Annotated in this window: 55 protein-coding genes (1 of these 55 running past the window's edge); 7 read left to right on the plus strand and 48 right to left on the minus strand. The window is 72.1% G+C overall.

Annotated elements, in window-relative coordinates:
• Window positions 1-95: 95 nt before the first annotated feature.
• The 3 genes from ABT369_RS41110 to ABT369_RS41120 form a co-directional block, all read right to left on the minus strand.
• Window positions 96-668, minus strand: coding sequence for a DUF2752 domain-containing protein (locus tag ABT369_RS41110; protein WP_350620928.1), 573 nt, complete (start codon window positions 666-668; stop codon window positions 96-98).
• A gap of 335 nt (window positions 669-1003) precedes the next feature.
• Entirely contained in the window at window positions 1004-2242 is a 1239-nt protein-coding gene (locus ABT369_RS41115; protein WP_350620930.1) for a winged helix-turn-helix domain-containing protein, read from the minus strand.
• 232 nt (window positions 2243-2474) lie between these two features.
• The gene (locus ABT369_RS41120; protein WP_350620932.1) at window positions 2475-3830 is read right to left on the minus strand and encodes a glycosyltransferase family 87 protein; all 1356 of its coding nucleotides are present in this window, start codon (window positions 3828-3830) and stop codon (window positions 2475-2477) included.
• 169 nt (window positions 3831-3999) lie between these two features.
• Between ABT369_RS41120 and ABT369_RS41125 the strand changes: the two genes are divergently transcribed.
• Window positions 4000-4611, plus strand: coding sequence for a GNAT family N-acetyltransferase (locus ABT369_RS41125; protein WP_350620934.1), 612 nt, complete (start codon window positions 4000-4002; stop codon window positions 4609-4611).
• Between the two features lie 47 nt (window positions 4612-4658).
• On the opposite strand, the gene dapB is transcribed toward ABT369_RS41125, so the two are convergent.
• The 18 genes from dapB to rimP all read right to left on the minus strand — a co-directional run bounded on the left by dapB (window position 4659) and on the right by rimP (window position 23519).
• Window positions 4659-5393: a 4-hydroxy-tetrahydrodipicolinate reductase gene (dapB, locus tag ABT369_RS41130; protein WP_350621142.1), complete on the minus strand. Its 735-nt coding sequence runs from the start codon at window positions 5391-5393 to the stop codon at window positions 4659-4661.
• Between the two features lie 26 nt (window positions 5394-5419).
• Window positions 5420-6739, minus strand: a complete 1320-nt coding sequence (locus tag ABT369_RS41135; RefSeq protein WP_350620936.1) for a M16 family metallopeptidase — start codon at window positions 6737-6739, stop codon at window positions 5420-5422.
• A gap of 3 nt (window positions 6740-6742) precedes the next feature.
• Window positions 6743-9139, minus strand: coding sequence for a polyribonucleotide nucleotidyltransferase (locus ABT369_RS41140; RefSeq protein WP_350620938.1), 2397 nt, complete (start codon window positions 9137-9139; stop codon window positions 6743-6745).
• Between the two features lie 212 nt (window positions 9140-9351).
• Complete coding sequence (rpsO, locus tag ABT369_RS41145; RefSeq protein WP_350620940.1) at window positions 9352-9621, minus strand: 30S ribosomal protein S15; 270 nt, start codon at window positions 9619-9621, stop codon at window positions 9352-9354.
• 107 nt (window positions 9622-9728) lie between these two features.
• A complete protein-coding gene (locus ABT369_RS41150; protein ID WP_350620942.1) occupies window positions 9729-10676 on the minus strand; it encodes a bifunctional riboflavin kinase/FAD synthetase in 948 nt (315 codons plus the stop codon).
• Window positions 10677-10832: 156 nt separating this feature from the next.
• Window positions 10833-11723 (minus strand): tRNA pseudouridine(55) synthase TruB, encoded by an 891-nt coding sequence (gene truB / locus ABT369_RS41155; protein ID WP_350620944.1) that lies wholly within the window; start codon window positions 11721-11723, stop codon window positions 10833-10835.
• A gap of 17 nt (window positions 11724-11740) precedes the next feature.
• Entirely contained in the window at window positions 11741-12646 is a 906-nt protein-coding gene (locus tag ABT369_RS41160) for a DUF3626 domain-containing protein (RefSeq protein ID WP_350620946.1), read from the minus strand.
• A 4-nt stretch (window positions 12647-12650) separates the two neighbouring features.
• Window positions 12651-13937, minus strand: coding sequence for an MATE family efflux transporter (locus tag ABT369_RS41165; RefSeq protein ID WP_350621144.1), 1287 nt, complete (start codon window positions 13935-13937; stop codon window positions 12651-12653).
• Window positions 13938-14524: 587 nt separating this feature from the next.
• On the minus strand, window positions 14525-14728 hold the full coding sequence (locus tag ABT369_RS41170) for a DUF6186 family protein (protein ID WP_350621146.1): 204 nt from the start codon (window positions 14726-14728) through the stop codon (window positions 14525-14527).
• An 11-nt stretch (window positions 14729-14739) separates the two neighbouring features.
• On the minus strand, window positions 14740-15141 hold the full coding sequence (locus ABT369_RS41175; protein WP_350620948.1) for a hypothetical protein: 402 nt from the start codon (window positions 15139-15141) through the stop codon (window positions 14740-14742).
• Between the two features lie 40 nt (window positions 15142-15181).
• A complete protein-coding gene (locus ABT369_RS41180; RefSeq protein WP_350620950.1) occupies window positions 15182-16252 on the minus strand; it encodes a DHH family phosphoesterase in 1071 nt (356 codons plus the stop codon).
• Window positions 16249-16728 (minus strand): 30S ribosome-binding factor RbfA, encoded by a 480-nt coding sequence (gene rbfA / locus ABT369_RS41185; protein ID WP_350620952.1) that lies wholly within the window; start codon window positions 16726-16728, stop codon window positions 16249-16251. Before rbfA ends, ABT369_RS41180 begins: the two co-directional genes overlap by 4 nt.
• 127 nt (window positions 16729-16855) lie before the next feature.
• A complete protein-coding gene (locus tag ABT369_RS41190; protein ID WP_350620954.1) occupies window positions 16856-17152 on the minus strand; it encodes a DUF503 domain-containing protein in 297 nt (98 codons plus the stop codon).
• Between the two features lie 702 nt (window positions 17153-17854).
• Window positions 17855-18277: a hypothetical protein gene (locus ABT369_RS41195; RefSeq protein WP_350620956.1), complete on the minus strand. Its 423-nt coding sequence runs from the start codon at window positions 18275-18277 to the stop codon at window positions 17855-17857.
• Between the two features lie 83 nt (window positions 18278-18360).
• Window positions 18361-21438, minus strand: a complete 3078-nt coding sequence (infB, locus tag ABT369_RS41200) for a translation initiation factor IF-2 (protein WP_350621148.1) — start codon at window positions 21436-21438, stop codon at window positions 18361-18363.
• A 157-nt stretch (window positions 21439-21595) separates the two neighbouring features.
• Window positions 21596-22039, minus strand: a complete 444-nt coding sequence (locus tag ABT369_RS41205; protein WP_350620958.1) for a YlxR family protein — start codon at window positions 22037-22039, stop codon at window positions 21596-21598.
• On the minus strand, window positions 21946-22980 hold the full coding sequence (nusA, locus tag ABT369_RS41210; protein WP_350620960.1) for a transcription termination factor NusA: 1035 nt from the start codon (window positions 22978-22980) through the stop codon (window positions 21946-21948). Before nusA ends, ABT369_RS41205 begins: the two co-directional genes overlap by 94 nt.
• Entirely contained in the window at window positions 22977-23519 is a 543-nt protein-coding gene (rimP, locus tag ABT369_RS41215) for a ribosome maturation factor RimP (RefSeq protein WP_350620962.1), read from the minus strand. Before rimP ends, nusA begins: the two co-directional genes overlap by 4 nt.
• Before the next feature lie 208 nt (window positions 23520-23727).
• Here rimP and ABT369_RS41220 point away from each other — a divergent pair, with 208 nt between their 5' ends.
• Both ABT369_RS41220 and ABT369_RS41225 read left to right on the plus strand, forming a co-directional pair.
• The gene (locus ABT369_RS41220) at window positions 23728-24219 is read left to right on the plus strand and encodes a hypothetical protein (RefSeq protein WP_350620964.1); all 492 of its coding nucleotides are present in this window, start codon (window positions 23728-23730) and stop codon (window positions 24217-24219) included.
• Window positions 24216-24647, plus strand: coding sequence for a ferritin-like domain-containing protein (locus ABT369_RS41225; RefSeq protein ID WP_350620966.1), 432 nt, complete (start codon window positions 24216-24218; stop codon window positions 24645-24647). Before ABT369_RS41220 ends, ABT369_RS41225 begins: the two co-directional genes overlap by 4 nt.
• Before the next feature lie 231 nt (window positions 24648-24878).
• On the opposite strand, the gene map is transcribed toward ABT369_RS41225, so the two are convergent.
• From map to ABT369_RS41285, 12 genes are all read right to left on the minus strand, one after another.
• Window positions 24879-25736 carry a type I methionyl aminopeptidase gene (gene map, locus ABT369_RS41230; protein ID WP_350620968.1) on the minus strand — a complete coding sequence of 286 codons (858 nt, stop codon included), beginning with the start codon at window positions 25734-25736 and terminating at the stop codon, window positions 24879-24881.
• 175 nt (window positions 25737-25911) lie between these two features.
• Window positions 25912-26454, minus strand: coding sequence for a Uma2 family endonuclease (locus tag ABT369_RS41235; RefSeq protein ID WP_350620970.1), 543 nt, complete (start codon window positions 26452-26454; stop codon window positions 25912-25914).
• A 19-nt stretch (window positions 26455-26473) separates the two neighbouring features.
• Entirely contained in the window at window positions 26474-27193 is a 720-nt protein-coding gene (locus ABT369_RS41240; RefSeq protein ID WP_350620972.1) for a gamma-glutamyl-gamma-aminobutyrate hydrolase family protein, read from the minus strand.
• 4 nt (window positions 27194-27197) lie between these two features.
• Window positions 27198-28100, minus strand: coding sequence for an LLM class flavin-dependent oxidoreductase (locus ABT369_RS41245; RefSeq protein ID WP_350620974.1), 903 nt, complete (start codon window positions 28098-28100; stop codon window positions 27198-27200).
• Window positions 28101-28170: 70 nt separating this feature from the next.
• The gene (locus ABT369_RS41250; protein WP_350620976.1) at window positions 28171-28857 is read right to left on the minus strand and encodes a gamma-glutamyl-gamma-aminobutyrate hydrolase family protein; all 687 of its coding nucleotides are present in this window, start codon (window positions 28855-28857) and stop codon (window positions 28171-28173) included.
• A gap of 2 nt (window positions 28858-28859) precedes the next feature.
• Window positions 28860-29627 carry a 3-oxoacyl-ACP reductase gene (locus ABT369_RS41255; RefSeq protein ID WP_350620978.1) on the minus strand — a complete coding sequence of 256 codons (768 nt, stop codon included), beginning with the start codon at window positions 29625-29627 and terminating at the stop codon, window positions 28860-28862.
• Window positions 29628-30983 (minus strand): aldehyde dehydrogenase family protein, encoded by a 1356-nt coding sequence (locus tag ABT369_RS41260; protein ID WP_350620980.1) that lies wholly within the window; start codon window positions 30981-30983, stop codon window positions 29628-29630.
• A gap of 231 nt (window positions 30984-31214) precedes the next feature.
• Window positions 31215-32564: a glutamine synthetase family protein gene (locus ABT369_RS41265; protein WP_350620982.1), complete on the minus strand. Its 1350-nt coding sequence runs from the start codon at window positions 32562-32564 to the stop codon at window positions 31215-31217.
• A 36-nt stretch (window positions 32565-32600) separates the two neighbouring features.
• Window positions 32601-33338 carry a FadR/GntR family transcriptional regulator gene (locus tag ABT369_RS41270; protein WP_350620984.1) on the minus strand — a complete coding sequence of 246 codons (738 nt, stop codon included), beginning with the start codon at window positions 33336-33338 and terminating at the stop codon, window positions 32601-32603.
• A gap of 91 nt (window positions 33339-33429) precedes the next feature.
• On the minus strand, window positions 33430-34992 hold the full coding sequence (locus ABT369_RS41275) for an amino acid permease (RefSeq protein WP_350620986.1): 1563 nt from the start codon (window positions 34990-34992) through the stop codon (window positions 33430-33432).
• Window positions 34993-35004: 12 nt separating this feature from the next.
• Window positions 35005-35964, minus strand: coding sequence for a choline/ethanolamine kinase family protein (locus ABT369_RS41280; RefSeq protein ID WP_350620988.1), 960 nt, complete (start codon window positions 35962-35964; stop codon window positions 35005-35007).
• Window positions 35965-36463: 499 nt separating this feature from the next.
• On the minus strand, window positions 36464-36802 hold the full coding sequence (locus ABT369_RS41285; protein WP_350620990.1) for a YybH family protein: 339 nt from the start codon (window positions 36800-36802) through the stop codon (window positions 36464-36466).
• A gap of 69 nt (window positions 36803-36871) precedes the next feature.
• On the opposite strand from ABT369_RS41285, the gene ABT369_RS41290 reads away from it, so the two are divergent.
• The gene (locus ABT369_RS41290) at window positions 36872-37741 is read left to right on the plus strand and encodes a LysR family transcriptional regulator (protein ID WP_350620992.1); all 870 of its coding nucleotides are present in this window, start codon (window positions 36872-36874) and stop codon (window positions 37739-37741) included.
• 261 nt (window positions 37742-38002) lie between these two features.
• Here the strand turns inward: ABT369_RS41290 and ABT369_RS41295 are convergent, their stop codons facing one another.
• On the minus strand, window positions 38003-38701 hold the full coding sequence (locus tag ABT369_RS41295) for an SDR family oxidoreductase (RefSeq protein WP_350620994.1): 699 nt from the start codon (window positions 38699-38701) through the stop codon (window positions 38003-38005).
• 250 nt (window positions 38702-38951) lie between these two features.
• Here ABT369_RS41295 and ABT369_RS41300 point away from each other — a divergent pair, with 250 nt between their 5' ends.
• On the plus strand, window positions 38952-39773 hold the full coding sequence (locus tag ABT369_RS41300) for a helix-turn-helix transcriptional regulator (protein ID WP_350620996.1): 822 nt from the start codon (window positions 38952-38954) through the stop codon (window positions 39771-39773).
• On the opposite strand, the gene ABT369_RS41305 is transcribed toward ABT369_RS41300, so the two are convergent.
• From ABT369_RS41305 to aspS, 6 genes are all read right to left on the minus strand, one after another.
• Entirely contained in the window at window positions 39723-40295 is a 573-nt protein-coding gene (locus ABT369_RS41305) for a hypothetical protein (protein WP_350620998.1), read from the minus strand. The genes ABT369_RS41300 and ABT369_RS41305 overlap by 51 nt on opposite strands.
• 40 nt (window positions 40296-40335) lie before the next feature.
• Window positions 40336-41175, minus strand: coding sequence for a GNAT family N-acetyltransferase (locus ABT369_RS41310; RefSeq protein ID WP_350621000.1), 840 nt, complete (start codon window positions 41173-41175; stop codon window positions 40336-40338).
• A 66-nt stretch (window positions 41176-41241) separates the two neighbouring features.
• Complete coding sequence (gene ispG, locus ABT369_RS41315; RefSeq protein ID WP_350621002.1) at window positions 41242-42408, minus strand: flavodoxin-dependent (E)-4-hydroxy-3-methylbut-2-enyl-diphosphate synthase; 1167 nt, start codon at window positions 42406-42408, stop codon at window positions 41242-41244.
• Between the two features lie 26 nt (window positions 42409-42434).
• The gene (locus ABT369_RS41320; RefSeq protein WP_350621004.1) at window positions 42435-43736 is read right to left on the minus strand and encodes a M50 family metallopeptidase; all 1302 of its coding nucleotides are present in this window, start codon (window positions 43734-43736) and stop codon (window positions 42435-42437) included.
• Window positions 43733-44929: a 1-deoxy-D-xylulose-5-phosphate reductoisomerase gene (dxr, locus tag ABT369_RS41325; RefSeq protein WP_350621150.1), complete on the minus strand. Its 1197-nt coding sequence runs from the start codon at window positions 44927-44929 to the stop codon at window positions 43733-43735. Before dxr ends, ABT369_RS41320 begins: the two co-directional genes overlap by 4 nt.
• Before the next feature lie 325 nt (window positions 44930-45254).
• Window positions 45255-46484 (minus strand): aspartate--tRNA(Asn) ligase, encoded by a 1230-nt coding sequence (gene aspS, locus ABT369_RS41330; protein WP_350621006.1) that lies wholly within the window; start codon window positions 46482-46484, stop codon window positions 45255-45257.
• A gap of 500 nt (window positions 46485-46984) precedes the next feature.
• On the opposite strand from aspS, the gene ABT369_RS41335 reads away from it, so the two are divergent.
• Window positions 46985-47959 carry a YihY/virulence factor BrkB family protein gene (locus ABT369_RS41335; protein ID WP_350621008.1) on the plus strand — a complete coding sequence of 325 codons (975 nt, stop codon included), beginning with the start codon at window positions 46985-46987 and terminating at the stop codon, window positions 47957-47959.
• A gap of 75 nt (window positions 47960-48034) precedes the next feature.
• Here the strand turns inward: ABT369_RS41335 and ABT369_RS41340 are convergent, their stop codons facing one another.
• Together ABT369_RS41340 and ABT369_RS41345 are read right to left on the minus strand one after the other, a co-directional pair.
• Complete coding sequence (locus ABT369_RS41340) at window positions 48035-48739, minus strand: DUF2786 domain-containing protein (protein ID WP_350621010.1); 705 nt, start codon at window positions 48737-48739, stop codon at window positions 48035-48037.
• Window positions 48740-48742: 3 nt separating this feature from the next.
• A complete protein-coding gene (locus ABT369_RS41345; protein ID WP_350621152.1) occupies window positions 48743-50293 on the minus strand; it encodes a Rieske 2Fe-2S domain-containing protein in 1551 nt (516 codons plus the stop codon).
• 154 nt (window positions 50294-50447) lie between these two features.
• Here ABT369_RS41345 and ABT369_RS41350 point away from each other — a divergent pair, with 154 nt between their 5' ends.
• On the plus strand, window positions 50448-50666 hold the full coding sequence (locus ABT369_RS41350; protein WP_350621012.1) for a DUF2631 domain-containing protein: 219 nt from the start codon (window positions 50448-50450) through the stop codon (window positions 50664-50666).
• Between the two features lie 385 nt (window positions 50667-51051).
• Here ABT369_RS41350 and ABT369_RS41355 read toward each other — a convergent pair whose 3' ends face one another.
• From ABT369_RS41355 to tsf, 6 genes are all read right to left on the minus strand, one after another.
• A complete protein-coding gene (locus ABT369_RS41355) occupies window positions 51052-52332 on the minus strand; it encodes a DivIVA domain-containing protein (protein ID WP_350621014.1) in 1281 nt (426 codons plus the stop codon).
• Window positions 52329-53519: a dual-specificity RNA methyltransferase RlmN gene (gene rlmN / locus ABT369_RS41360; RefSeq protein WP_350621016.1), complete on the minus strand. Its 1191-nt coding sequence runs from the start codon at window positions 53517-53519 to the stop codon at window positions 52329-52331. The genes ABT369_RS41355 and rlmN overlap by 4 nt, the downstream gene beginning before the upstream one ends.
• 111 nt (window positions 53520-53630) lie before the next feature.
• Complete coding sequence (locus tag ABT369_RS41365; RefSeq protein ID WP_502891884.1) at window positions 53631-54653, minus strand: phosphatidate cytidylyltransferase; 1023 nt, start codon at window positions 54651-54653, stop codon at window positions 53631-53633.
• A gap of 173 nt (window positions 54654-54826) precedes the next feature.
• Window positions 54827-55384, minus strand: coding sequence for a ribosome recycling factor (gene frr / locus ABT369_RS41370; RefSeq protein ID WP_350621018.1), 558 nt, complete (start codon window positions 55382-55384; stop codon window positions 54827-54829).
• Window positions 55381-56172, minus strand: a complete 792-nt coding sequence (gene pyrH / locus ABT369_RS41375) for a UMP kinase (RefSeq protein ID WP_350621020.1) — start codon at window positions 56170-56172, stop codon at window positions 55381-55383. Before pyrH ends, frr begins: the two co-directional genes overlap by 4 nt.
• Window positions 56173-56262: 90 nt before the next feature.
• Window positions 56263-57074 carry the 3' portion of a translation elongation factor Ts gene (tsf, locus tag ABT369_RS41380; protein ID WP_350621022.1) on the minus strand. The gene runs 16 nt beyond the window's last position, so the window shows 812 of its 828 coding nt (coding positions 17-828); the start codon falls outside the window, past its right edge; it ends in the stop codon at window positions 56263-56265.

Here is a 57074-nt window from a genome sequence, read left to right on the forward strand (position 1 = left end):
GGGAGCGGGCGGCGCGGGCGCAATGCGGCGCGGACGCGCGGGGTCACCGGGCGACACCCGTCCGCGTGGCCGGGCCGCGACGGGCGCGCGGGTGGCTAGACGAAGAAGTAGGTGAACGGGGCCCACGGCAGGTTGCGCAGGATGCTGAAGACCAGCCAGGCGACCAGGAAGCCGATCAGCGCGCCGTTCGAGATGCGCAGCATGGGCAGCTTGAAGCGCAGGTTCAGCTTGTTCACGGTCCAGGCCACGTAGAGGTACGCCAGGAACGGGGCGGCGAAGACCAGCATGGCGTGGTGGTGGGCGGCCGCGGGGATGTCGCCGTGCAGCATGTACCACGCGGCACGGGTCCCGCCGCAGCCCGGGCAGTCGAAGCCGGTCAGCAGCTTGACCAGGCACGTCGGCGGATCCGAGGCGCCGGCGCTCGTGGGCTTCATGAGCAGCGTGTACGCCACCCCACCCGAGATCAGTGCGCCCACCCCGGCCGGGCCGGCCCAGGCGGGCAGGCGCTCGATCAGGCGCTGGAAGCGGCCCTTGGGGGGCTGGTAGGCGTAGTGGTACACCGGCGGCAGCGACACGCTCGTGGGCGCGGTGGGCGCGCCCAGCTCGGGCACGTCGGGCAGCACTCCCTCGAGTGACCCGGGCACTGGGGCCGACATCGGTGACGTCACAAAACCAAGCTACACCGGCCCGGCCAGCCATCGACCATCCGGAAGTCCCGTGAGATCAATCCGAAGGACGACACCCCGGGCCCTTCGCGGCTCCAACGTGCCTGATGCACGACGGACCCGCCGCGGCCGCGAGGAGACCTGGCCGCCGCAGCCGCAAGGGACGCCCCCGCCCGCACGGACGAGCCCACGGCCGGCCCGAAAGCGCGGGGCGCAACCGTCGTAGCCGAGGCCCGAGCGCACGACCCGACACGCGGAGCGAGCCCGTAGCCGCGGCACACGAGCGCACGGCCTGAAAGCGCGGAGCGAGCCCGTGGCCGAGGCCGAAGCGGTAGGGCCTACGGCGGCGACGAGGACAACGCCTTGGCCAGGGGCTCGGCGAAGTCGCCGCGCTGGGGCAGGTCCACCTCCCCCAGGCCCAGCCAGCCCGCGAACCGCCGCAGCTCCGCCGCCAGCGCCTCGGCGACCTCGCCCGGAGCCGGCGCGCCGCGGCCCTTCAGGGGCTCGATCCACGCCGCCGGGACCTGCAGCACGCCGGCCTTGCGGTCCGCCTTGAGGTCGACGCGGGCCACGAGGCGGTCGCCGAGGAGGAAGGGCAGGACGTAGTACCCGTACAACCGCTGCAGCGGAGGCACGTAGATCTCGATGCGGTAGTTGAACCCGAACAGGCGCTCGACCCGGGCGCGCTCCCACATCAGCGGGTCGAAGGGGCTCACCAGGGTCGCGGTGGTGATGCGGCGCGGGGCGCGGGCCTCGGCGTGGAGGTAGGCGCGCGGCGTCCAGCCCTCGACCTCGACGGGCACGAGCTCGCCGGCCTCCACCAGGTCGGCGATCGCCTGGCGGGCGCCGGCCAGCGGGAGCCGGAAGTAGTCGCGCAGCTCCGGCTCGGCGGCCACGCCCAGGCCGCGGGCGGCGACGCGGACCAGCTCCCGGTACGACTCCTCGTCACTCGGCGTGGGTGCGTTCACGATCTCGGGCGGCAGGATGCGCTCCGGCACGTCGTACACGCGGGCGAAGGCGGAGTTGCGGCGCGCGACGCTCACCTCGCCGGTGTAGAAGAGCCACTCGATCGCGGTCTTGGTGTCGGACCAGTTCCAGCCCCAGTGGTCCTTGCGCCGCGGCTGCACCAGGTCGCCCTCGACCTCGGCGGCGCTGATCGGCCCCTTGGCACGGATCTCCTCGAGCACCCAGCGCACGAGTTCGGGCTGCTCGCGGGCGATGCGCTGCATACGGCCCCAGGCGGCACCGGAGCGCATGCGCCAGCGCAGCATCGGCTGGAGCCGGACAGGCACGAGGGAGGCCTCATGCGCCCAGTACTCGAACAGCTCCCGCGGCCGGCGATAGGCCAGCCGGTCCAGGAGGGCCGGGTCGTAGGGGCCGAGGCGGCTGTAGGCGGGCAGGTAGTGCGCGCGCTGGACGATGTTGACCGAGTCGATCTGGAGCAGCCCCGTGCGCTCCAGCACGCGGCGCAGGTGGCGGCGCTCGGGGACGGCCCCGGGCACCCGGTCGGCGAAGCCCGAGGCGGCGAGGGCGATCCGGCGGGCCTGGGTCAGCGTCAGGTACTCGCTCATCGCCAAGGAGGCTAGCGCGAGGGTACGACAGAATTTGGATTCCGGCATTTCGCCTGTCGGGGTATAAATCCGATAAGTCGTGCGCGGAGCGCCCGACTTATCGAAGAGCACCGGAGAGCACGCGGCCCGACACGGCACGCGGCCCGACACGGCACGCGGCCCGACCTATCGCCAAACAGAGCGGCCCGGCACCCCCGCAGCAGCAGGGAGTCGCCGGGCCGAGCAGAGCAGAGAGCGGTCAAGCGCCGACCAACGGCCGCCGCGGCTCCTCCCGCGCGTGAAACGCCTCCGTCACCTTGCGGTCGATCTCCACGAGATCGGGATCGGGCACGTCCTCGACGCTCGGGCCGCCCGCCTCTCCCGGCTTGCCCGAAGGCCGCTGGCTCGCCCCGGTGTCCGCGGGCTCCCGGATCGGCAGGCCGAACAGGAGGCCGATCATCAGCAGGATGTACGCGTTGCTGCCGATCAGGCCGAGCCCGTCGAACTTCGCGTGGAAGGCCCACGGCGTGCGGCTGCACAGCAGCGCGAACGAGAACCCGAAGAGGATCGCGAGGTTGCGCCGGCGCCGGGGGTCGAGTGAGCGGTCGGTCGCGTAGTCGAAGAGCACCACGATCGCGGGGATCGTCCACACGAGGTGGTGGATCCAGGTGATCGGGCTGACCATGCACCCGACGAGCCCGGTCAGGGCCAGCCCGGCGACCTCGTCGCGGTGCTTGACGGCACGGCGGGCGCGCCAGTACCACACCGCGAGCGTGATCAGCACGAGCAGCAGCCACAGCGGCTTCATCGGCTCCGGGTTGAAGATCCGCCCGACGAGGCCGGTGAGCGCCTGGTTCGACACGAACGTCGGCGAGCCCACGCGGTCGGTGTTCCACACCGCGTCGGTCCAGAAGACGCGGGAGGCGTCGGGGGCGAACGTCGCGGCGAGCCAGGTCGCGGCCGTGGCGGTCGCGGCCGAGACGGCGGCGGCGCGCCAGCGGCGGGTGATCACCAGGTAGACGATGAAGACGCCCGGGGTGAGCTTGATCGCCGTGGCCAGGCCGATGCCGATGCCGCCGAGCTTGTGCCCGTTGCGCACCAGCAGCATCACGTCGGCGACCACGAGGAACAGCACGAGGATGTTGACCTGGCCGAAGTTCACGGTCTCGCGCACCGGCTCGAAGGCCGCGGCGAGCGCCATGGCGATGCCCATCGCGTACCAGTACGACCAGCCCTGCCGCTTGAACACCGGGCCGAGCAGCCAGGTGAAGATCGCGAGCATGGCCACCACGTTCATGGTCACGCTGATCGCGATGGCGGTGTTCCAGCTGATCAGCGACATCGGCGTCATGAGCGCGGCGGCGAACGGCGGATACGTGAAGCCGTACGGCGTGCCGGGCGTCAGGTAGTCGTAGATGTCTCCGCCGCGGTTGACCCAGTAGTCCATCGCGCCGTAGTAGACCTTGAGGTCGAAGAACCCGTTGTGTGCCGCGGCCACCACCAGGAAGCCCCACACGACGGCCCAGACGGCCACCACGATGAGCGCCTTCCGGACGCCGGGCCGCAGCCTGGGCCGGACGGCGCTCGCTTCGGCGTCCCGTCCCCGCTCCGCCACCTGATCTGCCCTCCTGCTCACCGCTGCCGACATCCAACTAGGCCGAGACTGCCATCAAAGCCTCAGAGTCCCGTCACAGAAGACCCAACGGTCTCGCAGGCCGAACTGTGACGTGCGGGCGCTACCCCGCCGAGTCGTGCTTCACACAAAATCCGTAGGCTGCTGCTTCATGACGCTCGGGTTCGTCCGTCCGGCGCGGCTCGACGACGTCGTCGAGATCGCGCGTGTCCAACTCTCGACCTGGCGGGTCGCGTATCGGCGACTGCTGCCCAAACACATCCTCGACCGTCTGGACGAGGACTGGATTACCCGCAGGTGGCGAGACGCAATCGCGGAGCCACCGAGTCCGAAGCACCGGGTGCTCGTGGCGGTGGAACAGGTCGATTCGCCCGGCTCCACGCCAGAGTCAGCATACGTCGTGGGTTTTGCCGCGTCAGGTCCGGCAGACGACAGCGTGCTCGCCCCGGACGAAGATCACACCGTCCTTGACAAGGCATTTGCGTCCGCCGCGGCGATCACGGACGTGCTGGTCGAGCCCCGTTGGGGGCGCCGCGGCCACGGCAGCCGTTTACTGGCGGCAAGTGTGGATTTGTGGCGGTCTGACGGATTCACGACAGCGCTTGCGTGGACGTTCGCTGACGACGGTGTTACGCGTCGATTTCTCGAAGGGGCCGGCTGGGCGCCCGACGGGGTCGGGCGCTCGCTGGACATCGATGATCTGCTGGTGCCGCAGGTACGGTGGCACACGTCACTCGAGGAAGCGCCCGTTATCGGGGCGTGACGGTGTTGCGGCCCAATGGAGGCCCGCCGTTCCCAGGATGTGGACGATCAGCCGAGCAGCTCGCCGAGCCCGACCGTGAGGCCCGGGCGGGTGATGACGGAGCGCACCGCCAGCAGTACACCCGGCATGAACGAGACCCGGTCGTAGGAGTCGTGCCGCAGCGTCAGGGTCTCCCCCGCGGTGCCGAAGAGCACCTCCTGGTGGGCGACCAGGCCGGTGGCGCGCAGCGCGTGCACGCGGACGCCCTCGACGTCGCTGCCGCGGGCGCCGGCCATCTCCTCCTTGGTCGCGTCGGGGACCGGTCCCAGGCCGGCCTCGGCGCGCGCCTCGGCGATGATCTGCGCGGTGCGCAGGGCGGTGCCGCTCGGGGCGTCGATCTTCTTGGGGTGGTGCATCTCGACGATCTCGACCGACTCGAAGTGCCGGGCGGCCTTGGCGGCGAACTCCATCAGCAGCACCGCCCCGATGGCGAAGTTCGGCGCGATCACGACCCCGAGCTCCGGGTGGGCGGCGACCTTGTCCCGCACGAGCTCGATCCGCTCGGCGGTGAACCCGGAGGTGCCGATCACCATGCTGATGCCGTGCTCGAGGCAGAAGTCGATGTTGGCGAACACGGCGTCGGGCGTGGTGAAGTCCACCATCACCTGGACGCCCCGCACGTCCTCGAGGACGTCGCCCGCGTCGGCCGCGGCCACGAGGACCATGTCGTCGGCGCCGCTGACAGCGTTGACCACCTCGGTGCCCATGCGGCCCCGCGCACCCAGCACCCCGACCCGGATCATCTCAGTCACGCGACCAAACTAGCGGGTCAGCTCAGGGCGTCCGCGAACGCCCCTTGCTCGAAGTCGCCGATGACGGCCAGCGACATCGGGCGCGCCAGCAGTTCCTCGGTGACCTTGCGGACCTGCTCGGGGGTGACCTCGTCGACGCGGCGCAGCACCTCGTCGACGGAGAGCAGCTCGTCGTACAGCAGCTCGCCCTTGCCCAGCCGGCTCATGCGGGAGCCGGTGTCCTCGAGCCCGAGCACCACGGCGCCCTTGAGCATGCCCTTGCCCCGCTCGACCTCGGCGTCGGTGAGGCCCTCGGCCGCGATCCGGGTGAGCTCCTCGCGGGTGATGGCGAGGACCTCCTCCACCTTGCCGGGCGCGCACCCGGCGTACACGCCGAAGAGCCCGGCGTCGCTGTACTGCGACGTGAAGGAGTACACCGAGTAGGCGAGGCCGCGCTGTTCCCGGATCACCTGGAACAGCCGGCTCGACATGCCGCCGCCGAGCACGTTGTTGAGCGCGCCGAGCGCCCAGCGGTCCTCGTGCTGGCGCGGGTAGCCCGAGCAGCCCAGCACCAGGTGCGCCTGCTCGGTGTCCTTGTTGCGCACGACGACCTGCCCGGAGCGGGTCGGCACCTTGGCGGTGCGCGAGCGCCGGGGCGCGGGCACGGCCGCGTCGCCCCAGCCGGCCCGGTCGAACGCCGCGCGGACGGCCCGGACCACCTTGGCGTGGTCGAGGTTGCCCGCGGCGGCGATGACCATGGTCTCGGGGCGGTACCGGCGGCGGTAGAAGCCGTCGATCTGCTTGCGCGTCAACGCCGAGATACTCGCCACGGTGCCGGAGATCTGGCGGCCGAGCGGGTGCGTGCCGTACACGGCCTCGGTGAAGACGTCGTGCACCTCGTCGCCGGGCTCGTCGTCGTGCATGGCGATCTCCTCGAGGATCACCCCGCGCTCGACCTCGACGTCCGCCTCGGTCAGCACCGAGTCGGTCACGAGGTCACAGACGACGTCGATGGCCAGCGGCAGGTCCGCGTCGAGCACCCGCGCGTAGTAGCACGTGTACTCCTTCGCGGTGAACGCGTTGGTCTCCCCGCCGACCGCCTCGATCTGCGCGGAGATGTCCAGCGCGGTGCGCCGCTTGGTGCCCTTGAACAGCAGGTGCTCGAGGAAGTGCGAGACGCCCGACAGCGTGGGCGTCTCGTCCCGCGAGCCGATGCCGACCCAGACCCCGAACGAGACGCTCCGCATCGCGGGAATCGACTCGGTCAGGATCCGCAGCCCGTTGGGCAGCACGGTACGGCGTACCGTGCCGCCCAGCGGGTCGTCGGACAACGTCTGGGTCGTTGCTCGACTCGCCATAGGTCAGTCGCGCCGGCTGCGCCGACGACGGAACTCGCCGCCCTCGCCGCCTTCTTCGCCGGCCGGGGCACCACCCTCGCCACCCTCGCCACCCTCGGCGGACTGGCGGGGAGCGCGGTCGCCACGGTCGCGCCGCGGACCACGGTCACCGCGGTCGCCACGGTCGCCGCCGCTGCGGGCCGGGCGCTCGCCACCCTCGGCCGGCGCCGGCGGCTGCTCGCCCTCGGCCAGCACCTTGTCAAGGTAGATCTTGCCGCGGTTGTCGATGTCCGCGATCTGCACCTCGACCTTGTCGCCGACGTTGAGGAAGTCCTCGACCTTCTCGACGCGCTTGCCGTTGCCCACCTTGGAGATGTGCAGCAGGCCGTCGCGGCCGGGCAGCAGCGAGATGAACGCGCCGAACGCGGCCGTCTTCACCACGGTGCCGAGGAACTTGTCGCCGACCTTCGGCATGGTCGGGTTGGCGATCGCGTTGATCCGCTCGACCGCGGCCTCGGCCGACGGGCCGTCGGTCGCGCCGACGTAGATCGTGCCGTCGTCCTCGATGCTGATCTCGGCGCCGGTCTCGTCCTGGATCGCGTTGATGGTCTGGCCCTTGGGGCCGATCACCATGCCGATCTTGTCGACCGGGATGCGCACCGTGGTGACCCGCGGCGCGTACTGGCTCATGCCCGCCGGCGACTCGATCGCCTCGGCCATCACGTCGAGGATGACGTGCCGCGCGTCGTGGGCCTGCTGCAGGGCGCCGGCCAGCACGTCCGACGGGATGCCGTCGAGCTTGGTGTCCAGCTGCAGCGCGGTGACGAACTCACGGGTGCCGGCGACCTTGAAGTCCATGTCGCCGAACGCGTCCTCGGCGCCGAGGATGTCGGTCAGCGTGACGTACGACGTCTTGCCGTCGACCTCGTCGGAGATCAGGCCCATCGCGATGCCCGCGACCGGCGCCTTGAGCGGCACGCCGGCCGACAGCAGCGCCATGGTGGAGGCGCAGACCGAGCCCATGCTGGTCGAGCCGTTGGAGCCCAGCGCCTCGGAGACCTGCCGGATCGCGTACGGGAACTCCTCGCGCGTCGGCAGGACCGGGATCAGGGCCCGCTCGGCGAGCGCGCCGTGGCCGATCTCGCGCCGCTTCGGGGCGCCCACGCGGCCGGTCTCACCGGTGCTGTACGGCGGGAAGTTGTAGTTGTGCATGTAGCGCTTGGACTTCTCCGGCGCCAGGGTGTCCAGCGTCTGCTCCATGCGCAGCATGTTCAGCGTGGTGACGCCCAGGATCTGCGTCTCGCCGCGCTCGAACAGCGCCGAGCCGTGCACGCGGGGCAGGACCTGCACCTCGGCGGTCAGCGGCCGGATGTCGCGCGGGCCGCGGCCGTCGATGCGGACCTGCTCGCGCAGCACGCGGGCGCGGACCTCGTTCTTGGTCAGCGAGCGCAGCGCGGCGCCGATCTCCTTCTCGCGCCCCTCGAGCTGGCCGGCGACGCGCTCGAAGGCGGCCTCCTTGACCCGGTCGAGGGCCTCCTCGCGCTCCGCCTTGCCGGCGATGCGCAGGGCCTCGGCGACCTCGTCCTTCACCGCGCCGGCGACGGCCTCGTAGGCGTCGGGCTGGTAGTCGAGGAAGGTCGGGAACTCCTGCACCGGCTTCGCGGCCACGTCGGCCAGCTCGGCCTGGGCCCGGCACAGCTCGCGGATCGCGGGCTTGGACGCCTCGAGACCGCCGGCGACGACCTCCTCGGTCGGCGCGGGCGCGCCACCGGCGACGAGGGCGACGGTGTGCTCGGTGGCCTCGGCCTCGACCATCATGATCGCGACATCGCCGTCAGGCAGGACCCGGCCGGCCACGACCATGTCGAAGGTGGCCCGGCCGAGCTCCTCGACGGTCGGGAACGCCACCCACTGCCCGTCGATGTGGGCCATGCGGGTCGCGCCGATCGGGCCGGAGAACGGCAGGCCCGACAGCTTGGTCGACAGCGAGGCGGCGTTGATCGCCACGACGTCGTACGGGTGGGCCGGGTCGAGCGCGAGAACCGTCTCGACGACCTGGACCTCGTTGCGCAGGCCCTTGACGAAGGACGGGCGCAGCGGGCGGTCGATGAGCCGGCAGGTGAGGATCGCGTCCTCGCTCGGCCGGCCCTCGCGGCGGAAGAAGGAGCCGGGGATGCGCCCGGCCGCGTACATGCGCTCCTCGACGTCCACCGTGAGCGGGAAGAAGTCGAACTGCTCCTTGGGCTGCTTGCCGGCGGTCGTCGCGGACATCACGACGGTCTCGCCGAGCTGGGCCAGGGCCGAGCCGGCCGCCTGACGGGCGAGGCGCCCGGTGGAGAAGGTGATCTCCCGGGTGCCGAACGAGCCGTTGTCGATGACGGCCTTGCTGCTGTGGGTACCGAGAGTGCTCTGCTCGGTCATGTGTGGTGTAGCTCCCTTTTGGGTCGTTGGTTCGCCCTCGGCGGAGCTGTCTGCGGCCGGTCTTCGATCGAAGCTCACGGGGTGAGTCCTTCACCCGGAAGCCACTACCGAGGACCGGTGCGCCGACCCGCTCGGCGGGGCGCTGCCATTTCAGTGTGTCACTACTCGACGGGGGAGCGGCGGATCTCCGCCACTCCCCCGTTTGCGAGTCGTTATCGCCGCAGGCCGAGCCGCTCGATCAGCGAGCGGTAGCGGGCGATGTCGCTGCGCTGCAGGTAGTTCAGCAGGCGGCGGCGCCGGCCGACCAGCAGGAGCAGGCCGCGGCGGCTGTGGTGGTCGTGCTTGTGCTGCTTGAGGTGCTCAGTGAGGTCCGCGATCCGCTTGGTCAGCATCGCCACCTGGACCTCCGGCGAACCGGTGTCGCCCTCGGCGGTCGCGTACTTGCCCATGATCTCGGTCTTCTGCGCAGAGTCGAGCGCCATAATCTCCCTTTGCCGTGGATTCGTCGGCCGGCTCCCGCGGCGTCGTGCAGGCAGCCTGACCCCCGCCGGTCACCCGGCGTCAATCCAAGGCTAACAGACCGGCCGGTTCACGCCTGCATCGGACCGTTGCGCAGCACGTCACGAGTCTGCTCGACGTCCTCCGCGATCTGCGCGATGAGCGGCTCGATGCCCTGGTAGACGCGCTGCTCGCGCAGGCGGTCGGCGAAGTCGAGGCTCACCCGCTCGCCGTAGAGGTCACCCTCGAAGTCGAGCACGAACGCCTCGACGCGCCGCTCCTTGCCGGAGAAGGTCGGGTTGGTGCCGATCGACACCGCCGCCGGCAGCCGGGCGCCGTCGCGGTCCCGGTTGAGCCAGGCCGCGTAGATGCCGTCCGCGGGCACCGCCGAGCGGGCCGGGACGAGCAGGTTCGCGGTGGGAAAGCCCAGCTCGCGACCCCGCTGGTCACCCCGCACCACGACACCCTCGAGCCGGTGCGGCCGTCCGAGCGCGCGCGCCGCCGCCACGACGTCACCCGCGTCGACGCAGCTTCGGATGTACGTCGAGGAGAACACCGTCCCCTCGTCCGCGACGAGCGGCGCTCCCTCGACCGCGAACCCGAACGTGCGCCCGAGCCGCGTGAGCAGCTCCACGTCGCCGGCCTGCCGGTGGCCGAAGCGGAAGTTCTCGCCGACCACGACCAGGGCCGTGTGCAGGTGCTCGACGAGCGCGTCGTGGACGAACTCCTCCGGCTCCAGCCGCGAGTACTCCGCCGTGAACGGGATCACGCACAGCACGTCGACGCCGAGCGCCTCGATGAGCTCCGCCTTGCGCGCGGGCTCGGTGAGCACGGCCGGGTGCGAGCCGGGGCGCACGACCTCGGCCGGGTGCGGGTCGAACGTGACGACGACCGAGCGCACGCCGAGCTCGCCGGCCCGCTTCACGGCGTGGCCGATGATCTGCTGGTGGCCGCGGTGGACGCCGTCGAAGACCCCGATCGTCGTGACCGCGCGACCCCATCCCCCGGGCGCCGCCTGGGTTCCCCGCCACCGCTGCATGCCGCTGAGCCTACTTGGCCGCCCCGCCGCCCTTCCCGGCGGCGCGGCGGATCGCCCTGGATCCATGTCTTATGACCCGTCGGGGTATAAATCCGAAATGTCGCGGCGCGGCAGCGCCCGGCATTTCGGCGCGGCCCGGCATTTCGGCGCTGCCCGCTAGGGCACGAGCACGATCTCCGGGCGGGCCTTGCCGTCGCGCTCCTGGACGATCGCGAGCACGGTGCCGTCCGGGGCGAAGACCGCGTAGGGCTCCGCGATCCCGATCGGCGCGAGCGGCCCGCCGTGCGACAGCACCCGGGCCTCGTCCGGCGAGGCGTCCCGGCGCGGGAAGCAGCGGTCCGCGGCGGCGGGCAGCGGCATGGTCACGGGGTCCTCGAGCGCGGCGAGCTCGTCCAGGGTCGCGGCCTCGGCCAGCGTGAAGGCGCCCACCGCGGTGCGCCGCAGGGCCGTCAGGTGCCCGCCCACGCCGAGAGTCGCGCCCAGGTCGCGCGCGAGGGCGCGGATGTACGTGCCCGACGAGCAGGCCACGTCCACGTCGAGGTCCACGTGCGCGCCCATGCGGCGCACGGCGAGCGCGTCGAGGCGGGAGACGGTCACGGGGCGGGCCGCGAGCGCGACCTCCTCGCCGGAGCGGACGCGGTGGTAGGAGCGCACGCCGCCGACCTTGATGGCCGACACGGCGCTCGGGACCTGCAGGATGTCGCCGCGCAGCGGGGCCAGGGCGGTGTCGAGGTCCGCGTCGGTGACCGTCGAGGCGTCCGTGCGCGCGACGACCTCGCCCTCGGCGTCGTCGGTGACCGTGGACTCGCCGAGGCGGATCGTCGCCGTGTACTCCTTCGTGCTCCCGATCACGTACGTCAGCAGCCGCGTCGCCTTCTCCACGCCCACGATGAGCACGCCGGTGGCCATCGGGTCGAGGGTGCCGCCGTGCCCGACCCGCCGCGTCCGCGCGATCCGGCGCATGCGCGACACGACGTCGTGCGAGGTCATGCCGCCGGGCTTGTCGACGACGACAAGGCCGCCCGGGGTCGCCGCCTTCTGAGCCATGCGCGACACCCTAACGGTCAGCCGAACTGCACGAGGCAGTGCCACAAGTACTTGAGCGACTGCAGTACCTCGGGCGGGGAGCCCCAGGGCCCCGGGTCGCGGGCGGCCGCCCCGATCAGCGCCGGGTCCACGATCGGCACACCGTAGTGCGCACACAGCGAGCGGGCGAGCACCGGGATCTCGGGCCCGCGGAACTCGGCCGGGATGTCGGCCGGGGCGAGGCGGAATCCGGGGCGCCACTCGACCGCCAGCCCGTAGCGCGCGGTGAGCTCGGCCGAGGCTTCGGCGGTACCGCATCCGGAGTTCTTGAAACAGCTGTCCAGCACCAGCGCCTCGACGTCGTCGGCCAGGCGCACGGGGCCGTGGATCTGGGCCTCGACGTAGTCGTCCAGCGCGCGCCCGGGCGCGGCCGGCCGCGGCCGGCTCAGCGCGTCCGCGCCGTGGCGGGCGTGCAGCGCGGCGAGCACGGCGCCGAACGCGTCGGCGGTCCCGGCCTCGGTCGGGTGCCCGGCGCTGTCGCCGAACGTGAACGTCGCCCACTGCCGCACGTGCGGGCGCAGCCGCAGGTGGGCCGAGCCGAAGCGGGGCGCGGCGCCGTCGTCGTGGTGCAGGAGGTTGAGCGCGCCGTACTTCGGGCGATCGGGCGCGCGCACGCCGGGCCGCTGGTAGGCGCCGCCGAACATCCGCTCCTCCCAGCGGTCGCGGTCGCCGCCCGGGAACGCGGTCAGGCCGCCGTTGGAGATGCCGGTCTCGAACTGGCTGCGGAAGCGCCCGTCGGCGAGGAGGCCGCCGATGACGGTGCCGCCGCCGGCGCTGCGGTCCGGGTGGAAGTTGATCGTGATGGGCGCGTCGACGCCGAGGGCCGGGGCCCCGCCGCGACCGCGCACGTGGGCGACGGCCTCGACCTGCGCCTCGGTCAGCACGGCGTCATCGTACGGCGCCGGCCACCGCCCAGCGGTCCCCCGCGAGCCGCCACAGCAGCCCGGCGAGGCGCAGCGCGATGAACAGCGTGAGCGCCGCCCACACGCCGCGCAGGCCGGCGCCGAGCAGGTACGCCAGCCAGATCCCCGGCAGGAACCCGCCCAGCGCGCTGACGAGCGTGAGGTTGCGCAGGTAGCCGACGTCCCCGGCGCCGAGGAAGACCCCGTCGAGGGCGAACACGACGCCCGCGGCCGGCATCATCGCCACGAAGAACCACCAGGCGTGGCGCGCCTGGGCGTACACCTCCGGGTCGGCCCCGAACCACGGCCGCACGGCGAGCAGCGCGGCCGCGACGAGCACGGCGAACCCGGCGCCGGCGATGAGCCCGGCGACCGTGATCCGCCGGGCGAGGTGGCGCGCCTCGGCGACGCGCTCGCCCCCGAGCGCGGCCCCGACGAGCGACTGGGCCGCGATGGCCAGCGCGTCGAGGGCGAGTGCGGTGAAGAAGAACAGCTGGATGGCGATCTGGTGCGCGGCGAGCGCGGCGTCGCCGAAGCGGGCCGCGACCGCGGACGCGGACAGGAAGCAGGCCTGGAACGCGGCGCCGCGCAGCAGCAGGTCGCGCCCGAGCGCGAGCTGGCGGCCGATGACCGCGAGGTGCGGGCGCAGCGCGACGCGCTCGGACACGAGCGCCCGCACGAACAGCAGCCCGACGACGGTCTGGGCGGTGATGTTGGCGACGGCGGAGCCGGTGAGGCCGAGGCCGGCCGGGTACACCAGGAGCGGGCACAGCACGGCGGAGAGCGCGTTGGCGGCGAGCACGTAGTAGAGCGGGCGGCGGGTGTCCTGCACGCCGCGCATCCAGCCGTTGCCGGCGGTGCCGAGCATGAGCCCGGGCGCGCCGAGCGCGGCGATGCGCAGCCAGCCCTCGGCGGTGGACGCGACCTCGCCCGCCCCGCCCGCGAGGACGCGGGTGAGCGGGCCGGCCGCGGCCTCGAGCACGAGCAGGATGACGACGCCGCCGCCGAGCGCGAGCCAGGAGGCCTGGACGCCCTCCTCCACCGCCTCCGCACGCTGCCCGGCCCCGAAGCGGCGGGCGGCGCGGCCGGTGGTGCCGTAGGCGAGCACGGTGCCCAGCCACACGGCGAACGACATGACGGAGCCGCCGATGGCCAGCCCGGCGAGCTGGGTGCGCCCGAGGTGGCCGACGACGGCGGTGTCCACGAGGACGTAGAGGGGTTCGGCGGCGAGTACCACGAGCGCCGGGATGGCCAGCGCGGCCACCCGGCGCATCGTGGGAACCTGATCGACCGTCACTCGGTCATCGTAAGGTCTGGTAGTGCTCTCGGCAGTTACCGGGCGGCACAACCTCCGGGAAACCTTGACGTCACACAGGGCGTCCCGGCTTCCCGGAGCTTGCGTCGGATCAGGTGCTCAGCCGCGGCGGTCCATGGACATCTGCAGCGCGGCGCGGGCACGCTCGCGGGTGTCGGCGGCCGGCTCCTGCGGCTTCGGCTGGGGCTTCTGCTGGTCAGGCATGACGCTGGTCTCCTCTGGAGCATGATGCTGATGGTCGGTGCGTACTCGGTCGCGCCGGGGTCACCGGTAGACACGCGCCGCACACGCCAAGGAGACCGACGTGGGTGGTGTCGGCCTGCTGACAGTGGTGGCTGCGCACGTATTGACTCGCTTCCGGCAGAGTTGATCGGGCCGTGTCACCCGCCGCCGGTTCCGCCGCCTAGGAGCGGCGCGCCCGGGACGGGCAGCGAAGAATTCGTACTGTGCGCATATCCCTAAGTTATCGTTCAGGTCCAGTATGTGCGACGTTATCCCGCGATCTGGAACGGCGTGTCGCTGTCGCGAAAGATCAATTTCCCAGCTCAGCGGGCCAGGAAGTGCCAGCCGAGCCACCACCAGAAGCCGAACATGGCGATGCGGCCGACGGGCAGCGGACCCACGCGGTAGCGCATGACGACCCCGCACACGTCGCCGATGCCCGGCACCCGCGAGCCCTCGCGCCGGGAGGCGATCTCGACCGCCGCGAAGAGCCCGAGCGCCACGGTGAACAGCGCCGCGACGAGCACCTGCCCGGCGCTCACCGGCGCACCATCGCCCAGAACGCCCACAGCCAGCCGAAGTAGGCGGCCGCGCGGGCCCAGTAGTGCTCGAGCACCGGGTCGGCGAGGCGGGAGAGGGTCGGGTACGAGTGCGACCCGTTGAGGAACGTCGCGCCCTCGACGATGCCGAAGAGCAGCAGCGGCACCAGCCACCAGGCCGCCCCGCGCGGCAGCCGGGCCGGCGACGCCCGGCGCGGCACCGCGGCCGACATGCCGAGCCAGAACAGCACCCCGCCGGTGGCGAGGACGAGCAGGTTGGCCCGCAGCCCGAACGACGGCGAGGCGCCCCCGACGAGCGAGATGAGGGCGAAGACGGGTGTCAGCACTACCGGCCGGGCCCAGGCCCGGTCGACCTCCGCGGCAAGCTCGGGTCGGTCCATGTATCGATTGTCACCGCAACGGATGTGTCCGGGCCAGCCGTTATGTCCCGGAGATTCTCCCGGAGTTCACCCTGAGCCCGGCCGGGGCCGGCAGCAGCCCGCGGACGGCGTCGAGCACGTCCTCGACGCGCCCGGACGCGCTGAACCCGGCGGCGAAGCGGTGCCCGCCGCCGCCCAGGGCCACGGCCACGGCGCTCACGTCGACGGCACCCTTGCTGCGCAACGAGACCGACCACTCCCCCGCGCGCACCGGCTTGACCACGCACGCGACGTCGGCCTCGGCGACCGTGCGCACGGTGTCGATGAGCGCCTCGACGGCCGGTGGTGGCTGGTCGTGGGCGGCGAGGTCGTCGACAGTGAGGTACGTCCACGCGAGCCCCAGCCCGCCCGCCGCCTCGGGCTCGAGGACCGTGCGGGCGAGGGCGACGCCGAAGAGCCGCAGCGCCCCGATCGGCCGCGTGTCGAACAGGCGCCGCGAGATCTCCCCGACGTCGATGCCGGTCGCGATGAGCCGCGCCGCGAGCTCGTGCACGGCCGGGGTGGTGGAGGCGAACTTGAACGAGCCGGTGTCGGTGGCCAGGGCCACGTAGAGGCACTCGGCGATGGCGGGGTCCAGCGGTACGCCCAGGCGGGAGAGCAACCCGTCGGAGAGCACCGACGTGGCGGCCGCCGCGGGGTCCACGAGATTGATCCGCCCGAAGCCCGGGTTGGAGGCGTGGTGGTCGAGCACGATGCCGACGGGCGCGGCGCGCAGCCGGTCGGCCAGGCCGCCGAGCCGCTCGATGCTCGCCACGTCGAACACGAGCATCGCGTCCGGCGCCGGGTCGGCGTCCTCCTCGGCGACGAGCAGGTCGGTGCCGGGCAGCGTGTCGAACGGCGCGGGGAGGCGCATCGGCCCGGGGAACGTGGCCGCGAGGTGCCCGATGCCGAGCTCGCCCGCGACCGCGCGCAGCCCGAGCGCGACGCCGAGCATGCTGCCGAGCGCGTCGCCGTCGGGGTTCACGTGGCAGGCGAGCAGCACCCGCGCGCCGGGCGGCAGCCCGCGCAACGCCGCGACGGCCGCCGCCCACGCATCCTGCGACGGGTGCACGGCGGCCGTCGCGGCGTTCACCGCCGGTCCTGGCCCACGACGACCTCGTCCTCGGCGTCCACGTCGTCCGCCTCGGCCTCGTCGTCGACCTTGTAGGGCTGCGAGTCGCCCGCGTAGTGCGCGCCGGCCGCGAGGCGCTGGACCTCGGCGTCGGCGCTGCGCGCGCTGGCCAGCAGCTCGTCGATGTGCTTGACCTGGTCGGACACGTCGTCGTGCACGAACGCCAGGCTCGGTGAGTGCCGCAGCCCGAGCGCCTTGCCGACGGTCGAGCGCAGCAGACCCTTCGCGCTCTCCAGCGCGGCCGCGGTGCCCGCCTGGGCGGCCGCGTCGCCGAGCACGGTGTAGAACACGGTCGCCTCGCGCAGATCGGCCGTGATCCGCGCGTCGGTGATCGTGATCATGCCCAGCCGCGGGTCCTTGATCTGCGTCCGCACCACCGATGCGACCAGTTCTCGCACGCGCTCCGCGTGCCGCCGCACCTTCGCCGGATCCGTCATCTCGAACACCTCCGCAGCCAAACGGCCCGCCGGCCGGCCCCAAGGCCGGCCCGCCGGACCTGAAGATCTGACCAACGCCTTGACAGTACCCGCGCCTCGCCCGTGGAGCCGCGTCCGGAAGCCACGTTTACTCGTCGTCGTCACCGTGCAACCGACGGCGCACGGAGAGCAGTTCAAACTCGGGCCGCCCGGCGACGGCCCGCTCGCACGTGTCGAGCACTTCCCGCACGTGCCCCGCCTCGGCGGCCACGACGGCGATGCCGATCTCGGCCCGCCCGGTGAGATCGAGCGCGCCGACCTCGGCGACAGAGATCTCGAACTTGCGCAGGTGAGCGATCAGGGGCCGCACGTAGGAGCGCTTGGCCTTGAGCGAACGCGAGTCACCGGGCAGAAGGAGGTCGAAGACCGCGGTTCCCGTATACACGGCGCAAGATCCTAACTGCCGGAGCGGAATTTCGCGCCGGGTTAAAAGCTTCCCTGCTCGGGTCCGCGTCACCTGCGGACCGTCGCTCCCGCCAGGAATCCCGGCCTCCGTGGTGGCAAGGACTCAGCGAGCAGCGCTCTTCGCCACCTGCTCGGCCCGCTCTCTTCCGCCCCGTTCTCCCCTCGTTCTTGGTGGGCCGGACTCTCCGCGCCGCGACTCACTCCGGCGCCGTCTCACGCAACGCCAGCGGCTCACGTCGGCGCTCTCACACACCACGCCCGCGCTTCACCGCGGCGCCCACACACGCCGTGCCCACGGCTAACCGCGCCGCCCTCACACACCGTGCCCACGGCTAACCGCGCCGCCCTCACACACCGTGCCCACGGCTTACCCCGCCGCCTTCGCACACCACGCCTGCCACTCACCACGGCGCCCACACACGCCACGCCTACGACTCACCGCGGCGCCTTCACACACCGCGCCCGCAGCTCACTCCAGCGCCTCACACACCACCTCCGCGAGTCACCGCGGCACCCTCACACGCCCACCTCGGCGACTCACTCCAGCGCCCTCACACGCCGCGTCCGCGAGTCACCGCGGCGCCCTCAGGCGCCCCCGCAGAGCCACCTCAGCCCGCCTGCGCGCCTCCCGAACCGCCGCCGCCCCAAGCCGGACATTTCCGATATTTCGCCTAAGCGGCAATCACGCCACCAGCAGCGGGTCCTCGCCCGCAGGCGTCATCGGCGACTCGAACGGCGGCCGAGCCAAAATCGGCGGCTCCGGCTCGATCGGCAACGCGGCCGCCCCCGCCACCGGCACGGGCCCCGGCCGCCGCGGCTGCACGGCCCCGGCGCTGCCTCCCCGCCCGCGGTAGACGTAGAGCGAATCGGGCGCCACGGCATCCAGCGCCGCGACGACCGCCGGCAACTGCCGGAACCGCTGCCAGTCGGACGCGTCGGCGAAGCCGACCTCGAAGACGACCCCGAAGTCCTCGGATCGCCAGGCCCAGTCCTGGGCCCCGTGCGTCACCGCGGCCTCGATGAGGGCCGCGCTGTGGGCGTCACGCCACTGCCGCGCCGGGAACTCCCCGTCGCGGACCTCGATCGACCACCACGACAGATCCATAATGTGACCGAGATTACTCCCATGTCCGGAGATGCCAAAGGGGGCCGCGGCGAACCGCGGCCCCCTTCAGGTCATGCCGTCGATCAGGTGCGGGGCTTCTCGCGAAGCTCCCACGTCTCGATGACGTCGCCGACCTGGATGTCGTTGAACGTCCCGAGCGTGATACCGCACTCGAAGCCCTCGCGGACCTCGGTCGCGTCGTCCTTGAAGCGGCGCAGGCCGGCGATCGACAGGTTGTCGTTCACCACCGCACCGTCGCGGACCAGGCGCGCCTTGCTGTTGCGCCGGATCAGGCCGGTGCGGACGATGCAACCCGCGATGTTGCCGAAGCGCGACGAGCGGAAGACCTCGCGGATCTCCGCCGAGCCGAGCTCGACCTCCTCGTAGACCGGCTTGAGCAGGCCCTTGAGGGAGGACTCGATGTCCTCGATCGCCTGGTAGATGACGGTGTAGTACCGGATCTCCACGCCCTCGCGGTCGGCCAGGTCGCGCGTGCGGCCCTCGGCCCGCACGTTGAACCCGATGATGATCGCGTCCGAGGCGCTGGCCAGGTTGACGTCGTCCTGCGTGACCGCACCGACACCGCGGTGGATGATCCGCAGCTGGACCTCGTCCGAGACGACGATCTTGACCAGCGCGTCCTCGAGCGCCTCGACCGAGCCCGAGCCGTCACCCTTGAGGATGAGGTTGAGCGTGGTCTTCTCGCCCTGCTTGAGCTGGTCGAACAGCGTCTCGAGCGTGACCCGGCCGGTGCGTGCGGCCATCTCGGCCGCGCGGCGGCGAGCCTGCCGCTGCTCGGCGATCTGGCGCGCGGTGCGGTCGTCGTCGGCGGCGAGGAACGTGTCGCCGGCGCCGGGCACCGAGGTCAGGCCGAGCACGAGGACCGGACGGGCCGGACCCGCGTGCGGCACGGGCTTGCCGTTCTCGTCGAGCATCGCGCGGACGCGTCCGTAGGCGCGGCCGGCGACGATCGAGTCACCGACGTTGAGCGTGCCCTTCTCCACCAGGACGGTGGCGACCGGGCCACGGCCGCGGTCGAGGTGCGACTCGATCGCGATGCCCTGGGCCGGGCCGTCGATGGGCGCGCGCAGGTCGAGCGCGGCGTCGGCGGTCAGCAGGATCGCCTCGAGGAGCCCGTCGATGTTGATCCGGCTCTTCGCGGAGATGTCCACGAACATCGTCTCGCCGCCGTACTCCTCGGCGACGAGGCCGTACTGCGTGAGCTCCTGCCGCACCTTCGCCGGGTTGGCGTCGGGCTTGTCGATCTTGTTCACGGCCACCACGATCGGAACCTCGGCCGCCTGGGCGTGGTTGAGCGCCTCGATCGTCTGAGGCATCACGCCGTCGTCGGCCGCGACCACCAGGACCACGATGTCCGTGGCCTGAGCACCACGGGCACGCATGGCGGTGAACGCCTCGTGACCCGGGGTGTCGATGAAGGTGACCGCGCGGTCCTCCTCCTCGTGCTGGACGTGCACCTGGTAGGCACCGATGTGCTGGGTGATGCCGCCCGCCTCGCCCGCCGCGACGTTCGTCTGGCGGATCGCGTCGAGCAGCTTCGTCTTACCGTGGTCGACGTGACCCATGACGGTCACGACCGGCGGCCGGACGACCAGGCGCTCCTCGTCGACATCGGCGTCGAGGTCGATGTCGAAGCGGGCCAGCAGCTCGCGGTCCTCGTCCTCGGGGCTGACGATCTGCACGTCGAAGCCGAGGTGCTCGCCGAGCAGCTGCAGCGTCTCGTTGGTGCACGACTGGGTGGCCGTCACCATCTCGCCCAGGTTGAACATCTCCTGCACGAGCGAGCCCGGGTTCGCGTTGATCCGGTCGGCGAAGTCCGACAGCGACGCACCCTGCGGGAGACGGATCGCCTGACCCTGACCCCGCGGGGCACCCGAGCCCATGGTGGGCGCGGAGAGGTTGTCGAACTCCTGTCTGCGCTGCTTCTTCGACTTCCGGCCACGGGTCGGACGGCCGCCGGGACGCCCGAAGGCACCCGCCGCACCGCCGCCACGGCCACGACCGCCGGCGCCACCACCGGGGCGACCGGCACCGCCGGCACCCGCGGGCGCGCCGCCGCCACCGCCGGGACCGCCGCGGTAGCCACCGCCACCGCCGGCGCCACCGCCGGGACCGCCACGGTAGCCACCGCCACCGCCGGCGCCCCCACCGGGACCGCCACGGAAGCCGCCACCACCGCCGCCACCCGGACCACCGGGACGACCGGCACCGCCGCCGCCACCGGGGCCGCCGCGGAAGCCGCCGCCGCCACCGCCGCCGCCGGGGCGACCGGGACGGTCACCGCCGGGGCCGCTGGGGCGACCGGGCCGCTGGCTCGGCATCTGCGACGGGTTCGGCCGGGGGCCGCCCATCGAGGCCGGGTTGGGCCGCGGGGGCATGGACGAGGGGTTGGGCCGCGGGATGTTGCCGGGTGTCGGCGGGCGCGGCGAGGCGCCACCCGACACACCGAACGGGTTGTTGCCCGGGGACCGGGCCGGCGGGCGGTTGCCCTGACCGGGACGCGGACCCTGACCGGGACGCGGGCCGCCCGAGCTCGGGGCACCGCCGCCGGACGAGCCGGGGGCGGGACCGGGACGCGGGCCGGGCGTGGGCGCGCCGGAGCCACCGCTGGGCGGCGCCGGGGTGTCCCGCCGGGTGTTCTCCCGCTGACGGGCCTGCTGGGCGGCCTTCATGGTCGCTTCCTGCTCGGCCTTCAGCGCGGCCGCACGCTGCTCGGCGGCCTGAACCTCGATGTCGTGCGCGCTCGTCGGCTTGACGGCCGGCGGGGCGGGACGCGGCGGACCGGGCACGGGGCCACGGCCGCCCCCGCCTCCCGAACCGCTCGATCCGCCACCCGCGGGCGGCTGCGGCCGCTTCGGGGGCGCAAAGGGCTTTGCCGCCGGAGACGGCGTCGGACGGGGGGCCGTCGGAACTGGCGTCGACGACGGGGCCGACGCAGACGGCGCAGGAGACGCGGAGGGCGCCGGAGCGGACCCTCCACCATTCTCGAAGCTCGCTCGCAGCCGGCGCGCCACGGGCGCCTCGACCGTGCTGGATGCGGACTTCACGTACTCGCCAAGCTCCTGCAGCTTCGCAAGTACGGTCTTGCTTTCGACCCCGAGCTCTTTCGCCAGCTCGTGTACGCGGGCCTTGCCTGCCACTACACTCCTCACCTCGAGGCCGGGCGGCAAGTCCGCTCCGACCTCACTCGTGCACTTGAAGCCTGGTCATCTCAGGGACTTCATCGTGTGCTCATGTCCGTCGTCCTACCTTGCGTGTCCGGGTGGGGCGTCGCGCTCCCACCACCGGCGGTTCCGGTCACTGCGTATGCTCCGGCTCCGTCACCGCCGCCGAGGCGACGGCTTCGGCCAGCGGACCGGTGTCCAGGACACCGGCGATGCGCAGAGCCCGCCCGAAGGCGCGCCGACGCTCCGCTAGCGCGAGGCAAGCCGGATCGGGATGCAGGTGCGCGCCCCGGCCCGGCCGTCTGCGAGCCGGATCGGGGACAGCCCTGAACTGGTCAGGGCCGATCTCGATCGCGACAAATCGCAGCAACTCGGAGGATGACGCACGCTTCCGGCATCCGATACATGTGCGAACCGGCCGCCCAGTGAGCAGGGGGTTCGCGGGCATGCCAGCCGGGGGCGTGCGACGTACCGTCAAGAAGTCTACCCTGCACTTTCGGCGCGCGCCGCGCCCGGTCCGGTGACGTGATCGACGTTGCCGTCCGCAGCGTTGTCCGGTCTGATATCGATCCGCCATCCGGTGAGCCGTGCGGCGAGCCGTGCGTTCTGGCCCTCTCTGCCGATGGCCAGGGAAAGCTGGAAGTCGGGAACGGTCACCCGGGCGGCCCGGTTGGCCGCGTCGACGACCTCCACGTTGAGCGCTTTCGCGGGAGAAAGGGCATTTCCGACGAACTGCGCAGGGTCCTCGGACCAGTCGATAATGTCGATCTTCTCACCGTGCAGCTCGCTCATGACCGCGCGGACCCGCTGGCCCATCGGGCCGATGCAGGCCCCCTTCGCGTTCACCCCAGCGACCGTCGAGCGGACCGCGATCTTGGTGCGGTGACCCGCCTCCCGGGCGATGGCCGCGATCTCGACAGTACCGTCGGCGATCTCCGGCACCTCAAGCGCGAACAGGCGCTTCACGAGGTTCGGGTGAGATCGCGACAGGGTTACCTGGGGACCGCGGAAGCCCTTGGCCACGTGCACCACGATGGCCTTGATCCGCTGCCCGTGCTCGTAGCGCTCGCCCGGCACCTGCTCGGCGGCCGGCAGCATCCCCTCGATCTTGCCGAGGTCGATGGTGACGATGCCCTTCTCGGCCCGCGCCTCGTGCGCCTGGATCACGCCGGTGATCAGGTCGCCGTCGCGCCCGACGTACTCGCCGAAGTGCACCTCGTCCGTGGCCTCGCGCAGCCGCTGCAGGATCACCTGCTTGGCGGTCATCGCCGCGATGCGCCCGAAGTCGTGGGGGGTGTCGTCGTACTCGCGCACGATCGTCCCGTCCTCGTCGACGTCCTGCGCGAGCACGGAGGCCGCGCCGCTGCGCCGGTCGATCTCGACCCGGGCGTGCGGGTTGGCCCCGTCGGTGTGCCGGTAGGCGGTCAGCAACGCCGTCTCGATCGCCGCGAGGATGGTCTCGAACGGGATCTCGCGCTCGCGCTCCAGTGCGCGGAGGGCCGCAAGGTCGATGTTCACGCCCCGTCCTCCCCTTCCTCGTCGTCGTCTTCGTCTTCGTCGATCTCTTCGTCCTCGGGGTCCGGCAGCTCGGCGAGCCGCTTGAGCTCCACCTGGACGCGGCCGGGGCCGAGGTCCGAATACGGATGCGTGCTCTTTGCCCCGTCGACGTCGAGGGTCACCCCGTCGTCGTCGGCGGCCAAGACGCGGCCGGTCACCTCGCGCCCGGCGACCTTCACCTTCACCAGCCGGCTGCGGTTGCGTCGCCAGTGCCGGGGCAGGCTCAGCGGCCGCTCGACGCCGGGCGAGCCGACCTCCAGCTCGTACTCCCCCGCGATCAGCTCGTCGCCCTCGGCCTCGGCCTTGTCCAGCGCCGTGGAGATGCCCCGGGACAGCTCGGCGACCGCGTCGAGGTCGACGCCGTTGTCGCTGTCGACCGCGATGCGCACCAGGTGCCGTCGCCCGACCCGGGTGACGGTGAGGTCCTCGAGGTCGAAACCACCGGCCGTGACGACCGGTTCGACCACGTCCAGGAGACGCTGTCGATGCTGCTGCGCCATAGATCGACACCTCTCCTGTCGGCGCCCGCACGGGCGCACGGCTCATCGCCGCCTGCGCCGAAACGCGCGGGCGGCTCGTGCAGAGCGTAACGCGACGTGACTCGGGACGTCCCGGCGGCGCTCCGAACGCCACCCGCCAGCGGCACCCACCAGCACCTTCAGAGGGCGGGTACACGGCGAGGGGCGCCGATGGTGTTCACTAATGCGCGTGCATCTCCGCCGACGCGCCCTGCTCGCCGCCGCCGCGGCGGCCACGACCGCGTCGCTGACGGGCTGCGATCTCGGCGGCGATCCGAAGGACCCGCCGTTCGACCCGACGGGCGACGCGCTCATGCCGCTGCTGACGAGCACGGTCGCGCTCCGCGACCGCTACGGCGAGGCGCTGAGCGCCTTCCCGGCGCTGCAGGACCGGCTCGGCCCGCTCAAGGACGACCACGAGCAGCACATCGTCGCGCTCGCCCGGGAGATCGGCCTGCCGGAGCGGGGCCCGTTCCCGGCGGCGAGCGGCTCGGCGTCCGCGGCGCCCTCGGCCGGCCCGCTGCCGGGCGACCAGGCGGCGGTCCTGGCCGACCTCGCGAAGCTGGAGAAGGACGGCCGCCTGGACGCGGAGGCGGCGTGCCTGGCCGCGCCCTCGTACCGGGCGGCCCTGCTGGGCTCGATCGCCGCCTGCCGGGCGGGCCACGGGGAGGTGCTGGCATGACGGCGGCGGATGAGCGGCTCGTCGCCGTGCTGCAGGCCGAGCACGCGGCCATCTACGGGTACGGCGTGCTGGGCCCCAAGCTCGACGCGAACACGATCGCCCTCGCCCGCGCCGCCGACAACGCCCACCGCACGCGCCGCGACGCGCTGCTGGTGCGGCTCACCAGCGCCGGGGTGACCCCGCCGCCGACCGCACCCTCCTACCAGCTGCCGTTCGCGGTGACCGACCGCGCGACGGCGCTCAAGCTCGCCGTCCAACTGGAGGAGCGCACCGCGGCCCAGTGGCGCCTGGCCCTGCCGGCCACCGACGGCGACGTGCGCAAGATCGTCCTCGACGCGCTGATCGACTGCACGACGCGCACGGTCGGGTTCCGCAAGGCGGGCAGCCTGACCCCGCTGGTGGCCGCGTTCCCGGGCAAAACCGACTGAGTCGCCGATACTCCCGAACTTGTGCCACAGCAAGGCCGCGTCCCTCCACCGCGCTGTCCGCTCCGCGACGATTGATGCATCACGCCACGAGCGTCTAGACGAGAGGAGGGCCAGACATGCGCCGCACCGCGTGGGCCGGTCCGACGATGCAGCCGCGTCGTTAAACGAGTACGCCGTCTCGTGAGCCTGTCGTCTCGGGGCATCACCGGCCCCGAGACGGCTTAGGCCGCGTTACGGCAGCGTCAGAATTTCGTACCCGTCCTCGGTGACGACGATCGTGTGCTCGAACTGGGCCGTCCACTTACGGTCCTTCGTGACGACCGTCCAGCCGTCCTTCCAGATGTCGTACTCGTGGGTCCCCAGCGTGATCATGGGCTCGATGGTGAACGTCATGCCGGGCTCCATGACCGTGGTGAGCCGCGGGTTGTCGTAGTGGGGCACGTAGAGCCCGGTGTGGAACACCTCGTTGATGCCGTGCCCGGTGAAGTCGCGCACGACGCCGTAGTGGAAGCGCTTGGCGTACGCCTCGATCACCCGGCCGATCGCGTTGAGCGGGCGCCCGGGCGCCACGGCGCGGATGCCGCGCATCATCGCCTCGCGCGTGCGCTCGACCAGCAGCCGCGCCTCCTCGTCGACGTCGCCGACGCAGAAGGTCTGGTTGGTGTCGCCGTGCACGCCGCCGATGAACGCGGTCACGTCGACGTTGAGGATGTCGCCGTCCTCGATCACCGTCGAGTCGGGGATGCCGTGGCAGATGACCTCGTTCAGCGAGGTGCAGCACGACTTCGGAAAGCTCTTGTACCCCAGCGTCGAGGGGTAGGCGCCGTTGTCGCACAGGAACTCGTGCACGACCCGGTCGACCTCGTCCGTGGTGACGCCCGGCTGCGCGTGCTTCCCGGCGAGCTCGGTCGCCTGCGCCGCCAGCCTGGACGCGACCCGCATCCGCTCGATGATCTCGGGCGTCTGCACGTCGGAGCCGCGGTGCTTGGCGGGCGCCCGCTTGCCGACGTATTCGGGCCGCGCAATGCCGGCGGGGACCTGACGCCACGGAGTCTGCGTGCCGGGGGCGAGCGGAGCGCGAACCTTCATGGCCAGAAGCCTAACGCGCATCAACTCGGGCCTGTCCGGGTAACCACCCAGGCATGATCGATGACGAACGCATCCGCGAACGGGCCGATCTGCTGCCGGAGGAATTGGCGGCGGGCAGCGACGACCCGAAGGCCCAGGCCGAGGCCGTGCTCCAGGACTCCGACGACCGCGAGTCCTACCGCGAGACGGCTCCCGACCTGCACATCGAGCACCGCACCTCGGACGAGGCCGCCTCCCAGCCCTCCGCGAGCAGGTCCCGCACCGCGATCTGCCGGGTCTGCACGTACCCGCCATCCTGCAGCTCGTGCATGAGAACCGTATGGCCCTCACCCTGCGGTTCGACCCGCCAATACTCGGGAATGCCGGCTCGCGCGTAGACCTTCGGCTTCACCACCCGGTCCGTGTCGGCCGACGTCGGCGAGACGATCTCGACGACGATCTGCACGATGGCCGCCGCCTGCTCGTTGGCCGACTCGTCCACCTCGGCGCCCGGGCGCAGCACGGAGATGTCCGGGATCCGGTAGTTGGCATCGTCGATGACGATACCGATGCCCGGTATCGCCTCCATCTGCCCGTGACTCAGGTGCAGTAACAGGTCCCGCTCAACCCGTTGATGACCGACGGACGGCGGCGGAAACCCCAGAAGCACCCCGTCGTGCAGCTCGCGCCGCATGTCTTCGAGGTCGTCCCGAGCGAAGAGCCCTTCGGTTGTCCCCACCGCGGCAGGGTAGCCGGGATTAGGGCCGTGTGGCCACTTGGTCCCGGCGGGCCCCGGCGGCCGCGACGAAGGCCTCGAACAGGCGGAAGTCCGTGGTGTCCTCCGGGTGCCACTGCACCCCGACCGCGAACGTCTTCGACGGATCCTCGACCACCTCGATGAGGTCGTCCTCGGGGCACCAGCCGGTCGGCACGAGCCGCCCCGGGTCGGCGCAGCCCTGATGGTGGAACGAGTTGACGATCACCGCCTCGCCGAGGATCGCCGCCGCCTGCGAGCCGCTCGCCAGCCGGACCGGGTGCTCGCCGAACTTCGGGCCGCTCACGGGCCGGTGGTTGTGGTGGCCGAGCACGTCGGGCAGGTGCTGGTGGAGCCGCCCGCCGTAGGCGACGCACATGAGCTGCATGCCGCGGCAGATGCCGAACAGCGGCAGGTCGGCCTCGAGCGCGGCCCGCATCAGCAGCAGCTCGGCGGCGTCCCGCTCGGGCTTGACCTTGGTGGTGGCGTGCGGGGCCTCGCCGTAGAGGTCCGGGTTCACGTCCGAGCCGCCGGTGAACATGATGCCGTGCAGCCCGTCGAGCACGTCGGCGTCCGGGTCGTCGGGGGTGACCAGGACCGCCCGGCCGCCCGAGGCGTGCACCGCGTGCACGTACGAGAGCGGCAGGACCGCGGAGAAGGTGTCGTTGAGGCCGAAGCGGGTTTCCTCGGCGTACGTGGTCAGGCCGATGACCGGTCGCGACATGCCCTCAACTTAGCCCCCGCGGGTTGAGGTTGTGCAGGATGTCCAGGGCCCGCTCCTCGGCCGCGTCCGGGTCGACGTCCGGCCCCGCGATCGCGGGGTCGAAGTTGAGGTCGTAGAAGACCTCGGTGACCCCCTGCGTGCCCAGCCAGGCGACGTCCTCGCGGATCTTCTCCCACGAGCCGTTGAGCAGCTCGCGCCCGGGCCGGAACAGCACGCCGCGGCACACGATGCGCAGCAGGTCCGGATCGCGCCCGGCCGCCTCCGCGCCCGCGCGCACCAGCTCGACGTCCCGGCCGATCCGCGTGAGGTCGTGCGCGGAGCGCGACACCCACCCGTCGGCGATCTCCCCGGCCCGGCGCAGCGCCGCCGGCACGGACCCGCCGAGCAGGATCGGCACCCCGCCCTCCTGCGCCGGCTTCGGCGCCATGCGCCCGGCCGGGAGCGTGTACAGCTCCCCGTCGAACGCGCTGACCTCGTCGCGCCACAGCGTGCGCAGGACCGCCACGAACTCCCGCGTCCGCGCGGCCCGCCGCTGCCCGCTGGCCCCGGTGGCGACGAACTCGGCCTCCGACCACCCGGTCCCGAGCCCCAGGTCGACCCGCCCGCCGCTGAGCACGTCGAGGGAGCCGACCTGCTTGGCGAGGTGGGCCGGGCTGACGAACGGCAGATTGACGACCGCCACCCCGAGCCTGATCCGCTCGGTGCGCGCCGCGGCGAACGCGAGCGCCACCAGCGGGTCCAGCACGCTTTGATAGACGGGGTCGACGTCCTGCTCGACGCCGACGAAGAGCCGCTGGAAGGACCAGAGGGAGTCGTACTCCCGCCGTTCCGCCGCCTCCGCGACGCGCGCCAACCGCTCCGGCGTGGCCCACGTGCCCGACACCGGCAGCCCGAACCCGATTCGCATGCCCCTCCCCTACCCAGAACGCGCGGCCCTGACCCGCCCGGGAGCGGGTCAGGGCCGCGTCCAACGCGGGTCAGACCGCGGCGACCAATGCGGCGAAGGGCCGCACGTCGCCGGCCTCCTCCGGATGCCACTGCACCCCGAGCACGAAGCGCCGGGCCGGGTCCTCGATCGCCTCGATCACGCCGTCGTCGGCCCACCCGGTCACCGTGAGCGCGCCCGGGGAGTCGACGGCCTGGTGGTGGTACGAGTTGACCTCACCGGCGTCCCCGAACACCCGCGCCGCGCACGAGCCCGGCGCGAAGCGGGCCGGATGCGCGCCGTAGACCCCGGGAGCGGGCTGATGCCGCGAGTTGCCGAGCAGGTCGGGCAGGTGCTGGTGCAGCGACCCGCCGTAGGCGACGGCCAGCAGCTCCATCCCCCGGCAGACGCCCAGCACGGGCCGGTCGGCCTCGAGCGCCGCCGTCAGCACGGCCAGCTCGCCCGCGTCGCGGTCCGGGCGCGTGCGCGTCGTGGGGTGCGGCGAGGCGCCGTAGTGCGCGGGCTCGATGTCCGCGCCGCCGGCCAGCACCAGGGCGTCGAGGCGGCCGATGAGCTCCTTGGCGTCGTCGGCGTCGTCCGGCGGGAGCACGACCGCGCGCGCCCCCGCCTGCCGCACCATCCGCACGTACGCCTCGGGCACCAGCACGGCCCGGGTGTCCCAGACACCCCACCGCGCGACCTCGGCGTACGCGGTGATGCCGATGAGCGGTCGTGACATCGCTACAGCGGCGTGACGTAGGCGCCGGTGATGCCGCCGTCGACCAGGAACGTCGACGCGGTGATGAACGAGGCGTCGTCGCTGGCCAGGAAGGCCACGGCGCCCGCGATCTCCTCGGGCGTGCCGAACCGGCCCATCGGCACGTGCACGAGGCGCCGCTGCGCGCGCTCCGGGTCTTTCGCGAAAAGCTCCATGAGCAGCGGCGTCGCGATCGGGCCGGGGCAGAGCGCGTTGACGCGGACCCCCTGGCGGGCGAACTGCACGCCGAGCTCGCGGGTCATCGACAGCACGGCGCCCTTCGAGGCGGTGTAGGCGATCTGCGACGTCGCCGCGCCGAGCAGGGCCACGAAGCTGGCCGTGTTGATGATCGAGCCCTTGCCCTGGGCCAGCATGTGCGGGATCGCGTACTTGCAGCAGAAGTACACGCTGGTGGTGTTCACCTTCAGCACGCGCTCCCACGCCTCGATGCCGGTGTCGAGGATGGAGTCGTCGTCGGGCGGCGAGATGCCGGCGTTGTTGAAGGCGATGTCCAGGCGCCCGTGGCGCTCGACGACACCGTCGAAGAGGGCCTTGACCGCGGCCTCGTCGGCGACGTCGACGGCCACGAACTCGCCGCCGACCTCCTCCGCGGCCGCCCGGCCGGCGTCGGCGTTCAGGTCGACCGCGATCACCTTCGCGCCCTCGGACGCGAACCGGCGCGCGGTCGCCAGGCCGATGCCGCTGCCGGCACCGGTGATGACCGCGACGCGGTCCTGCAGACGTGGCTGCACCTATACCTCCGTGCTGAAGAAGACGTTCTTGACTTCACAGAACGCGGCGACCGCGTCCGGGCCGAGCTCGCGGCCGAGGCCGCTCTGCTTGACCCCGCCGAACGGGGTCCAGTAGCGCACCGACGAGTGCGAGTTGACGCTGAGGGCGCCGGTCTCCACGCCGCGGGCGACGCGGATGCCGCGGCCGAGGTCGCGGGTCCAGATCGAGCCGGACAGGCCGTACTCGGTGTCGTTGGCCAGCCGGACCGCCTCGTCCTCGTCCTCGAAGCGCAGCACGGACAGCACGGGGCCGAAGATCTCCTCGCGCCAGTGCCGGTCCTGGCTGGACTCGGCGGTGAGGACGGTCGGCGCCATCCAGTAGCCGGGGCCGTCCGGGGCGCTGCCGCGGAAGGCGACGGCGGCGTCGTCCACATAGGAGCGCACGCTCGCCAGCTGCCCGGCGGAGATGAGCGGGCCCATCTGCGCCGACTCCAGGGCCGGGTCCTCGCAGCGGAAGGCCCGCACGGACTCCTCGAGCCGGGCCATGAACTCGTCGTACACGCTCGCCTGCACCAGCAGCCGCGACCGCGCACAGCAGTCCTGGCCGGCGTTGTCGAACACGGAGCCGGGCGCGGACGCGGCGGCCTTGTCCAGGTCGGCGTCGGCGAACACGATGTTGGCGCTCTTGCCGCCCAGCTCCAGCGTCACCCGCTTCACCTGCTCGGCGCAGCCGGCCATGATGCGCTTGCCGACCTCCGTGGACCCGGTGAAGCACACCTTGCGCACGAGCGGATGGGTGACGAAGCGCTGGCCGACGATGGAGCCCTTGCCCGGCAGTACCGTGAACACTCCCTCGGGCAGGCCCGCCTCCAGGGCCAGCTCGCCCAGGCGGATCGCGGTGAGCGGGGTGAGCTCGGCGGGCTTGAGCACCACGGTGTTCCCGGCGGCCAGCGCGGGCGCGAAGCCCCAGCCGGCGATCGGCATCGGGAAGTTCCAGGGCACGATGACGCCGACGACGCCCAGCGGCTCGTAGAAGGTGACGTCCAGCCCGCCCGCGACCGGGATCTGGCGGCCGCTGAGCCGCTCGGGCGCGCCCGCGTAGTAGTCGAGGACGTCGCGGACGTTGCCGGCCTCCCAGCGGGCGTTGCCGATGGTGTGCCCGGCGTTGCGGACCTCGAGCTGCGCGAGTTCCTCGTTGTGCGCGTCGACCACGGCGGCGAAGCGGCGCAGCAGCCGCGCCCGGTCGCCCGGCGAGACCGCGCGCCAGCCGGCGAAGGCCGCGTGGGCGCGCTCGATCGCGGCGTCGGTCTCCGCCTCGTTCAGCGACGGGACCGTCGCCACGACCTGCTCGTCGACCGGCGAGATGACGTCGTGCATGCCAACCTCTCAGAAAAAGCAAAATTCCGCAGTTGTACCCCATGTGCCCCGACCGGCCGCGAAAGCACCCGCGACCGGAGGTCGTCCGCACGGCCCCGCGGAGGCCCTCCGCACCCCCGCGCCCCCTCAGAGGCCTTCCGCACGGGCCCCGCGCCCCCTCAGAGGCCTTCCGCACGGCCCCGCGCCCCCGCGGAGGCCTCCGCGCACGGGCCCGGCGCCCACGCGGTGGCCCTACAGGCGCTCGAAGCCCCGCATGAGCTCCCAGTCCGTGACCGCCGCGTCAAACGCTGCCAGCTCGATGCGCGCCATGTTGGCGTAATGCGCGACGACGTCGTCGCCGAACGCCTCCCGCGCGAGCTCGCTGCCCTCCCACAGGTGCAGGGCCTCCCGCAGCGTGGCCGGGACGCGCGGCGCGTCCGCGTCCTCGTAGGCGTTGCCGGTGTAGACGTCCTCGAGCTCGAGGGAGTTGCGGATCCCGTGCAGCGCGCCCGCGCACAGGGCGGCGATGGCGAGGTACGGGTTCACGTCGGCGCCCGGCACCCGGTTCTCCACGCGCATCGACGCGCCGTGCCCGACGAGGCGCAGCGCGCACGTGCGGTTGTCCAGGCCCCAGCGCACCGCGGTCGGCGCGAACGAGCCGGCCTGGAAGCGCTTGTACGAGTTGATGTTCGGCGCGTAGAAGAGCGTGAACTCGCGCAGCGTCACGAGGATGCCCGCCATGGCGCTCGCGAACATGGGCGACACCCCGTGCTCGCCGTCGCCCGCGACCGCGGAGCGCCCGTCGGCCGAGCGCAGCGAGAAGTGGATGTGGCAGGAGTTGCCCTCCCGCGCGTTCGGCTTGGCCATGAACGTGATGGAGACGCCCTCCTGCGCGGCGATCTCCTTGGCGCCGTTCTTGTACAGCACGTGCCCGTCGGCATTGGGCAGCGCGGCGTCGTAGCGGAACGCGATCTCGAGCTGGCCGAGGTTGCATTCGCCCTTCGCGCTCTCCGGGGTCAGCCCGGCGCCGGCCATCTCGTTGCGGATGCGGCGCAGCAGCGGCTCCACGCGGGCGGTCTGCAGCAGCGAGTAGTCGGAGTTGAACAGGGTCACCGGCGTCAGCTCGCGGTACGACCGCCGGAATGCGTCCTCATAGGACTCCCGGAACGCAATGAACTCCAGCTCCGTGCCGGTGTAGGCGGAGTATCCGGCCTCGCGCAGGGCGCCGAGCTGGGCCTGCAGCACCTGGCGCGGCGACGCGGTGACCGGGCCGCCGTCCAGCAGCTTGAGGTCGGCGAGCACGAGCACGGTGCCGGGGTGCCACGGGATGCGCCGCATCGTGGTGAAGTCCGGGATCATCGCGAAGTCGCCGTAGCCGCCGGCCCACGAGGACATCGCGTAGCCGTCGACCGTGTTCATGTCGACGTCGACGGCGAGCAGGTAGTTGCAGCCCTCGGTGCCGTGCGCGACGACGTCGTCCAGGAAGTGCCCGGCGTGGAAGCGCTTGCCCTGCAGCCGCCCCTGCATGTCCGTGATGGCCACGATGACGGTGTCGATCTCGCCATCGGTCACGGCGATGCGCAGCTGCTCGACGGTCAACATCGGCTTCCCCTAAAGGTCTAGAAACAAACCATAAACTCAACCCAGCAGCCCGCGCAACAACGCCGCGGTGGCGTCGCAGTGCTCTTCCATCTCGCCGCGGGCCACCGCCGGGTCGCCCGCCAGGATCGCCTCGACCACCCGCTCGTGCTGGGCGTCGGAGTGGTCGAGGTTGCGCCGCAGCACCGGGATCGCGGCCAGCAGCCGGTCCAGGCGCAGCTGCACGTCCGCGATCGACGCCGCGACCGAGGTCGAGCCGCTGGCCGCCGCGATCGCCAGGTGCAGCCGCGAGTCGTTGACCCGCCGGGTGAGCGTGTCCCGCGTCCGCGCGGCGGCCAGGCACGCCACCAGGTGCGCGCGGTCGGGCGCGGACAGCGCCCGGGTGGCGGCCAGCGCGGCCGCGCCCGGCTCCAGCACCCGGCGGAAGTCCAGCGCGTCGTGCAGCGCGTCGCCCATCTCCCGGGCCAGCGCCGCGGCGTCCAGCACCTGGCCGGTGTCGCCGGGATCACCGGTGGCCCGGACCACGAACGTGCCGCCGGAGCGGCCCCGGCGCGACTCGAGGAACCCCGCCTCGCGCAGCGCCGCGATCGCCTCCCGCAGCGTGACCCGGCTGACCTGGAGCCGCTCGGCGAGCTCCCGCTCGGGCGGGAGCCGCTCGCCGACCGGCACGAGGCCGAGCCGGATCGCCTGGGCCAGCCGGGCGACGGTGATCTCGAACGCGTTGCCGCCCCGCACCGGGCGCCACATCGGCACTCCCGACAGCGGCTCCGTCGCCACGCCACCGCGTCCGCCTTGGGACGGCATCCGACCTCCCCGACTAGGTCTCCGGGCCGGCCATCGCGGCGACCGGCCCGGAGACCATCATCCCCTACTCCTGCGCGGCGGCCGTGTCCTCGGCCAAGGCCTGATCGATGGTCCGGATCGGGCCGTGGAACCAGGTGCGAGCCGAGAGCACCCACCACAGTGCCGCCCCGCCGATCACGATGATCATCGCGATCGGGGCATAGTTGACCGCGGTCCAGGTGAAGCCCTCGTGGCCCGGGATCGCGGTCGGCGTGAACGGCATGATGAAGTAGATCGACACGATCACGATCTCCACCACCGCGATCCAGCCGAGCACCTTGTACTTGCTGCCCAGCGTCCACGGCCCGGGGACGAACTTGTCGCCCATCCGCAACCGCAGGTAGATCGGGATGAGGAACGCGACGTAGAGGCCGATGACGGCGACGGAGACGACGGCGTAGAACGCGGTCGGCGCGCCGGTCGGGCTCTTGTAGAGCGCGGGCAGCGTCAGCACGAGGCCGGCGACGGCCGCGCCCATGATGGCGTTGACCGGCGTGCCGTTGCGGTCCACTTTGGACCACAGCCGCCAGCCCGGCACGGCACGGTCACGGCTGAACGCGTACGTCATCCGGGACATGCTCGTCACGCAGCTCATGCCGCAGAAGAACTGCCCGATGGTGGAGATGAGGATGACGGCCTTGAAGAAGCCGGGGGTCAGCGCGGTCTCGAAGATGGCGCCGGAGAACCCGGCCGCCGCCGTGATCTCGTCCACGTGGGTCGCCGCGAAGAGGAACGACAGCAGCAGGATCCAGCCGCCGATCGCCGAGTAGAAGATGGACTGCCACAGCCCGCGCGCGGCCGCCTTGGACGCGCCCTTCGTCTCCTCCGACACGTGGGCACAAGCATCAAAGCCCGTGATCGTGTACTGCGTGAGCAGGAACCCGAACGGCAGCACCAGGAACCAGTAGGTGGCGTCGGAGTACCCGGAGTTGTTGAAGCGCTCGGTGAACACGAACGACAGGCTCTGGTGCTTCTCGGGCACGAAGACGAGGATCAGCACGATCACGGCCGAGCCCGCGACGTGCCACCAGACCGAGACGTTCTGCAGCACGTCGATGATGTTGTGACCCCAGATGTTGATGGCCACGTGCGCGGCCAGGATCACGACGAACAGCAGGAACGTCAGGTTGAGGTTGGCGCTGTCCCAGCTGGTGTACGCGTCCAGCACCAGGCTCAGGAACGTGGCGCAGCCGTAGTCGACCGACGCGGTGACCGCGACGAGCCCGACCAGGTTGAGCCAGCCGGTGAACCAGCCGTGCACGGGCTTGCCCATCCGGGCCGCCCACCAGTAGATGCCGCCGGCCGTCGGGTACGCCGAGACCAGCTCCGACATGCAGAAGCCGATGATGAGGATGAAGATCGAGATCAGCGGCCAGCCCCACGAGATGGCGATCGGGCCGCCGTTCATCCAGGCCTGGCCGAACGTGGTGAAACAGCCCGCGAGGATGGAGATGATGGAGAACGAGATGGCAAAGTTGGAGAACCCGCTCCACTTGCGCTTGAGCTCCTGCTTGTAACCCAGTTCGGCGAGCCGCTTCTCGTCGTCGTCTTCGATCGGTAGGCCGGCCTGGGTCGGCGATGCCGACATGGCACCTCCTTGTTAGGGGTTGGGGGTGATGGGATTCCTTCCGGTCACCGTGCCCAGCAGGCGGCCGAACTCGGGGTCGTCGAGCGCGCGCAGCGCCTGCCCCCACTTGTCGGTCGCCTCCGCCGCGTAGTCGAAGCCCGCCACGTCCTCGCCGCGGGCGGCGGCGAGGAGTCCATGGTGGACGGTGAACCACAGGGCCCAGGTCACGTTGGACGCGATGTGGAACAGCCGGACCCGGGCCAGCAGCGCCGGGCTGAGCTCGGCACCGAAGTAGGCTTCGGCCAGCAGGCCGGTCAGGTCCGGGTCGTAGTCCGCCTCGGCGGCGATGTCGCCGAGCTCGAACGCCGGGTCGTTGTTGCCGGAGAGTTGATAGTCGATGATCCGCACGCCGCTGGACGTCGCGATGAAGTTCTCCGCGAGCAGATCGTTGTGGCACGGTACCGTTGCGCAGGGCCGCTGCCGCAGCGCTTCCCGCAGCACGTCCACTGTGGATGCCCGGTCCAGGTATCCCTCGGGCAGCGGCAGATCGTTGCGCCGGCAGATCTCGAGCAGCTCCTGCCGCTTCTGGAAGATGTCGAAGTCGTTGCCGAACCGCGGCCCGGCGTGCAGCTTCCGGCAGGCCTGGGCGAGCGCCGGGATGACCTCGGGCCGGCGCACCTCGGCCGCCCCGAGCGTGCGCCCGGGCAGGAACTCGAGCACGATCGCGGGGACGTCGGGCAGCGTGGCGTAGACCTGCGCACCGACCGACGCGGCGGCCGTCTCGGTGTTGGCGATCTCCCGCGCGGGGGCGATGCCCAGGCCCGCGTCCGAGACCCTCGGCTCCAGCACCCGCAGGACGTAGGGCACCCGGTCCACGTCGATGCGGTACACGTGATGGGAGAGCCCGCCCGCGAGCCGCTGCCACTCGACCGCGCGGCCCATCCACGACGGGACCCGCTCCAGCAGGTCCGCGATCGACGGCACCGCACTCATGGGCATCCGGCTCCTTCGCCGCGATCCGCCGGCCAAATTCGGGCGAAGCCAGGCCTTTAACCCGGCCGCGCCGTAGTGACCTACGTCATGGTAAGGCGAGTTAACGCCCCCTTCAGCCGCTCGTCAAGAGCACTCCTCACGTTTACAACCCGGAAACAGTAGGCACACGTTCAGACCATTTCTCTGCGGCTTCGCCGCGGCGGGGGGTTCCCACCCCGCACCCCCCATGGCCGCTTCGCGTCCACCGGCTGCGCTTCGCTGCCGGATCACCGGCGTACTTGGGTTCGGCTGAGTGCTCGGTCCCGGGGCTGGACGCGGCGTTCGTCTCGGCGTTCGCGCGTCAGGCTCGCCGCGCTCCGCCACTCGCCCCGGCGGCGCCTTCGCATCCGCGCGCCGATCGCGGCCCTTGCTTTGCGCGGAGCCCTCGCCCAGTGGTGCTGTGCGTGAAGCCCGCGCCCGGGCTTGTGCCTCGGACGCGGGCTCGGACGCGGGCTCGGTGTTACTGCTCGGGGCGGTCGATCACGCGGAGCCAGGTGCCGTCGGGCTGGCGGCGGACGACCTGGACGCGGCCGCCCGTGCCGTCCTTCGGCTTCGTGGAGGTCAGGGCCAGATCGCCGTGGTGGATCGTGGGCAGCGCCTCCTCGACCTCGAAGCGCGGCACGTGCTTGAGCATCGCCTCGCACACGGCCTGGATGGCCTCGCGGCCGACGGTGGTGCTGCCGGGCGGGTAGGCGAGGACGGCGTCGGGCTCGTACAGCGCGGCGATCCCCGCGGCGTCGCCGGCGTTGGCGCGCTCCACGAACAGGCGGGACAGGTCTTCCGGAGTCTTCGCGTTCATGCCTCCACCGTCGCGCGCTCGATCCAGAAGACCAAGACGCATGTTCGGCGGGATTTAGCATGATTGGTTATGGAGCTGCACCAGCTGGAGTACTTCCTGGCCGTCGTCGACGAGGGCGGCTTCACGCGCGCGGCCGCGCGGCTGCGGGTCGCCCAGCCCGGCGTCAGCGCGCAGGTCCGCAAGCTCGAACGCGAGCTCGGGCTGCCGCTGTTCGAGCGGACCACGCGCTCGGTGCGGGTCACCGCGGCGGGCGAGGCCGTCCTGCCCTACGCCCGGGCGGCCCTCGCGGCCGTGGACGGCGCGCGCCAGGCGGTGGACGAGCTCGCCGGCCTGACGCGCGGGCGCGTGGCCGTCGGCACCGTCACCTCGCACACCGTCGACCTGGCCACCATCCTCGCCGACTTCCACACGAGGTGGCCGGACGTGGAGATCACCCTCGTCGAGGACCTGAACGAACGCCTGATCGACGCCGTGCGGGAGGCCCGCCTGGACGCGGCGATCGTCGCCTACTCCCGGATGCCCGAGGGTCTCGACGTCCACCCGGTCACCGACGAGGCGATCAACGCGGCCGTGTGGGACGGTCACGAACTGGCGGGCCGGGAGACGATCCCGCTGGCGGACCTCCGCGACCGCCCGCTCGTGTGCCTCCCGCGCGGAGGCGGCATCCGCGCGATCCTCGACGCCGCGTGCGCGGAGGCGGGCTTCGCCCCGCGGGTCGCGTTCGAGGCGGGGTCGCCGCAGGTGGTGGAGCAGTTGGCGGCCCGCCGGCTGGGCATCGCGATCCTGCCGGAGTCGATCGCCCGCCACCGCGAGCACCTCCACCCGCTGCGCATCGTGGACCCCGAACTGCGCGGCCGCCTGGGCCTCGCCTGGCGCCGAAGCGGCCCTACCAGCCCGGCGGCGGCCGCTTGGCTCCGCCACGCACGGTCCTACCTCTGACGGCCCCGCCAACGCGCGGACGCGCGGAGAGCCGAAGCGGCCCCACCAGCCCGGCGGCGGCCGCCTGGCTCCGCCACGCACGGTCCTACCTCTGACGGCCCCGCCAACGCGCGGACGCGCGGAGCAACGCGCGCGAACTGCACCAATCTGCACGGAGAGCACCGCCGTGCGGACGCGCTGCGAAACGCGTGCGAGCTGGGCAAACACGTCGCATGCCCGTGCCACGCGCGGACGCGCCGCGAAACGTGGCGGCCACGGCCGTCACCACGGCACGGGGCCGTCCTCGTCGAAGAAGGCGCCCGTCGGGCCGTCCGCGGGCAGTGTCGCCAGCCGCACCGCCGCCGTTGCGCCCTGGCTCGGGGTGCGCGGGCCCGAGTGGAAGTTCAGGTCCGTCGCGCAGTAGCCGGGGTCGGCGATGTTGACCTTGATGGGGGTGTCGCGCAGCTCGTTGGCGTACGACAAAGTTACCGCCGTCAGGGCCGACTTCGAGGAGTTGTAGGCCAGCAGGGGGTTCTGGGCGTACACGTGGGACGGGTCCGCGGCGAAGTGCAGCGAGCCCAGGCCGCTGCCCAGGTTCACGATCCGCGCCGCCTCCGCGCGGCGCAGGGCCGGGAGGAAGGCGTTGGTCACGGCGATCACGCCGAAGACGTTGACCTCGTAGGTGTCGCGCAGCAATTGCAGCGGGGTCGCGCTCGGCAGGGCGCCTCGCTCCAGGAGCACGCCGGCGTTGTTGACCAGGACGTCCAGGACCTCGACCTGGGAGGCGGCCGCCTCGATCGAGGCCGGGTCGGTCACGTCCAGCGGCAGGAAGTCGGCGTCCAGGCCCGCTGCCGCCTCCTTGCCGCGTTCCGGGTCGCGGGCGCCCACCAGCACGTGCATCCCCAGGGCGCGCAGTTCCCGGGCGATCTCCCGGCCGATGCCCTTGTTGGCCCCGGTGACAAGGGCCGTCTTCGTCGTCATGAGGTCCACCGTGGACGCCCGGGAGCGGCGGCGGGAGAGACGCGGTGAACCGCGGACCGGCAGTCCCCGGAAAACTGCGGCGGAGCGAGACGCTCCGCACCGTGGACCAACAGTCCGCGGAAACGGCGGCGGCGAGAGGCGCGGCGAACCGCGGCGGGAGAGACGCGGCGGGCCTCCGGAGCAGCGACCGCGCTCAACATCGGATCGGCGATCCCTGGTTACGCGGCCGGCCGTCGCGCAGGATGAGCGCGTGGGCGTGAACCGGGTACAGCTGGCCGAGTTCCTCAAGGACCGTCGCGCGCGGGTGAGCCCGGCCGACGCGGGGCTGCCCGCGGGAACGCGCCGGCGCACGCCGGGGCTGCGGCGGGAGGAGGTCGCGCGGCTCGCCGGGATCTCCGTGGACTATTACGCGCGGCTCGAGCAGGGGCGGGGGCCGAACCCGTCGCGCCAGGTGCTCGCGGCGCTCGGGCGGGCGTTGCGCCTGTTCGAGGACGAGCGGGGGCATCTCTTCCGGCTCGCCGGAGAGCAGCCCGGGCCGCCCGCGGGGCCGTCCCAGGCGGTGCCGCCCGGCATCCTGCACCTGCTCGAGCGGCTCGACGACACGCCGGCGTTCGTGATCGACGCGAAGTACGACCTCTTGGCCTGGAATCGCATGGCCGTGCGGCTCATGGGCGATCCTCCGCCCGAGCGGAACATGATCTGGAACGCGTTCTGCGGGCCGATGCCGGTGGGGATGGAGTCGTCCGCGGAGTACCAGTCGTTCGCCGACGAGTCGGTGGCCGACCTGCGGGCCGCGTCCGCGCGGTACCCGGACGACGAGGGCATCCGCGCGCTGATCGAGCGCCTGCACGCGGGCAGTTCGGAGTTCACCCGCCGCTGGAACCAGCACCGCGTCTGTGTGCGCCGCACCACCCTCAAGACGCTGACCCATCCGGTGTACGGCGAACTCGACCTCGAGTGCCAGGTGCTCCACGCCGACGACAGCGGCCAGCGGGTGGTCTTCTACACCGCGGCCCCGGGCTCACGAACCGCGGACGTCCTCGGTGGCCTCCGCGAGCGGGCCGGGATGTGAGAGCGTCTCGTCCGTCACGTCGATGCGCCGCGTGGCGGAGGCGCCCACGAACTCCGTCGCCTTGCTCGACTCGTGACTGAGCCGGCCGGCCATCAGAGCGGCCTGCCAGGCCAGCCCGAACGCGACACCGGGCGCGAGGGGCAGGATCCAGTCCGCGAACACCCCGGTCGCCGGCAGGTGCTCGATGATCAGCGCGGCGAAGGCGATGACCCCGCCCTGCGCGATCCCCCGCCACGCGGCCCGGGCCGCGGCGGAGGCGGCCTCGCGGCGCGGGGTGCGGGCGTCGAGCCCGTCGGCCGCGGCCAGGTCGCGCCGCCCGAAGTTGAAGCCGGCGACCCCGGACGCGACGGAGAGCCCGAGCACGGTGGAGGTGAGCCAGCTGTGGGTGAGAAAGTACGACAACCCCAGCACGGCCCCGCCCGAGCCCACGGCGACGAGGGCTCGCAGCCATTCCTTCTTGTCGCCGGGGTACCAGTAGTAGCGGGTCGTGTTCGGCCCGACCTGCCGGATCATCTGACCCATGCGAGCGCTCCAAAAGCCGGGAAACGGACGAACCCGATAGTCAGAACAATACCGTTGCAAACGTCCCGACCTGCTGAAAACCGCAGCGCTCGTACACGCGCCGGGCCGGCAGGTTGTAGTCGTTCACATACAGGCTGACCGATGGCGCCACCCGGCGCAACGCATCGCGCACGACGGCGGCGATGCCGGCGGTCGCCAGGCCGTGCCCGCGCAGCTCCGGATCGGTCCAGACGCCCTGGATCTGGGCGGTGTGCCGGGTGACCACGGCGAGCTCGGCCTTGAACACGACCTTGCCGTTGTGGAAGCGCGCGTACGCCCGCCGCGCCCGCACCAGCTCCCCGATCCGCTCGCGGTAGGAGCGCTCGCCGCCGTCGGCGGTGGGCGAGACCCCGACCTCCTCCGTATACATGGCCACGGCCGCGGGGAAGAGCAGGTCGATCTCGTCGGGGCGCACGAGCCGGACGCCCGGGTCGGGCGCGATCGGCGACGGGTTGCTGATCGCCATGAGCGGCTGGTTCGGCCGAACGTCGCGGGAGGGCCCCCAGGTCGGCGCGAGATGCGACCACAGCCCGAGGACCGCGTCCGCCGAGCCGACGATCGACGAGCAGCCGCGCGGCTCCCCGGCGACCATCTCGGCGAAGGCGGCGACGGCGGCGGCCGAGGCGTGCACGGGGATCAGGTTGGCCCCGACCCAGCACAGCGACTCGAGGTTGCGGCGGGAGCCGTACCCGAAGATCCGCGCGTCCTGCCGCCACCAGGCCAGGCCCGCCATCGAGACCCGCTCGGCCACCTGGGCGCCCCCGAACGGGTCCCGATCGAGCAGGCGTTCGACCGATCCCCGCTCGGCGTCACCGAGCAGCCGCGCAGCCACCGTCAGCATGCCTACCAGCCTGCCAGATCATGCCGAAGATGGCTGCACATACCCTCGCCCCGGTGAAGACGACCGTCAGTGGACGGTGACCGTGGGGCCGAGGCCGCGCAGCTCCTCGGGGAGCTCCACGCCCTGCTCCTCGGCGAGTCGCAGCGCCTCCTCGACCAGGGTCTCCACGATCTGCGACTCGGGCACGGTCTTGATGACCTGGCCCTTGACGAAGATCTGACCCTTGCCGTTGCCGGAGGCGACGCCGAGGTCGGCCTCGCGGGCCTCGCCGGGGCCGTTGACGACGCAGCCCATGACCGCTACCCGCAGCGGCGCCGGGAACCCGTCCAGCGCGGCGGTGACCTGGTCGGCGAGCGAGTAGACGTCGACCTGGGCGCGGCCGCAGGAGGGGCACGAGACGATCTCCAGGCCGCGCTCGCGCAGCCCGAGGGACTCGAGGATCGCCTGGCCGACCTTGATCTCCTCGACCGGCGGGGCCGAGAGGGAGACCCGGATGGTGTCGCCGATGCCCTCGGCGAGCAGGGCCCCGAAGGCGACCGACGACTTGATCGTGCCCTGGAACGCCGGGCCGGCCTCGGTCACGCCGAGGTGCAGCGGGTACTCACACCGCTCGGCCAGCTGCCGGTACGCCCGGATCATCACGACCGGGTCGTTGTGCTTCACGGAGATCTTGATGTCGCGGAAGCCGTGCTCCTCGAACAGCGAGCACTCCCAGAGCGCGGACTCGACCAGCGCCTCAGCGGTCGCCTTGCCGTGCTTCTCCAGCAGCCGCTTGTCCAGGGAGCCCGCGTTCACGCCGATGCGGATCGGCACCCCGGCATCGGTGGCCGCCTTCGCGATCTCCTTCACCTTGTCGTCGAACTGCCGGATGTTGCCCGGGTTCACCCGGACCGCGGCGCAGCCGGCGTCGATGGCGGCGAAGACGTACTTCGGCTGGAAGTGGATGTCGGCGATGACCGGGATCTGCGACTTCTTCGCGATCGCGGGCAGCGCCTCGACGTCGTCCTGGCTCGGCACGGCGACCCGGACGATCTGGCAGCCGGACGCGGTCAGCTCGGCGATCTGCTGCAGCGTCTTGTTGACGTCGGCGGTGAGCGTGGTGCACATGGACTGCACCGACACCGGGGCTCCGCCGCCGACGGGGACCGGGCCGACCATGATCTGACGGGACTTGCGCCGGGGTGCCAGCGCGGGTGGCGGCACAGCGGGCAGGCCGAGGCTGACAGCGGTCATGAAAGGACCCTTACCTTCGCGTCGTGTTATTTCAGGGTGATCGGGTTGACGAAGTCGGCCGTCACCGTCAGCAGGACGAAGACGCCCAGGATGCCGATCACCCCGAGGGTGAGAGGCGCCAGCTTGTAGTAGTCGACGCGGCCCGGGTCGGGCTTGCCGAGTCTGGCGGCGAGCCACGAGCGGACGCGCTCGAACCAGGCGATCGCGATGTGCCCGCCGTCCATGGGCAGCAACGGGAACAGGTTGAAGATGCCGAAGAACAGGTTCAGGGTGGCGAACAGCGACAGCAGCGACGCCCAGTCGCCGAGCTCGAACAGCTCCCCGCCGATGCGGCTCGCGCCGACGACGCTGACCGGGGTGTTCGGGTCACGCTTCTCGCCGAAGATGGCCTTGACCAGGTTCGGGACGCGCTCGGGGATCTGCTTGAACGAGGCGAACGTGCGCTCGACGAGCGTGGCGGTGGCCGACCCGGTCTGGCTGATGCCGTCGACGGGGCCGTAGCGCAGGACCGGCAGGTCGCTGCTGCGGATGTCCACCGTGATGCCCAGCATGCCGCCGCGCTCGAGGTCGTCCGGGGTGATCTGGTCGGCGGTCTTGCCCGGGTCGATGGTCGACTTGATCCGCTGGGCCTCCGGGATCGCGGCGGTCCCGCTGAGCGTCTGCTCACCCCGCTTGTACTGCACCGTCACGGACTTGCCGACGTCGGCCTTGAGCTCGTCGCGCAGCGCCTGGTTGCCGACGATGGACCGCCCGTCGATGGCCAGGATGATGTCCCCGGGCTGCAGGCCGAGCTGGGCGGCCGGGCTCTGCGGGTCCTTGGCCGGGTCGCAGGCCTTCTGGCTCTTCGTCGCCGGGTCGTACTGGTAGGTCGGGCTCACGCACTGGCTGATCGTGCCCACGCGCACGGGCACCTCGTTGACCTTGCTCGCGTCGGGGATGCCGACGAACGAGAACAGCACCCACAGCGTGATCAGGGCGAGCGCGAAGTGCGTGATGGAGCCCGCCGCCATGACGATCGTGCGCTTCCACACCGGGAAGCGCCACATGGCCTTGGGGTCGTCGGCGCCGGACTTGCCGGTCTCGGGGTCGACGTCCTCCTCCTGCGGCGTCATCCCGACGATCTTCACGAACGCGCCGAAGGGCAGGGCCTTGAGCCCGTACTCCACCCCGTTGCGCTTGAACGCGAAGATCGTGGGCCCGAAGCCGATGAAGTAGCGGGTCGCCTTCATGCCGAACCAGCGGGCGGACCAGAAGTGTCCGGCCTCGTGGATCGCGACGGCGATCAGGATGCCCAGCGCGAACAGGACAATCCCCAGCACGAAGGTCATTCGGCCCCTCTCCGGTCGGCGCCCGCGGCGATGAGCGCACGAGCGTGGGCCCGCGCCCAGGACTCGGCGGCGAGCACGTCATCGACGGTACCTGGTTCCGCGAAATCCGGGGCCTCGGCCAGGGTCCGCTCGAGCGTCTCCACGATGCCGAGGAACGGCAGATCACCCGCTGTGAACGCCGCGACACACTCCTCGTTCGCGGCGTTGTAGATCGCGGGGCGGCACCGCCCGGCCTCGCCGGCCGCCTTGGCCAGGGAGACCGCCGGGAACGCCTCCTCGTCCAGCGGCCGCAGCTCCCACGTGTGCGCGCTGGTCCAGTCGACCGCGGGCGCGGCGTCGGCGACCCGGTCGGGCCAGCCGAGCGCGAGGGCGATCGGGATGCGCATGTCGGGCGGGCTGCACTGGGCGAGCGTGGAGCCGTCGTCGAACTCGACCATGGAGTGGATCACCGACTGCGGGTGAACCATGACCTTGATGTCGGCATACGGCACCGCGAACAGCTCGTGCGCCTCGATCACCTCCAGCCCCTTGTTCACCAGGGTGGCGGTGTTGATGGTCACCACTGGGCCCATGTCCCAGGTCGGGTGGGCGAGCGCGTCGGCCACGGTCACGTCGCGCAGCTGGTCGCGGGTCCGGCCGCGGAAGGCGCCGCCGGAGGCGGTGAGCACCAGCCGGCGCACCTCGCCGCGGGCGCCACCGCGCAGGCACTGGGCGAGCGCGGAGTGCTCGGAGTCGACCGGGACGATTTGGCCGGGCTTCGCGGCCGCGCGCACCAGGGGGCCGCCGGCGACCAGCGACTCCTTGTTGGCCAGGGCGAGGATGCGGCCGGCCCGGAGGGCAGCGAGGGTGGGTGCGAGCCCGAGGGAGCCCACGACGCCGTTGAGGACCGTGTCGCACGGCCACTGCGCGAGCTCGGTCATCGCGTCCGGGCCGGCGAGGATCTTCGGCAGCTTGAAGTCGCCGGTGGCCCAGCCGCGCTGCTGCGCCTCGGCGTAGAAGGCGAGCTGGAGGTCCTGGGCGGCGCTGGCGCGGGCCACCCCGACGGCCTCGACGCCGAGCTCGAGGGCCTGGGCGGCGAGCAGGGCGACGTTGCCGCCGCCGGCGCCGATCGCCACGACCCGGAAGCGGTCCGGATTGCGCCGGACGATATCGATGGCCTGCGTGCCGATGGATCCGGTGGATCCCAGGAGCACGATCTCGCGAGGGCTCACTCCCCCATTGTGTCAGGTTGCGTCAGGCCGGGGCCGGGCGCGGCGCGAGCCCGCACCCGGCCGATTGTCCTATGTGGATCAGAGCCGGAGCACGGCCGGCAGCTCCCCCCGCCGGCCGCACTCCATCAGGGCCTTGACTGCTCCCGCCGGATTTCCCTCAACAGCGGTCTGAGCTGGGCCGATACGACGCACGCCGAGCGTGCCCCCATGAGTCAGCGCGGTGAATCCCAGATCCCGTCCCCGTTCGTACGCATGTATTAATTATAGATCATCATTTGATGCCGGGCAATCGATTTACGGGCCGGCCCTAGGGCGCCAGGCGGTGCAGATCCCGCGGAAACAGCGTCGTCTCGCGCACGTTCACGGCCCCGGAGAGCCGGGCCAGGAACCGCTCCAGCCCGATCGCGAACCCGCCGTGCGGCGGCATCCCGTGCCGGAACGCCTCCAGGTAGCCCTCCAGCCCCGCGGCATGCTCCCCGAGGACGGCGGCGTAGTCCGCGTACCGGTGCAGCCGCTGCCCGCCCGTGACCAGCTCCAGGCCCCGGAACAGCAGGTCGAAGGAGTTGGACCAGCGCGGCTCGGACGGCTGCGGGTGCGTGTAGAAGGGCCGCTTGGCCATGGGGTAGCCCTCGACGTAGACGAAGTCCGAGCCGTGCTCGGCCAGCGCCCACGCCCCGAGCGCCCGCTCGTGCTCCGGGGCGAGGTCGGGCTCCTCCGGGTCGGCCCCGGCGAGTTTCAGGGCCTCGGAGAAGTGCACGACCGGGATCGTTTCCGGCAGCTGTACCGCGCCGAGCCCGGCCGCCTCCGTCATGGCGCGCACGACCCGGGTCAGGACCGCCATCACGTCGCGGTGGTCGCGGACGAACCCGAGCTCGGCGTCGAGCGACGTGTACGTGGCGAGGTGGCGCGAGGTGTCGTGCGGCTCGGCCCGGAACACCGGCCCGACCTCGTAGACGCGCTCGAACACCCCGACCATCGTCTGCTTGTAGAGCTGCGGGGACTGGGCGAGGTACGCCCGGCGCCCGAAGTAGTCGAGGGCGAACACGTTCGCGCCGCTCTCGGTGGCGCCGCCGACGATCTTCGGGGTGAAGACCTCCGTGAACCCGAGCCCGTCGAGCGTGGCCCGGAACGCCCCGACCGCGGCCGCGCCCGCGGCGAACACGGCCCGCCGGGCGGGATGGCGCAGGCTGACGGCGGCGTGGTCGAGCAGCGCCGGCAGGCTCGCCTCGAGCTCGGGGCGGAACAGCTCGACCGGCGGCGGCTCCGCCTCGGACAGCACCTCGATCGCCTCGTAGGCGACCTCGAAGCCGCCGGGCGCGGCCGCGTTGGCCACGACGGTGCCGGAGATCTCGACCACGGACTCTTCCGGGGGCACGGGGACGCCGGCGGGGACCACGACCTGGGCCAGACCCGCGCGGTCGCGCACGATCAGGAACGTGACGCGGGCGAGGACCCGGCGTCGATGGACCCATCCGGCGAGCCGGATCGACTCCCCCGCGTGCTCGGCGAGGTCGGCGGACATCATGCGGCTGGACATGCAACACCTCCTGGGAAGGGACGCTCCCCGGAGGTGTGGGCGATGGGGCCGGTCGCGGTGCCACCACACCTTCACCGCGGCGGGCTTGCCGCGGCCTCTCGCCCGTGTGCGCCGGGCCACGCGGCGGGGCGTCCACGGCGGTCGTCAGGCGCCCGCCCCGCCCTCCCAGCATGGCGGGTCGCCCGCGCGGGCGCGACGGATTTCCACCCCGACTCCCGCCCGCGCGTCACCTGCGCGAAGACGCCCGCGAGACGGCCGGGCGTCACCTGCGCGAAGGCGTCCGCGAGACGCCCGGGCGTCACCTACGCGGAGGCGCCCCCGCGCGTCGCCCGGGTGCCACCCGCGCGGAGGCGAACGCGAGACGCCCGCGCGCCACCTACGCGAAGGCGCCCGCGAGACGCCCGGGTGCCACCCGCGCGGAGGCGCACCCGCGCGTCGCCCGGGTGCGTGCGGCGTCACGAGTGCGTTTCCCGCGCGGGCGGGCTGGGAACGCCGACGTCGTGAGCAGCACGAGGCAGGTGCCGGAGACCCGGTCGATGTCGCGGGACGAGCTCTCGGCCGACGACGCGTGGCAGGCGCTGCGTCACCACGGGGGCTGGGCCCTGATGCACGAGGCGTTCCTGCGCTTCCGCTACGGCGACGGGTTCAGCCACGCGCGGGCGCTCGGCCTGCAGCTGTGCCTGGCCATCGTGCCCTTCCTCATCGCGCTGTCCGGCCTGGCCGGCAAGCTCGGCGTCGCGGAGGGCGGCGACGTGGTGGCCGACACCGTGCTCGCCCTCACCCCCGGCGCCAGCGAGCAGATCGTCCACGACCTCCTCGCGCCCGGCACGTCCGAGCGGGCGGGCGAGGTCGCGCTGCTGCTCGGCCTGCTCACCGGGCTGGTCGCGCTCGCCACCGCAATGGCGCAGATCGAGCGCGGCGCCAACCGGATCTACGGGGTGGAGCGGGACCGGCCGGCGCACCTCAAGTACGCCCGCGCCGCGATCCTGGCCGCGGTCGCCGGGCTGCCCGCACTCACCGGGTTCCTGATGCTCGTCGCCGGGGACGCCCTCGGGACCTCGCTGCGGTCGCGGTACCCCGGCTGGGGCACCCCGGTCGCGCAGGTGTGGCAGGTGGTCCGCTGGCCCGGGAGCGTCCTGCTGGTCGTGACCGCCGTCGCCGCGATCTTCCGGTTCGCGCCCCGGCGCCGCCAGCCGGCCTTCTCCTGGCTGCTGTTCGGCGCCGCGCTGTCCACCGCGCTGTGGTGGGGCATCAGCGCGCTGCTGGCCCTCTACGTGCAGGGCAGCGGGGCGTTCGGCGCGACGTACGGGGCGCTGACCGGGATCATGGCCCTGCTGCTCTGGGCGAACGCGACCGGCGTCGTGCTCTTCCTCGGCATCGCCTTCAGCGCGCAGCTCGAGGCGATGCGCGTCGGCGTGCCGGGGCCGGTGATGCCCGACAAGTGGGCGCCACCCGGCGTCACGTCCGCGTCGTGACCTCGGGGCGGGCGTTGGTCTCCACGCGTACGGCGCCCAGGCCCGCAGATGCCCAGACGTGGGCGCCACCCGGCGTCACGTCCGCGTCGTGACCTCGGGGCGGGCGTTGGTCTCCACGCGCACGGCGCCCAGGTCCGCCCGCCGCCCGGCCGCGCTGCCGGCCTCGAATCCCCCGCCGCTGAGCCGGCGCCGGCGGCCCGCCCGCACGTTGGGGTACTCCGCCTCCACGGCCAGGTCCACGGCGCGCTCGCGGTCGGCGAGGACCAGCGCGGTCCCCGGCGCCGGAGGCTCCTCCGCCCGCGCGGACGCGGCCGCGAAGCGCTGCTGCACCGCCGAGCCGAACCCGATCAGCCACGAGCGCCGCCAGGCCGCCGCCTGCTGCCCGTCCGGCACCGGCTCCCGCAGCAGCCCGCGGGCCGCCTGCACGAGCAGCGAGGCGAACAGCAGCTCGACGCCGGCGACGTCGGAGGCGAAGCCGAACAGGTGCACCGACACCCGCAGCCGGTCGGCGGTGCGCCGCTCGAGCCGGATCGACCGGCAGCGCAGCGCGGCCGCCACGACGTGCAGCAGGTAGGCCTTCTCGCGCAGGTAGGGCGCGGACAGCTCGACGAGCCGGTTGCCGACCGTCTGCCGCCGCGCCTCGCGGGCGTCGAGCAGGGCCTGGTCGATGCCGTACTTCGCGATGAGCGCCGCCGCCTTGGCCGTGAGCGCGTCGGCCTCCTCCGGCGTGCAGGCCGGGTCCTCGGCCTTGGCCAGGAGCTTGCGTACCTTGTCGAGCAACCTTTACTCGCCCGGCGCCGGGGTGCCGGCCGGGCGCGACCGCAGCTCGTGGCCGACGCTCGTGAGGCAGCGGCCGCTCTCCAGGTCGAACTTCCAGCCGTGCAGCTGGCAGGTCAGGGTCTTGCCGTCGATGATGCCGAAGCGCGTCAGGTCGGCCTTGAGGTGCGGGCAGCGGCGCTGGACGATCCAGTCGCCGAGCTTGATGTCCTCGGCGTCGGGCTTCTGCTCGGCGTACCAGCCCTCGGCGTACTGCAGCCGCTCCTCGGACAGGCACTTGAAGAACGCGTAGACGAACTCGTTGTACTGCCCGATCCGCGCGGCCGAGAACCGGCAGGACAGGAAGAGCGAGTTGACCCAGTCGACCTCCTCGATGAACAGCAGGTGCTCGACCAGCGCGCGATCGGTGCGGAAGCGGTACCGCACCTTCTCGTCGGCGTAGGCCCGCACCTGCTTCTCGGGGAAGTCCACCACGATCGACTCGACCGACTCGCCGTCGTAGCCGACGAGGTCGAAGCGCACCGGCCCGCCGACACCCTTGGCCAGGTAGACCGACTCGTCCAGCAGCGGCTCGATGCGCGCCTTCATCTCCTTGAGCACGTCGACCTCGGGGTGGCGCCAGGTCGCCTTGGCCGCCTCGATCACCGGCTTCTTGCGCGCGCGCATCTCCTCGAGGTGCTCGCGCTTGTGCGCGAAGAACTCCTCGACGTCGGTGGGGTGGGTGGTGACCGCCGAGTCCGCGGTGAGCTCCATCACCGAGCCGGGCAGCAGCACGGTCGAGTTCGTCCCGCCGACCTTGGCGTATTCCTGCTGGAACACCCACTGGTCGGGGAAGATGTTGCCCTCGTCGCCGAAGATGTCGTTGAACTGCCACAGCTCGTCATCGAGGAAGCAGGGCGGACCGGCGATCGGCACGACGTTGGAGGCCTTGAGGTCGTCGATGTAGCGGAAGGTCCGGTCGAACTGCCGGTCGCGCTTCTGCTTGCCGAACGCGCGCTTGGCCGCCTCGGGCAGCTCGTAGACCATCGGATACCAGATCGCGCCCGAGAACTGCAGCAGGTGCGCGTGGACGTGCCCGAGCGCGTTGAAGGTGGTCAGGTCCGTCGGGCGCGCGTCGTTCTGGTTCAGCACGCGCACGCCGTCGTACTCCACCCACAGCGACGAGTCCCCGATCGGCCCGTCGGTCGGCGAGGTCAGCGCCTGGATCATGATCTTGAGTCCGCCGTCGAGCTCGTGCACCTGCTCCGACTTCGTCTCCAGGAACCGCGTGAAGCCCAGCGCCTCCAGCTCGTCGCGCATCTCGCTGGTCGGGAACTCCGGCAGCAGCACGGTCGCCTTCTTCGACACGAACCGCTTGAGATGCTCGGCGTCGAAGTGGTCGCGGTGCAGATGCGACACGTAGAGGTAGTCGCAGTCGCCCAGCGCCTCCCAGTCCAGCAGCGAGTTGTCCGGGAACGGGAACCACGAGGCGAAGTAGGCGGGGTTCACCCACGGGTCGCACAGAATGCTCCCGGCCGGCGTGTCGATGCGCAGGCTGGCATGGCCGGTCCCGGTGATCCGCACCGCTGTCCTCCTCGATCGGTACCGCAGATTGCGCGAACGACGCTACCCGACCGACCCGCAACCGTCCGGGCCGGTGCCGCATGCCAGACTCTTCTACGAAAGCCTTTGCGGCCTCGGCCGCTTTTTCGTTCGCCGAAAGGACCGAACCGTGTCCGAGCACGAGCCAGTGACCTCTCCCGACCAGCACAAGCCGGGTCACCCGCGCGCGGCCCGCATCGGCGCGGCCGTCTCGGCGCTGGTGCTGCTCACCATGCTCGTGGGCAACCACCGCGGGCGGGTCGAGGACATCTTCCTCATCGTGTGCGCGGGCCTGCTCGTGCTCGCCCTCGTCGGCGACTGGGTCCTGCGCCGCAACGGCCTGCGCTGAGCTTTTCCGGGCCGCTCGTCGCCCGGCGCTTCGGCGCCGGGGACCGGCGGACGGCTCGCGGTGACCAACCACGGACCTGGCACGAGCGGTGTCTGGCGCTTCGGCGCCGGGCACCGGCGGACGGCTCGCGGTGACCAACCGCGGACCTGGCAGCGACGGCGCGCCAGCGCCGAGCGGTGTCTGGCGGGAGCGACGGTCCGCACCCCCTCGGACCCGAGTCATGCTCTTCCGTAGGGTCCGACAATTCGGACACGTTACGGCCTCGATCGGTGACGCTGCGTGCTGGCCGTCCGGTCCCGAGCAAGTGTCATGTTTCGAACTGTACGAATGACTGAGGGCGCGCCCGGCTCGGCCGGACGCGCCCTCGTCTACGTTCTGCGGTCGGTCAGCGACGTCGCGTGACGATGTCGCGGACCTCCTTCAGCGCCGCGTCGACCTCGGCCTCGAAGTAGCCGCCGGGCACCAGGTTGAAGTGCGACGGGTCGAGGTCGCCGTCGGTCAGCGGGCCGCCGCGGCCGGTCAGCGAGGCCATCACGCCCTCGAACAGGCGGTCGACCTGCGCGCGGTCGTAGCCACTGCCGAAGCGGCGCAGCTGGAACGTGCGGCGCAGCTGGTCGATGCGGGCCACCTCGCCCGACTGGTGCTGGGGCGGGCCGCCGTACGGGTCGCCGCCGCCCTGGGGGCCGCCATACGGGTCCCGCTCGGGCGGGGCGCCATAAGGGTCGCGGTCCGGGCCGGGGCCACCGTAGGCCGGCGGTTCGGGCCGCTCCATGCGGATCTCGGCGGTCATGTCGGCCCGCGGGGCGCGCGGGCCCTGGTCGTAGCCGCGATCGTCGTCGAAGGCGCCGCCGTAGGTGGGCTCGTCGTAGCGGCCATACCCGGGTCCGCCGGGGCCACCCGGACCACCGGGCGGGCCGGCCGGGGGCGGCGGCGTGGGGCGGGACGGCAGGGGCGCGCCGGGCGGCGGGGGCGCGGGGCGCTCCATGGTGCGGTCGACCGGCCGGTCCATCCCCATCGTCCGGTCGGCGGGGCGGTCCATGCCCATGGTGCGGTCCACCGGGCGGTCCATGCCCATCGTGCGGTCGGCGGGACGGTCCATGGGGCCGCCCATCGGCGGGCCCATGCGGTCCATGCCGGGCGGCGGGCCCATGCGATCGGGTCCGGGCGGGCCCATGCGGTCCGGGCCGGGGCCCATGCGGTCGGGTCCGGGGGGACCCATCCGGTCCTGGCCGGGCGGCGGGCCCATGCGGTCCGGCGGGGGCGTCATGCCGACCCGGTCGGGCATGCGCTGCGGCTCCATCCGGTCCGGCATGCGCTGCGGTTCCATGCGCTCGGGCATGCGCTGCGGCTCCATGCGCTCCGGAGCCATCCGCAGCTCGCCGCTGCGGGAGTCGAGGGCCCGGCCGAAGCCGCCGCCGCCGCTGCCGCGCTCCTCATGCTCGGCCAACTGGCGCTCGACGCGGTCGAGGTGCAGGTCGACCTGCCATTCGTCGTAGCCGCCGAAGCGGACACGGAAGACCACGTCGTGGACTTCCTGCGCGCTCACCGGCGCGCCCATGGAGTCTCCGGAGAGGGTTGCCTCCACCCGGTCGAGGAACGAGTCGACCTCGTCGACCTTGTATCCCCGACGCATCGCACGGCGCCGGAACCGCTGACCCTGACTCACTGTGTCTCCTCGTTCGCTCGCCGTGCTAGCAAGCCGTTCTTACGCTCTCCCACCTTGCCACCTCCGGAGGCCGCAAGCTGCCCGCAGGCGCCGTCAATCTCCCGACCCCTGGTGTCACGCACCGTAGTGGGAACACCGGCGGCCCGGAGACGCCGGACGAACTCCCGCTCCACCGGCTTGGGACTCGCGTCCCACTTGCTACCCGGTGTCGGATTGAGCGGGATGAGATTGACATGTGCGAGACGGCCGGACAAGAGCCGACCGAGTAGATCCGCTCGCCACGGATGGTCGTTCACATCCCGGATCATTGCGTATTCAATGGACACGCGCCGACCGGTGCGAGCCGCATACTCGAACGCGGCATCAAGCACTTCGGCGACCTTCCAACGTTGGTTGACCGGCACGAGCGTGTCGCGCAGATCATCATCGGGCGCGTGCAGCGACAGCGCAAGCGTCACCGACAGCCCCTCCTGCGTCAACCGGCGCATGGCGGGGACCAGCCCGACGGTCGACACCGTGATGTGGCGCTGCGACAGCCCGAGGCCCTCCGGAGCCGGTTCGGTCAGCCTTCGTACGGCCGCGATCACGCGGTTGTAGTTCGCCAGCGGCTCCCCCATGCCCATGAACACGACCCGGGAGAGCCGGTCCGGGCAGCCGGGCAGCGCGCCGCGCGCGGCCAGCCCCGCGAACCACACGACCTGGTCGACGATCTCCGCCGTGGACAGGTTGCGGGTCAGGCCGGCCTGGCCGGTCGCGCAGAACGGGCACGCCATGCCGCAGCCGGCCTGGCTCGACACGCAGACGGTGACCCGGTCCGGGTAGCCCATCAGCACGCTCTCCACGAGCGAGCCGTCGTGCAGGCGCCAGAGGGTCTTGCGGGTGGTGCCGTTGTCGGTGGCGAGCTCGCGCACGGGCTCCAGCAGCCGCGGCAGCAGCGTCCCGGTGATCGCCTCCCGGGTGCTGGCCGGCAGGTCGGTCATCTCCTGCGGGTCGCGCACCAGGCGACCGAAGTAGTGCGCGGAGACCTGCTGCGCGCGGAAGGCCGGCTCCCCGAGGTCGGCGACGGCGGCGCGGCGGCCGGCGAGGTCGAGGTCGGCGAGGTGGCGCGGGGGCAGCGCGGCGCGACGGCCGTCGGGGGTGGTGCCGGCCGCGCTGGGGGACAGGTTCAGTACGGGAAGCTGCGTCATGGCGTTTCCAGTGTCCCATGCCGCGTCGCGTGATCTCCAAGACCGCTGACCAGCACGGCCGGGCGACTCATCACGGCCTGATTACCGCGCGTTCACCCTCGTTTCGGCTGGTCATCGCGTCCACGGCACCAGAAAGGCCAGGACGGCGTAGGCGGTCGGCAGCGCCAGCAGGACCGAGTCGAGGCGGTCCATCAGGCCACCGTGGCCGGGCAGCAGGTTGCTCATGTCCTTCACGCCGAGGTCGCGCTTGATCAGCGACTCGCCGAGATCGCCGAGCACCGACGCGATCGAGACCGCGACGCCGAAGATCGCACCGTGCCACCACAGGGCGCCGTCGACCAGCAGCGGCAGGGCGATCGCGCTGCCGGCACCGGTCCACACCACCGAGCCCGCGAACCCCTCCCACGACTTGGCCGGGCTGACCGACGGGGCCATGGGGTGCTTGCCGAGGAAGACACCGGTGGCGTACCCCCCGGTGTCCGACAGCACCACGGCGAGCACGGTCACGAGGACCCGCACGCTGCCGTCGTGGGCCGGATAGGCGAGCAGGGCCGCGAAGGAGCCGAGGAAGGGCACGTAGACGGCGATGAGCGCGCCGGCGGTCACGTCCCGCTGATAGTGCGCGACACCGTCGGCGAAGCGCCACACGAAGACGAGCAGCAGCGTGGCCAGGAGGCCCAGCGGCAGCCGCTCGGCCCCGCCGAACCAGGCCATGCTGACCATGAGCGGCGCGCCGAGCAGCAGCGGGACCAGCGGGGGGCGCGCCTTCTGGACGCTGACGGCGCGGACCATCTCCCAGACGCCGACGCACACGGCGGCGATCACGAGGCCGAGGAAGAGCCACTTCCACACGAACAGGGATACGACGACGAGGCCGCCGAGGCCGGCTCCGACGCCGATCGCGGCGGGGAGGTTCCGGCCGGCCCGGCTCTTGCGCGGGGCTTCGCTCTCGGTCGTGGCTCTGCTCTCGGTCGTGGCGTTGCTCTCAGACGCGGCTTTGGTCGCAGGTGCGGCGGCGTTGCCGTTGGCGGCGGCGTCCGCCGGAGTCGCGGGGCGGGTGGGCGCGGCGCCGAGGGTGGCGGGGGGTCCGGCCGGTGCGCCGCCGTTCTGGTTCGTGGTTCCCGCGGCGGGCACGGTGCCGGGAGACGTCGCGGGCGCGTCGTGCGCCGCGGGGGCGTCGGGAGCCGGTACGAAATCCGGCTCTTCCGCTTGTGGCTCTTCCGCAGACGGCTCGGGCGCGGCATTGTGCTGCCGCGCCCGCGTCGACGACGGGCCGGGGGCCTTCTGAGCCCGGTCGAGATGGGCCATCAGACCTCGAGTAGCTCGGCTTCCTTGTGCTTGAGCAGCTCGTCGACCTGGGCGACGTAGCGGTGCGTCAGGTCGTCGAGCTCCTTCTCCGCGCGACGGCCCTCGTCCTCGCCGGCCTCGCCGTCCTTGACGATGCGGTCGAGCTCCTCCTTGGCCTTGCGGCGCACGTTGCGGATCGCCACGCGGGAGTCCTCGGCCTTGTTGCGGGCTACCTTGATCATGTCGCGACGCCGCTCCTCCGTCATCTGCGGCAGCAGGATGCGGATCTGGGTGCCCTCGTTGTTCGGGTTCACACCCAGGTCGGAGTCGCGGATCGCCTTCTCCATCGCGCCGATCTGCGACGCGTCGTAGGGCTTGATGATCGCCATGCGGGGCTCGGGGATCCCGATCGAGGACATCTGCGGCAGCGGGGTCGGGGTGCCGTAGTAGTCGACCATCACCTTGCCGAACATCGCCGGGGTGGCGCGGCCGGTACGGATGACCGCGAACTCCTCCTTGGCGTGCTCGATCGCACGCTCCATCTTCTCTTCGGCCTCGAAGAGTGTCTCTTCGATCACGGGGTCTGTCCTCCTCGATCCGGGACGGGCTCGGCGGTGATGAGCGTGCCGATCCTCTCACCAATCAACGCGCGGGCGACGTTGTCCTCCCCCTCCGCGCCGAAGACCAGCATCGGCAGCGCGTTCTCCTGGCAGAGGCTGAACGCCGTCTGGTCCACCACCCGCAGCCCCTGCAGCAGCGCCTCGGCGAACGTGAGGCTGTCGAGCTTGCGGGCGGTCGGATCGGTGCGCGGGTCGGCGGTGTAGACGCCGTCGACGCCGTTCTTGCTCATGAGCACGGTGTGCGCGTGGATCTCCAGCGCGCGCTGGGCCGCGACCGTGTCGGTGGAGAAGTATGGCAGGCCGGCGCCCGCGCCGAAGATGACGACGCGGCCCTTCTCCAGGTGGCGGATCGCCCGCCGGGGGATGTAGGGCTCGGCGACCTGGGCCATCGTGATCGCGCTCTGCACGCGCGTCTCGATGCCCTCCTTCTCCACGAAGTCCTGCAGGGCCAGGCTGTTCATCACCGTGCCCAGCATGCCCATGTAGTCCGCGCGCGAGCGGTCCATCCCGGCCCGGGAGAGCTCGGCGCCGCGGAAGAAGTTGCCGCCGCCCACGACGACGGCGACCTGCACGCCGCGGCGCACGACCGTGGCGATCTGGCGCGCCATGCCGCGCACCACGTTGGGGTCGACGCCGACGGCGCCGCCTCCGAACACCTCACCGGAGAGCTTCAGCACGACGCGCCGCGCCCCGATCGGGGCGGGGGTCAGGGGCTGCCTGGCCGCTTCGACGGCGGTGTTCGTCATGTGGGCACCCTTCTGTCTGCTTGTGGAAAGGGGGTCACGGTCTCCATCCGGTGGACCGTGACCCCCTCACTGCTGCTGTTGTACTGCCGGTCAGGCCTGGCCGACCTCGAAGCGCACGAACCGCGTCACTTCGATGCCGGCCTCCGCCAGCACCTGCTTGACCGTCTTCTTGTTGTCGCTGACCGAGGGCTGCTCGATCAGGACGAAGTCCTTGAAGAAGGCGTTGACCCGGCCCTCGATGATCTTCGGCAGGGCCTGCTCGGGCTTGCCCTCCTCGCGGGCGGTCTCCTCGGCGATGCGCCGCTCGGACTCGACCACGTCGGCGGGGACCTCGTCGCGCGTGAGGTACTTCGGCCGCATCGCGGCGATCTGCATCGCCACGGCGCGGGCGTCGGCGACGGCCGCCTCGTCGTTCTTGCCGGTGAACTCGACCGCGACGCCGACCTGCGGCGGGAGGTCGGGGCTCTTGCGGTGCATGTAGATCGCGACCGGCTCGCCGAGCACCGCGATGCGGTTGATGACGAGCTTCTCGCCGATGCGGGCCGACTCGGCCTGCACCAGATCGGCCACGGTGGCGTCGCCGAGCTTGGAGGCCAGCAGCGCGTCGACGTCGGCCGGCTTGGTCGCGTCGATGTGGGCCGCGAGCTTCTGGCCCAGCTCGACGAACGCGTCGTTCTTGGCCACGAAGTCGGTCTCGCAGTTGATCTCGACCAGACCCGAGCCCGAGTGCGCGACGAGGCCGTTGGCGGTGGTGCGCCCGGCACGCTTGCCGACGTCCTTGGCACCCTTGATACGCAGCAGCTCGACGGCCTTGTCGAAGTCGCCCTCGGCCTCCTCGAGCGCCTTCTTGCAGTCCATCATGCCGGAACCGGTCAGTTCGCGGAGCCGCTTGACGTCCGCGG

This window comes from Dactylosporangium sp. NPDC000244 (assembly GCF_040300725.1).
Lineage (GTDB): Bacteria > Actinomycetota > Actinomycetes > Mycobacteriales > Micromonosporaceae > Dactylosporangium.

Bases quoted from the DNA above. Each gene is read 5' to 3' on its own strand.
- ABT369_RS41240 (WP_350620972.1), bottom strand. From the start codon at position 27,193: ATGTCGCGACCGGTCATCGGCCTGACCACGTACGCCGAGGAAACCCGC.
- ispG (WP_350621002.1), bottom strand. From the start codon at position 42,408: ATGACCGCTGTCAGCCTCGGCCTGCCCGCTGTGCCGCCACCCGCGCTG.
- ABT369_RS41175 (WP_350620948.1), bottom strand. From the start codon at position 15,141: ATGGACCGACCCGAGCTTGCCGCGGAGGTCGACCGGGCCTGGGCCCGG.
- ABT369_RS41320 (WP_350621004.1), bottom strand. From the start codon at position 43,736: ATGACCTTCGTGCTGGGGATTGTCCTGTTCGCGCTGGGCATCCTGATC.
- dapB (WP_350621142.1), bottom strand. From the start codon at position 5,393: ATGATCCGGGTCGGGGTGCTGGGTGCGCGGGGCCGCATGGGCACCGAG.
- ABT369_RS41285 (WP_350620990.1), bottom strand. From the start codon at position 36,802: ATGAACGCGAAGACTCCGGAAGACCTGTCCCGCCTGTTCGTGGAGCGC.
- truB (WP_350620944.1), bottom strand. From the start codon at position 11,723: ATGGCTCAGAAGGCGGCGACCCCGGGCGGCCTTGTCGTCGTCGACAAG.
- ABT369_RS41305 (WP_350620998.1), bottom strand. From the start codon at position 40,295: ATGGGTCAGATGATCCGGCAGGTCGGGCCGAACACGACCCGCTACTAC.
- ABT369_RS41225 (WP_350620966.1), top strand. From the start codon at position 24,216: ATGACGGCGGCGGATGAGCGGCTCGTCGCCGTGCTGCAGGCCGAGCAC.
- ABT369_RS41310 (WP_350621000.1), bottom strand. From the start codon at position 41,175: ATGCTGACGGTGGCTGCGCGGCTGCTCGGTGACGCCGAGCGGGGATCG.
- rlmN (WP_350621016.1), bottom strand. From the start codon at position 53,519: ATGACGCAGCTTCCCGTACTGAACCTGTCCCCCAGCGCGGCCGGCACC.
- ABT369_RS41140 (WP_350620938.1), bottom strand. From the start codon at position 9,139: ATGACCGAGCAGAGCACTCTCGGTACCCACAGCAGCAAGGCCGTCATC.
- ABT369_RS41125 (WP_350620934.1), top strand. From the start codon at position 4,000: ATGACGCTCGGGTTCGTCCGTCCGGCGCGGCTCGACGACGTCGTCGAG.
- ABT369_RS41135 (WP_350620936.1), bottom strand. From the start codon at position 6,739: ATGGCGAGTCGAGCAACGACCCAGACGTTGTCCGACGACCCGCTGGGC.
- ABT369_RS41265 (WP_350620982.1), bottom strand. From the start codon at position 32,564: ATGTTGACCGTCGAGCAGCTGCGCATCGCCGTGACCGATGGCGAGATC.
- ABT369_RS41245 (WP_350620974.1), bottom strand. From the start codon at position 28,100: ATGCGAATCGGGTTCGGGCTGCCGGTGTCGGGCACGTGGGCCACGCCG.
- ABT369_RS41290 (WP_350620992.1), top strand. From the start codon at position 36,872: ATGGAGCTGCACCAGCTGGAGTACTTCCTGGCCGTCGTCGACGAGGGC.
- ABT369_RS41280 (WP_350620988.1), bottom strand. From the start codon at position 35,964: ATGAGTGCGGTGCCGTCGATCGCGGACCTGCTGGAGCGGGTCCCGTCG.
- map (WP_350620968.1), bottom strand. From the start codon at position 25,736: ATGAAGGTTCGCGCTCCGCTCGCCCCCGGCACGCAGACTCCGTGGCGT.
- pyrH (WP_350621020.1), bottom strand. From the start codon at position 56,172: ATGACGAACACCGCCGTCGAAGCGGCCAGGCAGCCCCTGACCCCCGCC.
- ABT369_RS41205 (WP_350620958.1), bottom strand. From the start codon at position 22,039: ATGGCGGATCGATATCAGACCGGACAACGCTGCGGACGGCAACGTCGA.
- ABT369_RS41165 (WP_350621144.1), bottom strand. From the start codon at position 13,937: ATGCGCCGGGTGGCCGCGCTGGCCATCCCGGCGCTCGTGGTACTCGCC.
- ABT369_RS41150 (WP_350620942.1), bottom strand. From the start codon at position 10,676: ATGCAGCGGTGGCGGGGAACCCAGGCGGCGCCCGGGGGATGGGGTCGC.
- rpsO (WP_350620940.1), bottom strand. From the start codon at position 9,621: ATGGCGCTCGACTCTGCGCAGAAGACCGAGATCATGGGCAAGTACGCG.
- ABT369_RS41275 (WP_350620986.1), bottom strand. From the start codon at position 34,992: ATGTCGGCATCGCCGACCCAGGCCGGCCTACCGATCGAAGACGACGAC.
- ABT369_RS41195 (WP_350620956.1), bottom strand. From the start codon at position 18,277: ATGGATCTGTCGTGGTGGTCGATCGAGGTCCGCGACGGGGAGTTCCCG.
- rbfA (WP_350620952.1), bottom strand. From the start codon at position 16,728: ATGACGGATCCGGCGAAGGTGCGGCGGCACGCGGAGCGCGTGCGAGAA.
- ABT369_RS41295 (WP_350620994.1), bottom strand. From the start codon at position 38,701: ATGACGACGAAGACGGCCCTTGTCACCGGGGCCAACAAGGGCATCGGC.
- ABT369_RS41260 (WP_350620980.1), bottom strand. From the start codon at position 30,983: ATGCACGACGTCATCTCGCCGGTCGACGAGCAGGTCGTGGCGACGGTC.
- rimP (WP_350620962.1), bottom strand. From the start codon at position 23,519: ATGGCGCAGCAGCATCGACAGCGTCTCCTGGACGTGGTCGAACCGGTC.
- aspS (WP_350621006.1), bottom strand. From the start codon at position 46,484: ATGTCCAGCCGCATGATGTCCGCCGACCTCGCCGAGCACGCGGGGGAG.
- ABT369_RS41250 (WP_350620976.1), bottom strand. From the start codon at position 28,857: ATGTCACGACCGCTCATCGGCATCACCGCGTACGCCGAGGTCGCGCGG.